The organism is Psychromonas sp. (assembly GCF_047632995.1).
GTDB lineage: Bacteria > Pseudomonadota > Gammaproteobacteria > Enterobacterales > Psychromonadaceae > Psychromonas.
The window spans coordinates 1-44,794 of record NZ_JBLIEK010000020.1 but is presented as its reverse complement, the minus strand read 5'-3'; the positions used below and the strand labels follow the sequence as shown (position 1 = coordinate 44,794).

Below are 44,794 nucleotides of genomic sequence, written 5' to 3'. Positions count from 1 at the left end.
GACTCAATATTACTGACTAAAACTAAAGTACCTAAGTACTTTAGTTATTCTGAATAAATGAATTTATTCGTGTGTCATTCTATTGATATTGCCTTGTACTATAAATAGCACGAGGACTTTGATTTTTTTGAAATCACATCAACATCCCTACCGATTTACCGCAAGCGGTTCATCTATCGGGAGAAGCTTTGCAAGCAAAGACTTCTTGAATGTCCACACAGATTGTTTGATTAAATTGTTAAAGAGCAGCCTTTCGGCGAGGTGCGTATATTACGCTACCTTTGAACTTAGTCAAGAGCTTTTATTTAATGTTTTATGAAGATAATTAATCTTGCTAAAACAAGAAATACGACGTTCCTAATCAACGTTTAACGTTATCAGAAACTAGCCTCTTTCGTTCTCATTCACTGGCGTTGCAGCCCGTGTCTGTGGGGTCGCATTATAGGGATTGGAAAAGCATTGGCAAGTGTTTATTTGCAATTGGGAACCAAGCGAACAATTAACAGGCAGGATGTTTTTTTATTGAACAAAACACCTGGCAGAGAGCGGTTAAGACAGAGGTGAGAGATATGCTTTTCTAATTCCGCATCATAAGTTTTCCTTCTTACTTTCTATAATAGTTGCACGCATCTACCTTGTGGTATTAATAAATAGACGCGCTACCTTATATTTTCTCAACGACCTTTCTTTATCAGATAAGCTAATATTAAAGTAAGTGGGTATTTGAGGTATTTGCTATGGCTGACTTTACTGAAAGAATTCATCTTAAGGGCAAAGCGGAAGAGGATATCTATTTTGCCAAACTAAATCGAAAATTGATCGCCGCCCTGCGTGAAAAGCAAACCACTGATGCAGATCCAAAATCGGATAAAACTCGCGACAAAGATAATACGAGCCATACTGTTCAAAAATAACCACCCGTTTATCGGCTCACTACGACTAAACAGCTCTACTCTCAATCACTGCGGCTGACAAACTGTTTTATTTGAAAACCAGCGACACAAATTACTTATCTCTTTTTTCAAAACATCAGCTGTAACGCACCTCTTTTTTTTTGCTATGGGACTAAAGTGATAATGCAGATATGATATTTTCTAATCAAAAATTTTGATTGGAAAATATCATTTTCTTTATTGGACTTTATGCTTTTATTTGATTGTAATGCGTGAAATTCAACATCTAGGTAATATAGGATATGCACTGCAACTTTAAAGGATCATCAATGAATAATAAGACCTCCCTTGATCATGTTCGCGATTGCTACAATGTGCGCCATTGGAGCCAAGGTTACTTTGGTATCAACGATACAGGTAATGTTTATGTTGCCCCTAGACACAATCAACCAGAAATGACGGTTGATCTCAGCGACGTTGTCGAAAAAATTCAAGAAAAAGGGTTATCTTTACCTGTATTAGTTCGCTTTCCGCAAATTATTCATCAACGTGTTAATGGCTTATGTGAAGCCTTTAATGATGCGATAAAAAAATATGACTATCCGGAAAAATACCTGCTGGTGTATCCGATAAAGGTCAATCAACAACGTGAAGTTGTTAATGAAATTTTAGCCAGCCAGTACCATCAAGAAGAGAAACAACTGGGTTTAGAAGCCGGCAGCAAAGCAGAATTATTAGCCGTGCTGGCATTAGCACAAAAAGCCTCTTCTGTGATTGTTTGTAACGGTTATAAAGATAGAGAATATGTTCGCTTAGCATTAATCGGTGAAAAACTCGGTCATAAAGTACATATTGTATTAGAGAAAATGTCTGAGCTTAAATTGATTCTAAGTGAGGCAAAGACACTCAATGTACAGCCGCGTTTAGGTATTCGCGTACGTCTGGCCTCTCAAGGCAAAGGAAAATGGCAAGCCAGTGGCGGTGAAAAATCCAAATTTGGTTTATCTGCATCGCAAGTATTGTCAGTCGTCGACACGCTCAGCGCTGAAAACAAACTCGACACATTACAACTGGTGCATTTCCACCTAGGTTCGCAAATCGCTAATATCCGTGACGTGCGAATTGGTGTAAGTGAAGCGGCGCGTTTCTATTGTGAGTTACGTAAGTTAGGCGCACAAGTGGGTTATATGGATGTGGGCGGTGGTTTAGCTATCGATTACGATGGCACCCGAAGCCAATCATCGAATTCAATGAATTACAGCTTGGCGGAATATGCCAACAATATCGTCGCCACTATTGCGGACATCTGCTACACCTATGAGCAGCCTGTACCTTCTATCATTTCCGAATCCGGACGTTCATTAACCGCTCACCATGCGGTGCTTATCTCTAATGTGATCGGCGCTGAATCTTATCAGCCTGAAACACTGCTTCCCCCTGCTGACGATGAGTCTGTCTTATTGCAAAACATGTGGGAGTCGTGGGAGCAACTAGATAGGCGTAATGATGATCGCGCGTTAATTGAAATTTATCATGATACCCAAAACGATGTGGCAGAAATACACAGCCAATTTGCAACTGGTTTAATTAACCTAAAACAACGAGCCTGGGCAGAGCAGGTACATCTACGCGTGTGTCATGAGCTCAATAAATTAATGGATGAAAAAAATCGCTTCCATCGCCCCATTATTGATGATTTAAACGAAAAATTAGCAGACAAACTATTTGTCAATTTTTCCCTGTTCCAATCACTGCCTGACTCATGGGGCATTGACCAAATTTTCCCTGTGCTGCCTTTAAATGGTCTGGACGATCCGCTGCAAAAGCGTGCAGTTTTACTCGATATAACCTGTGATTCTGACGGTGCGATTGATCATTATGTTGATGGACAAGGTATTGAAAGCACATTGTTAGTGCCTCATTGGACAGAAGAAAAACCGTATTTAATGGGCTTCTTCCTAGTGGGGGCATATCAAGAAATTCTTGGCAATATGCACAATCTATTCGGTGATACTAACAGCGCAGTGGTTTTGATGAATGACGAGGGTGAAGCTGAAATAACTGAAATTGCCCACGGCAATATTGTTGAAGATATGCTCAATTATGTCAGCTTGGACTCTGAAGAGTTTAAAGCCACTTATTTACAATTAGTGAATAGTAAATTAGCCCCTGAAGAGCGTGATGATATCTTTAATGAACTGATTTTAGGCTTAAAAGGTTATACCTATCTAGAAGATTATTAAGGAAAAATGAAATGAGCCAACTGTTTCAGCAAGTGGATAATTCAATTTATTCCAATGCGATGACCTTTTTACGCTTGCCGTTAGCAACAGATCCGGTTAACGCCAATGCACAGCTTGCCGTATTAGGACTGCCTTTTGATTTGGCAACGACAGGCCGTTCCGGCGCGCGCATGGGGCCGACCGCCATTCGTCATGCATCCATTAATCTGGCATGGGAAGGCTATCGTTATCCGTGGAAATTTAATCTGCTTAAGCAGGTAAGCGCTATTGATGCGGGTGATCTGGTTTACGATTGCGGTGATGCGCAGCAGTTTACACAAAAAGTAGAAAATGCCGCCAGTGAACTACTGGCTTCGGGTAAAGCGCTGTTAGCCTTAGGCGGAGATCATTTTGTTACCCTGCCTTTATTGCGCTCACATTATAAAAAGTTCGGGAAAATGGCCCTGATTCATTTTGATGCGCACACCGATACTTATGATTGCGGCAGTCTCTATGATCATGGCACTATGTTTTATCATGCACCTAATGAAGGGCTTATTGATCCTGACCACTCAGTGCAAATAGGCATTCGCACCTCGTACAATCCAACAGATCATGCTTTTACTGTGATTGATGCGATGCAGGCCAATGATCTCTCAGTTGAGCAGATTTGCTCCCTGATCCGCACTAAAATCGGAGCGCTTCCAGTCTATTTAACCTTCGATATTGATTGCTTGGATCCAGCCTTTGCCCCCGGCACAGGCACCCCGGTTTGTGGTGGATTAAGCACAGATAAAATATTAAAAATATTACGCGCGCTGCAAGGTATTAATCTGGTCGGCATGGATGTTGTTGAGGTGTCACCGGCTTATGATTCCAGTGAGATAACCGCCTTAGCAGGCGCAACCATTGCTGTTGAACTGATGCACCTGTGGGCCATTAATAATAAGTCAATTGCATTATAGCGTGCCCCTCTAACAAACCCCTTTAATCTTATCGCTAAAGGGGTTTATTTTTATGGCCCGTCCACTCATCTATCTTTTAATAGCTAATCCCTTTTCTATTTACCCTAGCGTGAAAACAGTGCGCGAATATCCAGTTCGCCATATTTCCTTATTGACAGGCTCAGCATCAGGCAAAGCGCACCAAGCAGATAAGCCAGTAAACAGGAAAACCAACCAACCTGCGCAAACACAGCTAAAGGCTGTGCTGAAGTGAGCAAAGCAAGCGGCATTGAGCTAATAGCGCCAATAAACGTGGCGACACCATCAAAAGCAAACAGATAAGTACTAAAAAGCTTCACCGTATAAACGCCAAGCGTAACCGCTAGCAGAGGGTAATTGACCAGCTGAGAAACAGCCAGCAGCAAACAAGCCACAGGCAGCATAGCCAAACTTATCAGCACCATTTTAGCGATAAACATTAACCAGTTAAGTGCCACTGTGGCGAATGATATATCGCCAAGAATCGCCATTAAATGAGGGGATTGGGTAAATGAAATAAGATAGAAAAAGAGCTCCCCGCAAAGCACTAAAAACGAACAGATAAGCGGGATTAAAATCAATGCAAATCCCAATTTTACCGTGTGGGTTAGGCCCTCGGAGACTGGCATACTGCGCCAGAACATCAGGCTGCCTTCTTGACGCTCTTTACGAAATGTTTTCGCCAGATAAAGCGTCGACAAGAGCAAAGAAACCGCTCCCGCACCCAAAGAGAGCATGCCACGTATCCCCTGTGTAACGTCAACACTGCGCTGTGACATATCCCCCTGATAATTAAACTGCACTGAGATATTATCGAATGAGTGTGTATTGAAAACAATTGCAGCCAATATAACTAATCCCATTAACAGCAAAAACAGCGGTAAACGGGTGACTATTTTATGTTCAAGCAGCTCTTTTTCAAGCATAAAGAAACCAGGATGCATTACGCGCCCTCCTTTTGCAGCGCAAGAAAAATATCCTGCAGTGATGGATTGATTATTTCACCTAATTCAGCGGCTTGCGCCCGATACTCACTTTTAAGCAGCCATTTAGTGGTACCCAGACCGACCTGCGAGGCAAGCGGCGACATCTGCTCAATAATCGACTGGTGCTGATGCTGCGCCTCGACAATAAAATAGCGCGCATAAATCGACTCCATCTCTCCCTGTAAAACCACCTCACCCTGTTTAAGCATTAACACGTCAGTGAGCAGATGTTCAATTTCACCGACTTCATGACTGGCGATAATTAATGCACGTTCACCATCATGAAACCACTCTATAAGATGACGGTAAAAAACATCCCGGTAGATAAGATCTAATCCTAATGTCGGCTCATCAAGAATTAACACCTTAGTATCGGTGGCCATAATAATGGATAAATGCAGCTGTACTTTCATACCACTTGATAATGAACTGATTTTTGAAGACAGGGCAATTTGCGTGCTACTCAGGAACTGCCTGGCTTTATCAATATCAAAACTGGGATGTACCCCGCTGCTATAACGCAAAATCTGCGCGACACTCATCCATTGCGGCAACACATTGAGATCGGAAATATAAGCCAGATGCTTCATTAATTGCGCACGCTGCTTAACCGGATTTAAGGCGCAGATTTCAATCTCACCCTGATAACGAAGCGATCCTAAAAGCGCGCTTATTAACGTCGACTTACCTGCGCCGTTATGACCTAACAGACCAAGCACCTGTCCGCCCTGCAGTTCAAAGGAAACATCTTTAACTGCCGTGGCACACTGATACTGCTTAGTTACGTTTACTGCTCGAACCAATACCGTCATTTGTCCTCCTCAATCTGTTTTTCCAACTCGTTAATAAAATCATGCAGCGGCATATCGATACGCTTAAGCATCTGCACAATATTGGGAATATCCTGCGTTAAAAACTGCTGTTTTTTTTCTGCTTTCAGTTTTTCAAGCGCACCGGATAATACGAACATGCCCTGGCCACGCTTTTTTTCAATTAAGTTATTATCAACTAACAGTTGATAAGCTTTCATCACAGTAAGATGGTTAATTTTTAGATCCGCAGCAACCGCCCTTACCGAGGGCAATGCCGTACCTTCAGCCCAGATGCCGAGCAGGATCTGTTTTTCTATTCGCTCTTTTATCTGATGGAAAATGGGCTGTTTATCATTCCAATCACTCATATAGACCCGCTATAGTGTTATACTTGTGTATATCACCATATCAATGAGATTGATAAGATGCAAGTTTTACGGCCACTCTTTGAAATGACCATTGCAAGATCAGCCCATTACCACTATTCCATTCAAGCTGCTACGCTTTAAATAGCCCGAATCTGTAGCGGCATACTGACAAGCTAATCTCAAAAAGTGTTTGCCTTAGGAGGAATAATGGTGAAAATCATTTTATTTGTCTTGCTACTGCTGTTTTCAACGCAATCCAATGCAAATGGCAGCATGAATGTTAATAGCCAACTTAGCCATGCGTTCGGTGGCGCCATTACAGCAGGGGCTCTGGTTGCTATCTCAGATAACTACTGGCCTGAATATGACCGGGCGTGGATGGGATTTACCATCAGCACAGTCGCGGGAGGCCTTTCGCAATATTATGAATATGCCCGAGGAACTAACGACTTCCGTAACGCTTTTGCCGATACCCTCGCTCATGCACTGGGATCTGCTATCGGCGCCTATGTAACAGATCGATATATACTGCTGCCTGTTATCAGCAAAACAGACACAGAAACTTATATGGGCGTGTCGATCCAGTTTCGCTTATAAACCTCTGCTAAAGCGCGGTAAAAAAGTGCCAAAAAAAACTTTCAATAAACAGACTTAAGCACTATTTTAAAGCCAAAGAAAAGCATTATAGCTGGCCATTGTTTGATCGTTGTTTTTGGGAGTTAAAGCAGATGAAACCTAAGGGTAATGCATATCGGGTTTTAGTAATGGGTTACCGTCAAGGGCTTTGTGACGCATTGTCTCGTCTTGATATCCCCTACGCAGTATGGACAGAAAAAGGGGTGAAATCTTCACGAAAAATGTTGCATCTACATGTGCAAAAATTTCCTCGTACTCGTCAGCAGATTGCCGATACTTTATTGGTTTTTGCACAAACAGGGCCATTTAGCCATGTGATTGCCGGTAGCGAAGCCGCTGTTTACTGCGCATCGGTAGCCAGACGTCTATTGTCTGCTCGCCTTTCTAATAACAGTGTTGCACTGCGCTGTAATGACAAACTACATATGAAATCCTATCTGAGTGACAGAAATATTCCCATGACAGACTTTGTTGCCGGTGAAAAAATTGAGGATGGATCATCCGTTATTGATAATTTAGGTATTCCCGTCGTTGTCAAAGCTCGACATGAATCAGGAGGAAGAGGCATTGTTCTGGTCAAAACGAGTGATGATATAACCCGTCTGGCTAAAAGAACGCGCATTATGGAGCGATTTATCTCTGCGCCGGAAGCCAGTGTCGAATCCTTTATTAATAATGGCGAAATACTTTTCAGCAGCACTACACAATATTATCTGAAAAAACATATTAATGTGGTACCCGCTCTACCCGACTCAATACCGCAAGAGGCGTTACTTGAATTAAATAAACGCGTGCTGACGGCCCTGAAGATAAAATGGGGTATCACACATATGGAGGTTTACCTCAGCGAAAAGGGAATTTTATTTGGTGAGATTGCATTAAGACCACCCGGAGGTTACATTATGGAATTGATCAGCAAATCTTATGGCTTTTCTTCATGGGATGCATTGCTACATATGGAACTTGATCTGCCTTTTACATTTCCTGATTCGCCCACTTATTACTCAGCGGCTTGCATTATTCATCCGGGAGCCGGAACGGTGCAGCAGATAAACAATTGGAACCAGGTATCCAGTTTACCCTCAGTTTTTAAATCCAAACTAAAAGTGACGGCCGGCACAAGGATAAGTGAACGCCAGGGCGTTGGCGAAGATGCAGGTTATCTATTATTGGTTAATAGCGAAGCGAAAATTCTCGCACAGGAGATTGAAAAGGTACGGCAAACGTTGGATTTTACAATGAGCTGAATAACTACATTTAACGAATTGGGCAGGCAAGACAGTTTTTAGGTAAGATAATAAAAAGGCAAGCAGCAGCTGTGATTTTCTAGCTTTGCTAGAACCTGCATCAGTTACCAACAAAAATATGGAGAGTGAACATGTATCATCTTGAATTAACCTATTTTGATTTCCACGGTGGACGGGCAGAGCCAGCGAGGCTTGCAATGCATATTGGCGGCGTGGAATTTGACGATATACGCTTTCCCTTCAGCGAGTTTGCGGAGATAAAAAAAACGACTCCGTTAAATCAGGTGCCAACACTTAAAATTGATGGGTTGCTGGTAACCCAAAGTAACAGTATTAACCGTTTTGTCGCTAAACTTGCAGGTTTATATCCCGCCAATGATCTGCAGGCATTACTTTGTGATGAAATTATGGATGCGCTGGAAGATATTACCCATAAAATAGTAGCAACATTTAGACTTGAAGGGGAAGCCTTAAGATCAGCAAGACAAGCCTTAGCCGATGGACCTTTGAGCGAGTATCTGCAGTGGGTGCAGGCAAAACTTGAGCAACAAGGCGGTCAATATTTCATTGAAAATCGCCTGACCATTGCCGACCTAAAAGTATTTGTCTGGACGCGTTCACTCCTATCCGGTCACTTAGACCATATCCCACGTACCCTGGTTGAAAACGTAGCACCAAAACTGCATTTGCATATGCAGCGGATTGCACAAATCCCGGCGATTGCCGATTATTATGCCGCTGCCACATAAGGCGGACAAACCATCTAAAACAGAGCAAGCAGAGCACGATTTGCCTGTTGATATACAGTATTACAGGAAGAAAAAATGCATAAGCAAGCAACAACATTAGCCAAAGATCTACTCAGTTTTATAGATGCCAGCCCAGTATCCTATTTTGCAGTTGAAAATATTATCAAAGAGCTAGAAAGCAGCGGCTACCGCAGCCTTAATGAAGGTGAAAAGTGGAATCTTGAACTTGGCAGCAAGTATTATCTGCAAAGAAATAACAGCGCGGTTATCGCTTTTCAGCTCGGCAGTCAGAATCCATGGGAAAGCGGATTTAATATTGTCGGCGCACATACCGACAGCCCGCATTTAAAACTGAAAAATGAGTCACTCACACAATCTGCAGGATGTTTAAAAGTCAGCGTTGAAACTTATGGCGGCGGCATTCACAGCACGTGGCTGGATCGCGACCTCTCCTTAGCCGGCAGGATCTCAATTAACAGCGGAAATGGAGTAGAAAACCGTTTAGTTGACTTTAAAATAGCCGTCGGCTCTATCCCTAACCTTGCTATTCATTTAAACAGAGAGCTCAATAGTGGCTTTGAATACAACGCACAGAGCCACCTGCCTGTTATTCTTTTTGGCAGCACCCCAGAGATAGAAGAAAAATCTTATTTAAAAACGCTTATCGCCGCAGAAGCGGGAGTCGATGCGGCTGATATTCTGGAGATGGATCTGTTTTTCTATGATACGCAAAAAGGCGCATTAATCGGCTTAGCTAAAGATATGATATCTGTTGCCCGTTTAGATAATCTGGCTATGTGTCACTGTATTTATAACGGCCTGATTTCAGCAGATAATCCGCTTCAGACCAATATCGGCGCATTTTTTGATAACGAAGAGGTGGGTAGCCGAACTATGATGGGCGCTGATTCAAACTACTTAAGCACACTATTAGATAGGATCATCTTTTCCTTGGGGGGCGACCTAGAAGATGGCCTGCGCGCCAAACATCGAAGCTTCTTAATCAGTGCAGACGGCGCACATGCCCTGCACCCAAACTTTGCAGAAAAACATGATAAATCCTACGCACCCTTAATCAATAAGGGGCCAGTTATTAAACTCAGTGCCAACTTCAGATATGCCACAACCGCGACCACTGCCGGTAAATTTATCAATTTATGCAATAAGGCTGACGTGCCCTACCAGAAACTGGCCAACCGTTCCGATCTTCCCTCAGGCAGTACAATCGGCCCAACCTCTTCCGCGGCGCTGGGAATAGAAACTGTAGATGTCGGCAACCCGATGTTGGCAATGCACAGCATTCGCGAAACCCAGGGCATACTGGATCACTATTATATGAGTAAAGTGATCCGAACCTTCTTTGCCTAATTTAAAACGGCAGCTGCCGCTGTCGTCAGATTATTCATCCAATAACGCTTTAAGTAGCGTTAAAAACACCAGCCAAGTTTCACTATCGCTTCTACGATCATAAGCATATATTCACAATCCAATACCAAGGCGAAATAGGCACTCAGTGGTACGCCAACCATCCACGTGAAGACAAACCCCATGCGTAAAAAAAGTGATTGTCGCCAGCGCTATTATCAATATAGCTGGCTAAGTAAGAGTTCTAGTTCAGCTTGGCGCTCCACAGGCGTACCGGAAATCATATTTTCCTGCTGTAAGATTGTCAATAATTTACGCGGCTCGACATCTTTATAACCAACAATTTCAACATGACCCGCATCAACTTGAATATTAGTGACTTGCCGATAACCATCAATAACGGGTTGATATTGTTCATCTAATTCAAAAACATAATCACTTTCCACACAGTTCCCCTCGCTATCAATTCGGCGGCACGTATTTTGCTCATTTGTCACAATTTTTAGATACCGCAGCACGGAACTCGATAGTGGCGCGGGGTATTTAATAAAATCCGATTGCGATGTTATCTCATACCAGTTATCGCCCGTAATGCCCCAACACACGGCAGGAACAATACCTAAACTCAACCAGTGTAAAGGTCGCAAAGCACACGTGCTGGCTGCTGCGATACCAGCCAATGGCGCAGATACAGTAATCAGATTTATATTAAGCTCACTATTCAAACGCTTATTTTCCATCGCCTTACGCGCAATCAAACCGCCCATACTGTGGCCAATAACCGTTATATTTTCATTACTACTGACACTCACAAGTTTATTCAATGCCGTTACCAGCTTGTCTGCACTTTTCGTTAATCTATCCCGATCATCATAACTATAACAAACGGCTTGCTGTCCATGAAACGCATATAATTGCGCTAATGAACGAAAGCGTCCTGCAGAGCCATTACAACCATGCACTAAGACAGTGAGCGGATAATTTGCATTAAATTTTAAAGTGCGATCTTCAGAATCTGTACACGATCCTATATTTTCTATTTCCACTTCAGTATCTGGCACTGGCAGATTCTCCGTCTGCAGTGGCTGAGGCTGGGCAATATAACGGGATGATGTGCAGGAAAAGAGTAAAGTGATGCACACTAATAAGATAGATAATTTCATAAGGTTCCCTAGCATCCGAATATTAACAACAATGCAAGCTTATATACCCAAACTTGCAGTAAGTCAAAACGCCCTGCTAATAATTAAAATCAAGTAAATCAATCTGATACTAATGTTAGTCACAGTAAAACACAATTTACAGTTATTTTTGTTAATCGTCGCATATAAAAGAAAAAAATTTGCTGCTCCACGTTATCTTTTACGCTCAGAGAAATTAAAAGACAAAGAGTGCGCTATGCTTCTAGAAGATTTCAAACAGTAAATAATAGCTGCTCTAGAATAAAAACAGATGTCGTCTAACGGTAAGGGAATAGCAGATGCACAAAAAAAGTGAACCTAGCGCAGTTAAAGTCGCAGAAAACAAGCTCGGCACTTTCGCCGGCGTATTTACCCCGAGTATTTTAACCATACTCGGACTTATACTCTTCATGCGACTGGGTTATGTAGTCGGTAGCGGCGGGTTACTGCAGACACTGTTGATTATTTTTATTGCCTACACTATATCAATACTGACCAGCATCTCCCTGTCAGCGATCGCCACTAATCTAAAAGTCCGAGGAGGCGGTGACTATTACCTTATCTCCAGAACCCTCGGACTCGAGTTTGGCGGGGCGCTAGGCTTAGTCCTCTTCCTGGCGCAGTCAGTCTCGATCGGCTTTTACTGCATCGGCTTCGGCGAAGTTGTTGCCGGACTTTTCCCTGTAACCCATGGCATGGCGCAAATTATTGCGCTTGTAGCTATTGGCGGATTGTTCTTCTTGGCGTGGATGGGAGCCGATTGGGCGACCCGTTTTCAATATATCGTAATGACCATTATCTGTTTGGCACTGATCTCCTTTTTTGTCGGAGGAGGGCTACTTTGGGATAGCGCTCTGCTGCAGGGAAATTGGCAGCCAGCAGCTGATGCCCCAACATTCTGGGTACTATTTGCTGTGTTTTTCCCCGCTGTTACAGGCTTCACTCAGGGGGTGAGCATGTCCGGCGATCTGCAAGATCCGGGGGAAAGCTTGCCAATGGGAACCTTTCTGGCAGTGGGCATTTCACTGATCGTTTATCTAAGCGCAGCATTCTTTTTTGCCGGCAGTCTGCCACAAGCGTTATTAAGCAGCGATTATGAAGCCATGAACCGAGTGGCCTGGTTACCGATTTTTATTATTGCAGGTGTATTCGCCGCGACCCTTTCTTCCGCTATGGCTTCTTTTCTCGGCGCGCCAAGGATTTTGCAATCGCTCGCGGCAGATAAGATATTCCCAATATTAACGCCTTTTGCCAAGGGTGCAGGACCTGCCAATAATCCGCAACGAGCGGTGCTGCTCGCGGCTGCTATCGCCCTATTAACGGTCGGGTTGGGTAATCTTAATCTTATCGCCAGCGTGGTGGCGATGTTCTTCTTGATCTCCTACGGGCTGCTTAATTACGCCACCTACTTTGAGGCGAGCTCAGCCAGCCCCTCGTTCCGTCCCCGTTTCAAATGGTTTCATAAATATGCAAGCCTGGCTGGTGCCCTCCTCTGTTTACTGGCAATGCTGGCGATTAATTGGGAAACAGGCGCGCTGGCAGTTGCCTTGATTTTTGGTATTTATCAGTATCTGCAACGTACAGTCAAACAGAGCCGCTGGGCCGATAGTCGCCGCTCCTATCACTTGCAGCAAGTGCGCGAACATTTACTGCAAATATCACTCAAACTAGAGCATCCCCGCGACTGGCGGCCGCAAATTCTCGCATTTTCAAGCAGCAGAGAGCGGCGCAGTCAACTACTAAAATTTTCCACATGGCTTGAAGCAGGTAGCGGCCTGACGACACTCGTGCATATATTGGAAAAAAGCCCAGCACAAAAAGTGGCAGCAGAAAATGAGCTTTACGAAGATATCGCGCAGAGTGGCGTGCAAGCTTTCCCGCTGGTGATCAATGCCCCCTCTCTTGAAGTTGGCAGTGAGTTGTTGCTGCAATCTTTCGGACTTGGCCCTTTAAAAGCCAACACTATCCTAATCAATTATCTCGGCACCTACACCCAGCATTTTTTCACACCAAAACTGAAAAGTTTTGGCAAAAATCTGCATACAGCTCTGCGTCTTGGTTATAATCTCGTCGTTCTGGATGCCAAAGAGTCAGAGTGGCAGCAGCTCGAACTGCAGGCTGCCGAGCAACGCCGGATTGATATTTGGTACACGCCGGGAAATAGCGGATCACTGATGCTGCTACTGGCACATCTGATGACCCGATCTGATTTTTGGGAGCTCACCGAGTTGCGCGTATTGAGCACTGTTCAGGGTAAAGATAGCAAGACTGCAATGGAACGCTTAGAGCAGGAGCTCGAAGATAGCCGAATTGACGCCAACGCGTTGATTGTTGATGATTTTAGTAGCAGTACGATCCATAGATATTCAAAAGATGCCAGTTTAGTATTTTTACCGCTAACACTTAAATCTGATCAGCTTGTCGACTGTTCAGGGCTAGCTGTCGATGCCCTGTTGGCGGTTCTCCCCTTAGTCGTACTCGTGGTCGCAGCGCAAAATATTGAGCTTGATGCAGATCCTGAACAAGGCGTTGCAGGATTACTAGCGGAGACAGAAGATAGGCTAAACGCAGCACAAGAGCGAGCCAAACAAGCGGAAGAGAAAGTGATAACGGCCAATTTAGCGATCGAAAAAAACCTCAATGCGCTATTAAAACCACGCCAGCAGGGTGATGGTGAAGAGCGGGTCCAGCTCTATAGTGAGTTGACTGAAATCCGTCAGCAACTCGATAAAGCGACCAGACGGGCAGCTAAAGCCGAAGCAAAACTGGAAGTCAGAAAACAGGAATTTGAACAGTTACAGAAAAAACATCATCTCAATCATAACGCAGATCAAGAGGTAAAATCAGACTCGGAGAGTTAAGGTTTTCAGCCAATAATTTAGAAGCGGCGACAAAATTCATGGGCTTGTATTAATTACTAAAGTAAAAATGCTACCGGAAATCGTTTTATTGATAACCGATTTCCGGAATCAGGCATCTCTAACTTATTAATATTTCGCAGCCACTGGCAACCAACGGCCTTTACCAAAACTTTTTTTTACTCTTATAATTGCAGGAGTTTGCCGGCGTTTGAATTGTGCCCTATCAACCATTTTATGAATATCGGCGATCTCTTGCGCAGAGGAGGCAAACTGCTCAATAATTTTTTCACAGCGTCTTTCACCGCGATATCGCCCCCGTACCTCTAACAAATCACCTTAGATATAGAGTTTTAGTATCGCATCCAGTAACGAATGCTCAGGTAGAGAATCACTCTCTACCTGCTCTTTAGAAAGTTCAGCACTCGGCGTATTTTTCTTCAGAAAAGAGCACAATCCATTTAATTATTAGATCCGTTTTTATCCGATAAGATAGAACTCTCATCGATCCCCTTAAGATATTTGAACAGCTCACTGTCGGTGGACAATACAAGTGTGGTGTTACTGGAAATAATGGTGCGGTACGCTTGCATGGTGCGAGTAAATTCATAGAGTTTGACCGCCTGCGGACTTTGATTATAACCCTGAGCATATATCTCAGTTGCCTTGGCATCCGCCAATCCACGGATCTCTTCCACTTGTCGGTATGCTTCGGACTGAATTTTGTTTAAATCACGGAGCCGATTACCGCGAATTCTGGCCGCTTCACCATTACCCTCTGAAAGAAAACGTTCTGCAATCTGGCGCCGCTCACTGATCATTCGATCATAAATTTTAGGCCGCACACTGGCATTGTAATTAATACGTTTAAAGCGAATATCAAGAAGTTCGATGCCAAATACCCGCACTTTGTCAGCCGCTTCTGTAAAAATTTCTTGCTCTACCAATTTCCGCCCTTTTTGAATAGGCACCAGCGCCCCCATTTTCAATGCACGTTCGGCATCGGTAAGCAGGTCATCACGCAGGGGCTCTCGGTCTTTAGTGGTTCGGATAATCTCAATCAGTTCGTGCTTGGCAACGGCATTGCGGGTTTCACTACCGAGAATATCATCCAATCGAGATTGCGCGCTGCGTTCATCACGCAGGCGCAGGAAGTATTGCAGCGGATCGATAATGCGCCAGCGCGCAAACAGATCCACTGCTATATAGAGCTTATCTTTAGTGGGCATATCAGATGGATCGCCATCCCATTCCAGCACCCTTTTATCGATACTGTTGACCTCTTGTATAAAAGGGATTTTTATCTTTAAACCAGCTTCGGTAACCGCCTCGCCAACGGGTTTACCAAATTGGGTAATGATCACCTGCTCTATTTCGCTGACCGTATAAAGTGCGCCCTTCAATGTCACCAGAAACAGCACCATCAGCAGTAACAGAGCAATAGTTTTTATTGGTTTCATGGTCTTTCCCCCTGTTGTGCATTGAGATCTAACCATGGCAGAATATTTTGTGTACTCTGATCAATAATGATTTTAGAGCGTATTTTTGCCAAAACGTCCTGCATAGTCTCAAGATAGATACGCCTGCGTGTCACTTCCGGTGCTTTTATATATTCCGCCAATAAAGCGTCAAATCGTGCAACATCACCCTCTGCTTCATTAATGCGTTTAAGCCGATAGCCATCGGCCTCTCGGATCCGTTGATCTTTCTCACCCAGTGCTAATGGAATAACTTTGTTATAATCACGGCGTGCTTCATTAATCAGTTTTTCTTTTTCCTGCTGTGCTTGATTAACCTCATTAAAGGATTCCTGAACAGGTTTCGGTGGATTAATATTTTTCAGTTGCACCTGATCAATGCTGATCCCCATCGCATACTTACTTGAAAGCGCCTGCATCTTAAGAAGTGCTTCATATTCAATCTCTTGACGACCAATCGTAATCACTTCATCAACAGTGCGATCGCCCACCACCTCGCGCATCACAGACTCTGAAACTGAGCGCAGGGTTTCACTGGGCTGACGCACTTCAAATAAAAATTTAACGGGATTAGCAATACGGTACTGCACCACCCACTCCACCAGAGCCGCATTTAAATCACCGGTAACCATTTGTGTTTCCCTGTCTTTTTCACGCGCATCAGGGCTTTGATAAGGATCATTTGCACCCGGCGTAATAAAACCAAACTCCTGCTTTAATTGCCGCTTGACCGGAACAATGGTTGCGCTGTCAATGCCCAGTGGAAGTTTAAGATGCAGTCCGGGCGGTACCTCTTTCAGGTATTTGCCGAAGCGCTGAACAACAGCAACAGAATCACTCGGGATAGTGTAGATAGCAGACCAGATGCTCAGTCCAATCAATAACAGCAAAACAAAAATAACTAATGAAAAGAAAGAATGCCCATCAGATAAAATGGGTTTAACACGCGCGAATCCCTTTTTAAGATGTGAATTAAATTCCACTGGCGTGGTTTTATCACGTTCCCAAGGATCTTGATCATTTCCAGTCGGCATAGCATTGACCTCAACAGATGGCAAAAACATATCCACCTATTTACTATGGGAGCTTGATGACGGTTGTCAAGGATAAGGCGGTTAAATAAGTGCAGTCATTGCCGATATTCAATTGAAGCAAAAATAATCAGTGTAAATTTTATGATATTGCTTAGCCATAAGAAACTTGTTGCTGAAAGTCTTGAGTCAAACGAGCTGCAAATTTCTTTACGGATTGAATAATATAAAGTGGAACAAGGAGGTTAGCCCGTGAATTTACGGTATTGATATAGGCGATTCTCATTGAGCAGATATTTATCATTATTTTGAACATAAAAAAAATGGTAAACCCGTGAAAGTTTACCATTTCTTTAAATTAATTTAGCGCTTTATTAACGCTAAAATATCAGAGCTGATTAAATAGCTACGATACTGTCTGCTTGCGGGCCTTTTTGGCCTTGGCTTACAGTGAATTCTACTTTTTGGCCTTCAGCTAAAGTTTTGAAACCTTCGCTTGCGATAGCGCTAAAGTGAGCGAATACATCTGGACCAGATGCTTGCTCGATAAAACCAAAACCTTTAGATTCGTTGAACCACTTAACTGTACCTTGAACTTTAGACATAATAATATCCTGTATTTTTTAATGTGAATTGCCTTCAAGAGGCTTGAATAGCGTAAAAACAGACTGAAACTTAAAAACTTACAGAGCGTTGGATTATGAATAAAACTACGATATTAAGATTGTAAACAAAAGGCTTTCTTTTTTGCTGTGCGGAACTATATAGTGTCTGGAATGGAAGTCAAATATTATTTTTTATTAAAAATAGTGGTTAGAGATAGATTTTTAAAAAAAACACAGCAAGTAAAACTTGTGCCTTATTCTGCTCTGCAAGTTGAGTCCAGATAAAGCACCTTGAGGTATTATGAATGTAATAGCATCAGGATAATGTCAGATAAATTCCACTAAGCGCAATAGCGCCACCAGCGAAGCGATTAACCGTTTGCATATTTGTTTTTTGCATTAACACGGCCAACCCTATACCTGCTAAGTGCAATGCTGCTGTCGCCAGTGCAAAACCGGCTATATATAAGGCAGCAATAGCTGTAGCGGGCATCTCTGCACCATGAGCATTTCCATGGAATATGGCAAAAACCCCTACTATTAACACACTATATGCAAGTGGGAGTTTAAATGCCCCGGCAATCAGCACGCCCAATATCAAAACTGAGACTAATATTCCCTCTTCAATAAAGGGAACTCTCACGCCTGAGAAACCAAGAATCCCACCTAAAATCATCACCACGACAAATGTACCAGGCACGGCCCATAATGCCCGGCCACCGATTTGCACAGCCCAAAGCCCCACCGCGATCATTGCAATAAAATGATCAGCGCCGCCAATTGGATGGCCTAATCCATGTAGAAATCCTGTTGTCTCCCCTACACCAGTATGGGCAAAAACAGCGCCGGGTAAAAGTAACAATAAAGATACAAATTTTGATATTGATTGTTTCATTGGTTTTCCCCTGTAGTGAAAAACAGATCATTTGAGATTTATTCTAATCCTAGCGCTGGCGGGTTGATAATATCTATAGCAAAAAAATCAATAAAATGAAATTAACCAACAAAACAAGTTTAGTTAATAGTGACTAGCAGCAGCAAATAAATAGCCCAGAGCAATATTTCAGATGCGACAACAGGCTAATTCGATATTAAAAGCACAGCTAATATTGCTTTAAATTTCTTTCGGGTTACAATTTAACTGTCTATTTAACCAGTAATAGAGAGTCAGACAAATATGTCATTTAATAAACCGATAAAACCGGCCAAAGATATCGATGGCGTACGCAGATCTGCTTTTTGGCATTTGGGACGACGCGATCATAGTGAAAAAGAGTTACGTGAAAAGATCGGACGTAAAACCGATAATCAGGAATGGATTGATAGGGTTATCGGCGAATGTTTTGAATATGGATATTTAAATGATGCGCGCTTTGTAGAAAATTTTATTCGCGGAGCACAAAATAGAGGATTCGGTGTTACCCGTATTAAACGAGATTTACTGCGTAAAGGGTTTGACTCAAAGACGCTATTTGCAAATGATCACTATGATTATGTGTCAGCAGCCGCAAAACTATTGGCAGGGAAATATAACAAACGTATTGCCAATCCCAATATAAAAAACAAGGCAATTGCCTTTCTGCAAGGCAAGGGGCATGCTTTCGATAATATTTTTAAAGCAATCGATCTACATAATGAAACATATCCCGAAGATGATTGTGATTGTTTAGGCGAAGCAGTTGCCCTGCTCTCTCGTAAATTTAAAACTGCAATTAGCGAGCAAAGTTCACATAATAAGGCATTGCGTTTTTTAATTTCGCGAGGATATACATTCAGTGATACAGCAGATGCGATCAAACTATTTAATGAGCAGATTAATCAAGATGATTAAATGCAGCAGATCAAAAGAGTTCGCCTATTTATCGGCAAGCACCGATCTTAGATAAGATTAATATCAGATGAAATAAATTTCAGGATAGAGTAATGGCAAAAATAAAAACAAAGATCTCCTATGTATGCAATGAATGCGGTGCGGATTACAGCAAATGGCAGGGCCAGTGTGGCGAATGTAAATCATGGAATAGCCTCACCGAGTTTAGAGAAGCATCGAGCATCACAAAATCGGTCAATGCAGCGATAAACCGTAATAAAACAGCGGGTTATGCTGGAGTTTTAAGCAGCGGTGTGCAGCGAATTTCGGCTGTGCAGGTAGAACAAGCCGCGCGTGTCACAACGGGACTGTCGGAACTCGACCGGGTATTGGGCGACGGAATAACGCTCGGCTCAGTGGTACTTATAAGCGGCGATCCCGGATCGGGTAAAACCACGCTGCTTACCAAGGTTGCAGAAGTGATGTCACATACCATGCCGACACTCTATGTAACCGCCGAAGAGAGTTTAAGCCAGTGGGCTAAACGCGGTATTGAGCGCTTAAAGCTTAACTTTAATGAAGATAACTTTTTCCTGTCGGACACCGATAGTATTGAAGATATTGTCGAGCAGTGTATTGGAAATAACATCAAATTTCTTATTGCCGATTCAATTCAGGCATTTGAGTCAAATACCGTTGACGGCTCTGCAGGCGGTGTCACACAAGTAAAAACCTGTGCCAAAATATTAAATCGATTATGCAAACAACACGGGATCACGCTAATTCTGGTTGGACAGGTAAATAAAAACTCGCAAATGGCCGGGCCGCAAACATTGAAACATATTATCGATACCGCCATTCATATTGAAGTGAATGACGCCTCTGTGCGTATATTACGTGCGGATAAAAATAGATTTGGCGACACGGAGCAAGTGGGCATTTTTCAGATGACTGAAAAAGGGATGTATTCTGTTGATAACCCGAGTCGACTTTTTCTTTCTGGCAGTGAAGAACACTTTGAAGGCTCCGCCATCTCAGTGATCAAAGACGGTGCGCGTAATCTGCTGATCGAGATTCAGGCATTGGCTACGGAAGTAGAAGGTGAAAAATCAATGCGTAACTGTATCGGCGTTTCCTACAGCCGTTTATCACTTATTACCGCAGTATTAAAAAAACATGGCGGTATCCCCACTTATTACGATATTAATATCAGCCTGGTTGGTGGCCTAAAAATGTCGGACTCAGAAACATCAACCGATATGGCCGTCACCGCAGCCTTGCTCAGCTCGATTAACTCCAAACCAGTGCCGGAAGATTCAGTCTTTATTGGTGAATTGGCACTCACTGGCGAATTACGTCAAATACCACAAATCGTACCACGTGTGCGCGAAGCCTTAAGTCATGGTAAAAAACAGATCTATATCCCTGCGGTGGCATATCACAAATCGATGCAGCAATTTGTCAAGGCAGGTCAGTCGATTCACCCGCTTAAAAATGTAAAAGAATTAATTGAGGCGTTAAATTAGTTGCTCTTTAAACGCTAAAAAGGCCACAAACAGGGCCTATTGCGGTTGTCTTATTGCTGTTATTGATAGTGCTACAGTAAGATAGGTTAGTGCGCGCACGCACTTTAGTGGTGCAAAACAGCAAGAGAAGTGATTTGTGCGCAGATATAAATCAATACTCCTTGAATTTCAACTCGTAAGGCATTGATAAATATATTGATAATTAAAAAACAGAAATTAATCATTAATTGGTGTCTATTTTGCTTTAGTTAATATCTACTAGTTAAGATCTACTATCAAGTAGCTCTCATGGTTTAGCTGGCACAGCACTTACCAATAAATGTAAAACCAATAAATGTAAAACCAATAAATGTAAAACCAATAAAATACAAATAGTTGCTGTTGGATTTATCACTACCCAGTTAAATATTTAATGTGTACTCGGAAAAATTTAGAGGAACAAAATGGACTCAACTCTCCTTATCATTTTTATTTCATTAGCCGTCGCAAGCATATTAAATATCGTGCTAAAAAAATTCTCTATATCACACATTATCGGCTACATCGTGACCGGCACTATTATCAGTAATATCTTTGAGTTTGACAGTGAAACCATTAAATCTATGGATCTCATTGGTGAATTCGGGATCGTCTTTCTTATGTTTACAATTGGTTTAGAAATCTCTTTTTCTAAACTAAAGAAAATGAAAGAGATCATTCTTTTTAATGGTTTTATACAAGTTTCATTTAGCTCCCTGATTATTTATTTAATTGCCTATTATCTCTTTAACCTCGATGCCACTTCATCGGTCATTATTTCATTAGCCTTTAGCTTATCTTCCACTGCAATCGTGCTGACTTATCTAAAAAAATCAAAAGATATTATTACCCCTTACGGTAAAAAAACAGTGGCTATCTTAATCTTCCAAGATCTTGCTGTTATCCCAATTTTATTACTGATCAGCTTTTTAGCGCATAGTGATTTATCACTGGCCGATGTGCTCTTTAAAACCGTTATTTCTGCTACGCTTGTTATTGTTTTTATGTTCACTTTGGGTAAAAAAATAATTGAGTGGTTATTACACTTTTCCTCCAATGCAAGACTGGAAGAACTCTTTTTAGTCTCGGTATTAACTATTGTTATTGGTGCATCGCTGTTAGCGCATGAGATGGGCTTTACCTATTCACTGGGGGCCTTTATTGCAGGAATGATCATTGCTGAAAGCACTTTCCATGTAAAAGTAGAGTCAGATATTGCTTCCTATAAAGATCTGCTCTTAGGGGCCTTTTTCTTCTCTATCGGCATGAAAATAGATATCTATTATTTTATTAGCCACTTCTTTTTAGTATTTTCAGTGTTGATTTTCACCATGCTGATAAAAGCACTGATTGTCTTTTTTATGATCAGAAAAAAATCCAACAAAAGTGATTCACTTAAATCTGCAATCGCACTTTGCCAAATCGGCGAGTTTTCCTTTGCCATTTTTTCACTGGCAACTAGCCAACAGATAATCACTCCTGAGCTAGGTAGCACACTTATATTAGTGACTGTTTTATCAATGGTAGCCACCCCTTTTATGGTGAATAATATTTATAAAATCGCCGCTCTGTTTGTAGTTGAGTTTTTTGAATCCGATAAAATATCCCCGGTCAATATAGCTAATCACACGGTCATTTGTGGCTTTTCAACATTGGGACGAATAGTTGCAAAAGAATTGGAAAAACAAGGTGTTACTTTTTTAATTATCTCGGATAATTTACAACACGTATTAGTCGCAAGAAAACGCGGTTATAAGGCTTATTTCGGCCATCTGGATAAACAGCCAGTATTAGAATCACTACAGATTGATCAATCTTCTAGCATCATTATTACGGTCAATACATTGAGAACTAAAAGAATAATTTGCCAGGCGGTGCTCGGCTATTACCCCGCAGCCAATTTAGTAGTAAAAATTAATACACTTGAGGAAAAACAGGCGTTGGCCGATTTGAACATTAAATCTTTCGTTCATGCTCAGCATGAGACCGCGTTATTGCTAGTAAAGCAAAGCGTTCAGCTGTGAAATTTAATAATTAACTGCCCGTGGAAACCGGATAGCCTGCTACTGAACACTTAAATGCGGCAGGCTAAACCAGTTGAGTTGCATACAAAGGAGCTATCGATCAGGAATATTAAAACGCTGAACGACGCAATTCATAGGCATCAGAAAAAGCGCTAATAACGTCGTGTTCGTAAGGCTTTAACCCTGCAACAATCATTTTTTTAACGCCCCGGCCAATCACTTTCTGGCCATCAAAAATATTAAAATGAAGAAAATTATGAGCGCGTTTCGGTTCCACTTCAAAGTAGGAATCAGCTAATTCCACATGTAGCGGATTGTTAAGCACTAAGCTATCAAATTCAAAGCTCATGCTGTTATACATAACGAGCGGACGGGCTGGATTAAACATCACATTATGTTTTTTCATCAACGGCATCAACAATGTCGGGAAATTTTGCCCTGAAAAAAGCACATAGTTTTTGATTAACGACTCGATTAAAGCGGGATCATGGCAAGTGCTGCCCTTCTTATCAATCTCTAACACACTTTTACCCAACTCGTTAGTAATAACAATCTTATCCCCATCAGCCTCCGGAAAAACTAACCCCATGCTATCGCCCACCATATTGGTAAAAGTAAAGCTCATGGATTCACTTACCCCATATACAGTTAAAGCCAGTGAAAACAGTAAATCACCCGGTACGCAAAAACGCTTATTATCAGGATCATGGATAGGGTTGAAATCGTGACATTGTTGCTTTGCAAAGGTGCTTGCCTGTTGTGCTGAGATACGCACTAGATCGCCACTCTTTGTGTAATAAGATTCTAATAACATCAAGGTTCTCTTAAATAGGGATGAGTAAAACTCAAATAACAGGAAAATAACACAAAAAGACATTTTTACTTGCCTCTTTTTTCCGATTAACCGTTATTTTGTAAAATAAATAACAAAAATAAAACGTTTATAATAAAACATATAAAATGTGAGTGGCCAATATAGTGATAAAATGGTTGTAAATAACTAATTTATTTGCCTATCTATCGACTAAAACTTTGTTTACTTTCAAACTGATGTAAACTAATAATTTAGAGTTTACTAACATGGAAGCGTTATGCTATCAACACGCCTGACCACTACTTTTACGGCTTTCCTGCCTTGTCTATTTATAGTTTTAACGCTCTATATTTCGCAAGCCGTTGCGCAAGTTATACCACAACGGGATGATGTACAAACAAAATTGGATAGTATGGGAGATCCCGATACGCTGACAGTTAGCCAAAAAGCGGATCAAGACTTTTTATCTGAGACCCTAATTTTATTAGATAATATAGAAGAAGAACAGGTCAAGGCTGAACAGCAATCCTTACTTATCAAATCATTACCGACTGAACTGGAGAGCATTGAGAGTAAACTGGCAGCATTAAAACAAGTTAAGGGAGCAATACGGCTTAATCAAGAACTCGAAAACCTGACGCTTGATCAATTGGATATCCGCGAAAAAAAAATCATGACGACCATGCAAGCCATTCATGAAGAACTTGGCGTAATAAATAGTCAATTAACAAACTTACAAACATTGCCGGAACGTACTCAAAACAGCCTGAGTGATTTATATCAGCAAACTCTTAGTATACGTACTCGTCTTAATTCAAGTCAGGATCTCAGCAGCGCTGAAACCGGTAAGTTAAATGCACAGTTATTACTACAAGAGCTGCAAATAACTCAGATAAAAACGCAGCTCTATCATCGTATCGACATCCAAGCTTTAGTTATTAAACAGCGTGAATATAAAGATGCCCTGCTCGCTGATGAAGAGCTAAAACTTAAACTGCTACAAGCAAAAGTCAGTGCGATACGACTGGCTAATATCGAGAAAACCGCCAAACAAGATGATCAACTTCTTAATTCCGATAGCAACCCCCTGATTAAAAAAGAGCAGAAAGCGAATGATCAAATCGCCCGTCAGCTGATGGATGCGACAATTGCCCTTAATTCACTGGTTAAAAAAAATCTTCAAGTTAAGAATGCGCTGGATCGTGGTATCCAAACAGAGCGCAATATCAATGAGCAGGTAAAAAGAATTACTGACGATCTGCTTCTATCACGCATTCTTTACTATTTTTATCAGCAGCTGGAATCGCTACCTAAAACAGTAGTCAAAAACCTCGACGATAATATCGTTGAACTGAATTTGCTTCGATTTGAGATAAACCAGCAACGAAATCAACTGTTCCATATGGATAAATATATGGAAAATTTGCTAGCGAGTGTCGATGAGCCGGTCAGCAAACAGGAAAAAGAGATCCTGTCAAAACTGCTTGATGCGCGTATTCGCCTGCTGGATCAGCTTATCCGCCAGCTCGATACCCAGCTAACCACCTCTATCGACATGCAATTAATGCAGCAGCAATTGAAAGAGATTTATGCGGTTATCGAACTCATTTTGGAGCAACATATTTTCTGGGTTAGCAGTAATAAGCCAATTGATAGTAATTGGTTTATTACTTGGCCCGCGAATGTTTTAAAACAAACCACGAATTGGCTTGAAAACTTTAACTGGCAAGGCTGGAAAGAGTTCTCAGTTGCAACTGCCTTTCGACTGTTTTTTCTACTGCTTGGTGCTATTGTACTGATCTGGAAGCGGCCCTTAATAGTTGCACAGCTAGATAAAATAACGAATGATCTGGGCCGTTTCCGCTTAGATAGCCAATGGCACACACCAAGGGCCGTTCTGTTGGCGATACTGCAACATCTGCCCGTCAGCATGTTTATTCTTGCAGCCGGTTTTTTATTGGTCGATAGCGACTTATTAACGGCGAAATTCATTTCCCAAGTCAGCCTGAATCTTTCTATTGGTTATTTAATGGTCAGCACCTATCTTTCAGTCATGAAAATAGGCGGAGTGGCCGACACTCACTTCCAAATTCCGCGTGGGGAACTGCAAGAAAAATTTAGGAATATGCGCTATTTATTGATACCTATGATGCTGCTTATCCTTTTATCAACTAAAGCACAGGTGGCCCCCTCCAGCCTTAGCAATGATGTTATCGGTCAGACAGCGACCTTGCTATTGCTCAGCCTGATTGTCTATATCGCCTTCCCTTTATGCAAAAAAAGTATCCAAAATAAAGATAAAAAGAGAATGCCGCACATATTCACAGATGTTGTCCTTGTGATCGCGCCAACTGTGCTGATCGTGTTACTGGTATTGGGTTATTACTATACGGCTTTAAAATTAACAGGCCGCCTAATCGAGTCCTTTTATCTGATTATAATTTGGACCTTAGTTTATCGCACTGCTCTGCGGGGATTGGAACTGGCCGCACGCCGTCTGGCCTATCGCCGAGCCACTGCGAAACGGGAACACAAATTACAGGAAAATATCGAAGGGGTTGACTCCATTGAAGAAGAGCCGATGGCGTTGGAAGCGGTTAGCCAACAGTCATTACGCCTGACCAAAGTGTTATTACTGATGATTTTTGGGGTTGCATTTTACCTTCTCTGGTCAGATCTCGTGGCTATTTTTTCCTACTTAGATGGCGTAGTGCTTTGGCATAAGAGCGAGGGTATCGGTATTAATGCCATACTTTATCCGATTAGTCTTGGTGATATTCTCACCGCTCTATTTATTCTAAGTGGCGCCATCCTCTTATCACGTAACCTGCCCGGTTTACTCGAAGTATTGATTCTCTCTAAGTTGAGCCTGGAAAGAGGCACCGCCTACACTATCACTACCATGTTGAATTATGTGCTGCTCGGTGTAGGGGTAATGGTTGCTTTGTCTCTGCTCGGCCTGCAGTGGGACAAGTTACAGTGGCTTGCTGCTGCATTAACGGTTGGGATCGGTTTTGGTTTACAAGAAATTGTTGGTAATTTTGTTTCCGGCATTATCATTTTATTTGAAAGACCGGTAAGAATTGGCGATACACTGACCATAGGATCTTTTACCGGTACCGTTTCCAAGATACGGATAAGAGCAACCACTATGCTGGATTTTGATCGTAAAGAAGTCATTATCCCAAATAAAGAATTGGTTACCGAGCGCCTTATCAACTGGTCTTTGAGTGACACGATAACGCGAGTGATAATAAATGTTGGCGTCGCCTATGGTTCAGATCTACAACTAACGCGTACCTTGCTTGAACAAGCGGCAGATGAAAACACTCTGGTATTGAAGGATCCTGAACCGATTGTTTACTTTCTTACATTTGGCGACAGCACGCTTAACCATGAATTACGTTGTTTTGTGAATGATTTAGATAATCGTAATCCAACTATAGATGCATTGAATCGAAGAATAGATACCCTGTTTAAAGAAAATGGTATTGAGATAGCATTTAATCAGATCGATATTCACATTAAAAATCAGGCAGATCAAACAGAAAAGCCCGTCAATCTTTCGAAGTCTGCACTGGCTGATTCTTAAACGATAGATACTGATGGGTTAGCGCTATTTGCGAGATAAGCAATTTAAGAGCTAACTCAAAGAAAAAATTTTAAAATATTTATAGAATATCTTGATTATAAAAAGATTAGTCTAGCGCGTCAGAATTAATCTAAGCCTATAGGCAGTCACAATTTTTCATGCCTTATCTTTTTCTGTGACTCACTAATGACAGGGCAAAAAAATATTGTTATCTCAATACATTAATCGCGAAAGCAAACCGATATTTTCACTGAGTGTAAAGACAGGTCTACTACTTGCAATCGTCTATCTAATTAGCGGTAAACTCAGCTTAATGCTGGCGCTTCCCCCTGGATATGCATCACCGATATTTCCGCCTGCGGGGATTGCAATTGCCGCTGCATTAATTGCCGGCAGGAAAACGTTCCTGTGGATTTTACTTGGCTCATTATCACTTAATTTATGGATAAGCTACTCCGCCACCCAGACCATCAATACACAGGGGCTGGTTATAGGCATCATTATTGCAATCGCCTCACTACTACAGGCAGCAGCAGGGGGAAGGCTACTCCGTAAGGTAATAGGTTACCCCTGCGCCTTGGATAATCATCGAGATATCCTGCGTTTTCTACTGCTATCCCCCCTCATTTGCTTGATCAGCGCCACTATTTCGGTTTCCGCCTTATTGACTCTTGATATTATTAAACCAGATAGCTTTATATCAAACTGGGCTTCCTGGTGGGTAGGCGATACCTTGGGTCTAATGGTAATGCTGCCATTGATTATGACCTTTTTTGGCAGTCCAAAAGAGTTATGGCGAAGTCGCAGGACCACTGTAGCGATTCCTATGCTGGCTATTTTTCTGTTTTTCATCGCCGCGTTTATCAAGGTAAACCAGTTTGAATACTCACAATCGCTTGCAGATTTCCGGCAATACTCGCTACAAACCAGCATTCAGCTGCAAAGTAAGTTAGATGAACAAGAATCCTTGCTCGAACAAATGGCCGGATATTTTCTTCATGATGACAATAGCAAACCGTCGCGGGCTGAATTTCAACGTTTCGTAAAAAAATCACTGCAACGATTCCCTATGATTCAGGCTTTATCCTGGGCACCAAGAATCAGTGGCGAGCAGCGCAGCGCGTTTGAGATAGCACAGCGCAAAGATTTCCCCCGTTTTACAATCCGTGAGCGTGACAAGAGCGGACAATTACAACCCGCCGCAGCGCACAATTTTTATTATCCAGTGACCTACTTAGAGCCATTGGCTGGCAATGAAGTAGCCATGGGATTTGATCTTGCCTCAAATCAGCTACGTCAGGAAGCGATCAACAAAACCAAAGAAACGACCAAGGTCGCTATATCGGCACCGATAACACTGGTGCAAGATAGCCAGAATCAGGTTGGCGTGTTATTAATTCTAGCCATTGACCCTCATTATAATGAATATGAGGTGGTCAACTCAGTGCTGCGCATGAGCGATTTTATCAATAAACTGCTGCCTGAATTACAGCCTCTTATCTATACCCGATTGTACGACCTCGATGCTCAGAGCGCACTTTACGACAACTTTGAATCGCAAAGCGCGCCGGTATTTTACACAAAAACATTCAACTTTGGTTCGCGCCATTACCGCTTGGAAACCACGCCAACGCCCGCTTATTTTAAGCAACATAATGGCTGGCAAAGCTGGGGAGTGCTGGCTATTGGCATGATAGGTACCAGCTTATTGGGATCACTGCTGCTGATCGGCACAGGTTATACTGCCCGCGTAAAAAATCAGGTTGAAGAGAGAACCCACGAGTTGGAGTCAAGCCAAGAAACCGCAGTGAAAGCGCTTGATGATCTACAATACCAAAAATTTATTCTGGATCAGCTCGCCGATGTTACTGTGACGGATCTCCATGGCACTATCACTTATGCTAATAAAAAATTCTGTGAGATAAGCGGTTATGAGGAACAGGAACTGCTCGGAAAGAACCATAACATAGTGAATTCAGGCGTGCACTCGGAGCAGTTCTTCAGGGATATATATAAAACTATCCAGTCTGGTCAAGTATGGAAAGGCGAAGTCTGCAACCGCGCCAAGAACGGTAAATTCTATTGGGAGACAACCACCATAGTCCCTTACCTCGATGGCGCTGGCAAACCTGAGAATTATATCGCCATGCGGACGGATATCACCGACAGGATAGAGATGGAAGAAGCGATGCGCGAAAGCGAATATCGCTGGAAATTTGCATTAGAGGGGGCCGGTGACGGCGTATGGGATTGGGATATTGCACACAGCAGCGTATTTTTCTCAAAACGCTGGAAAGAGATGCTCGGTTTTACAAACGAAGAGGTTGGTGACAGCGTAAGTGAATGGCAGAAACGTATACATCCTGAAGATAAAGCAAAAACCATGGCCGTATTACACGACTATCTGGATGGCAAGACAACTACTTACGTCAGCGAGTATCGCGTTAAATGTAAGGATGGCGGCTGGAAATGGATTCTGGACAGAGGCATGGTGGTTAGCCGCGATACTAACGCAACCCCTCTACGTATTATTGGCACCTATACAGATATCACCGAACGCAAACATAACGAGCAACTTGTGCAGCACATGGCACATTACGATCTACTTACGGGCTTACCTAACCGAGCATTGTTTAGCGATCGTCTAAACTTGGCATTTGCCGCCGCCAAGCGGGCATCCGTACTGCTTGCTGTGATGTTCATCGACCTTGATAAATTTAAACCGATCAACGATCAATTTGGCCATCATATGGGAGATTGTCTTTTACAAGAGGTGGCCAAGCGAATACAGCACAGTTTGCGTGAATCTGATACTGTCGGCCGCATCGGTGGTGATGAATTTGTGGTGTTGCTCCCCAACATTAAATCTGAGCAGGACGCTATCGACGTTGCAGAAAAAATCCGCACAGCGCTCAATCAATCATTCTCCCTAGCGAAGCAGGCTCTGAATATCTCATCAAGCATAGGCGTGGCGATTTTCCCGCAACACGGCGGGGATGAAATGCAGCTGATGAAAAATGCCGATATTGCCATGTATCGCGCGAAAGAGAGCGGACGCGATAGCGTGAGGCTTTACTCTTTTGCTATGCAAAATGAGAAAAATAATGATTGAATTGTAGAAAAATTGATGAGAATGACGCAGCCTTGACGTCAAGAGATTAAATAATGGCCCCACAGATTATCTTAACCTCCTCAGAATCCCCTTAAAATTTAAACATAAGTTGCTTGTAAACTTGTTACAATACAGTTTTTGTATTTTGGGTGGAATAATGAATAACGGCAACGATCCGCTGCATGGCGTGAAACTTGAACAGATCTTAATTGAACTGGAAAAAAAATTAGGCTGGCAGAAGATGGGAGAGTTACTTAATATTCGCTGTTTTACCGATAAACCACGTCTTAAATCAAGTTTAAAATTTCTTCGCACAACCCCTTGGGCCCGTAATAAAGTAGAAATTTTATATCTGAAAACTTTTTCCAGTGAAAATGAAGCGACCGGGCAACGGATAAGAGGTCTTATCGCCCAAAAGAGAGCATTATCTGAAACTCCCACTGCCAAGTCAGACGCGTTTATTTGGCCTACACTCAAAGAAGAAGAATAGCTTGGGCTAGCTAGAAACTGACATTGCTAAAGCTGATAATTAAAAGTGAGGATAAATTACCTTTCATGCTAAAATTGAACGGTACTGTTTATTTTTCTGAAGGATAAAAAATATCTCTATTATCAAATAAGCAGAAAAATAATTAATTAAGCATTAGGAAATTACAACAATGGCACAAGAAAACAAATTTGATTACAGCATTAAACAAGATGGCGATAAATGGGGTGCTGAAATCATTCGTCGAGTAACGGCTCGTAGAACCAGCGTTTCAAAACAAAAAAAAGGGTTTGAAACGCAAGAGCTAGCAGAACAATGGGCAAAAGAGACGTTAGTTGGCTACCTCGAAAACCTGCAAGCAGGTAACAAACGTAAATCTGAAAAACGTGCTGTTCGTAATGAATTAGCCGCAAAAGCAGAAGCGGAGAAACAAGCAGCGAGCGCTTTATATGAAGAAAAACGTTTAGCAGCATTTGAAGAAGATGATATAGAAGAATAAATTTATACCCGAACCGCTCGGGTATGTCATTCATTAGCAGGTTATTAATCCAGCCTGCTACATTTAGAGAAAAAGTGATGGGTCACTTATCTAAATTACGTCTCAGCTGTCTATTTTTATCAATCACCCCCTCTCTGCTCTTTGCAGAACAATATATCTGCTCCAGTCAGAGCGCGGAAGATGGATTTGTAGATACAGGCTACCATTATCTAAACACTAAATTTTGTCAGCCCGCAGTTTGGTTCGATAGTTTTTTTATGGATGAGCAAAGCCGAGAATATGGTCATGCCGGCAGTATGCTACGTTGGTACAATGATTTTTCCATGGTTGAAAAACGAGGGTTTGTATATAAAAGCGGATTAACGGTACGTCTCTACCTACCCAACTTCACGCGCAAGTTAAAACTTGTTTTTGAATCCGAGGAAGAAGATCAGCGGATCGGAATGTTATCAAAAGAGAGTGAACAGACACAGAGCACTTTCGGTTTACGTTATGACCTGTATAGCAAAGGCCGCAGCAGTTTTAATCTAAAAGCAACATTAAGACCCGGCATTGAGGCTCGTTATCGTTACACTTACCCCTTCTCAGAAAAAACCATAGGACGTTTTACACAAAAACTCTACCAAAGGAAAAATGTAACAGGTGAGATAACGTATCTGGATATTGATTATTCAATCAATCCAATATTTTTATTTCGCTGGGCTAATTTTTTAAAATTTGAAACTGATCTTCATGGTTTTGAAACAGGCTCTGGCTTTACCTTATATCAATTTATTTCTCCAACACAGGCGATCAGCTACCAAACCAGTATTACAGGTAGGAACAACCCTTATCACTATATTAACAATTCAAATATTTCTGTTACCTACCGCCACAATATTTTAAGGAAATGGTTTTTTTATGAGATTATCCCAGAGATAAACTGGAATAAAGAAGCGGATACACTGCGTGAACAAGAGTTGATGATTACACTGCGTCTAGAAGTGTTATTTAAAAATATTTAACATTATAAATAAAAAGACCCCGTTAAATAACGAGGCCTTTAGTAAGCACTGTTTAATTAGCCGTTATTACCAACCCGTGACTTCACGTAACGCTTGACCGATTTCAGCCAGTGATTTAGTCGTTTTTACACCTGCATCTTCAAGCGCTTTAAATTTATCTTCAGCCGTCCCCTTACCGCCAGCAATAATAGCGCCAGCATGCCCCATACGCTTACCTGCAGGCGCGGTTACACCGGCAATGTAGGAAACAACGGGTTTAGTGACATTCGCTTTAATAAATGCAGCAGCTTCCTCTTCCGCCGTACCACCAATTTCACCAATCATAACAATTGCTTCTGTTTCGGGATCCGCTTGGAAAAGTGTCAAAATATCAATAAAGCTTGTTCCAGGAATTGGATCGCCACCAATACCCACACAGGTAGACTGGCCAAAACCTTCATCTGTAGTCTGTTTTACAGCTTCATAGGTTAGCGTGCCAGAGCGAGAAACAATACCTACTTTACCTTTTTGATGAATATGACCGGGCATAATACCAATCTTACATTCATCAGGCGTAATAATTCCCGGGCAGTTAGGCCCAATCATTACAACATCAGACTGATCTAATTTTATTTTTAATTCAAGCATATCCAGCGTTGGAATGCCCTCAGTGATAGTAACAATTAATTTAATACCCGCATCAATCGCTTCTAAAATCGCATCTTTACAAAACGGTGCAGGCACATAAATCACACTTGCCGTTGCCCCTGTTTTTTCAACCGCTTCCCGCACTGTATTAAAAACAGGTAAACCCAGATGGATTTGTCCTCCTTTACCCGGCGATACCCCACCGACCATTTTTGTTCCGTAATCAATCGATTGTTCACTATGGAAAGTACCCTGACCACCGGTAAATCCCTGACAAATTACTTTTGTCTCTTTATTAATTAAAATACTCATTATTTACCCGCTCCTACAGCTTTAACGGCTTGTTCTGCAGCATCGTTAAGCGAAGTTGCCGCAATAATATTTAGTCCTGAATCCGCCAGTTTTTGACGTCCGAGCAGCGCATTATTACCTTCTAAACGAACGATAACAGGAACAGATACACCAACCTCTTCAACGGCGCCAATCACACCATCAGCAATAAGATCGCAACGTACAATACCACCAAATATATTAATCAGAACGGCTTTAACTTTTTCATCTGAAAGGATTATTTTGAATGCTTCCGTTACACGCTCTTTGGTTGCACCGCCGCCAACATCAAGAAAGTTAGCCGGTTCCCCCCCCTTTAACTGCACTATATCCATAGTACCCATTGCCAATCCTGCACCGTTAACCATACAGCCTATATTGCCATCAAGCGCCACATAGTTAAGCTCCCAGTGCGCTGCATGTACTTCACGTTCATCTTCTTGTGAAAGATCATGCATTTCACGTAATGCTTTTTGACGGTACAGTGCATTTGCATCAATATTTATTTTACCATCAAGGCAAATCAGATTATTATCAGCGGTTATCACTAACGGATTAATTTCTAATAACGCGAGATCTTTATCGTTGAACATTTTCGCCAGGGCTAAAAAGATATCAGTGAACTGTTTAATCTGTTTACCTTGTAAAGCAAGTTTAAATGCAAGCTCACGGCCCTGATAGGGTTGCGCGCCAACCAGCGGATCAATCATTACTTTATGGATAAGCTCGGGTGTTTCTGTCGCCACCTGCTCAATTTCAACGCCACCTTCGGTTGAGGCCATAAACACGACACGTTGTGATGCACGATCAACAACCGCACCTAAATAGAGCTCATTAGCAATATCTGAACAGCGCTCGACTAATATTTTATTGACCGGCTGCCCATGGGAATCTGTTTGAATAGTAACTAGTTTTTGACCTAACCACTTATGCGCAAAATTGCGAATCAGTTCTTTGGATTTAACCAGTTCAACACCACCCGCTTTACCACGGCCACCCGCATGCACCTGACATTTAACGATCCATTTATTACCACCTAACTGAGATGCCGCGTTGACAGCTTCCTCTGCAGTGTCACATGCAATTCCTTTAGGAACAGGAATACCGTATGCGGTGAACAACTGCTTTGCCTGATATTCATGCAAATTCATGATTCATTTCCATTATGTTTGGTTAAACTAATGACCTTATTATATAGGTCGCGATTGTCGAAGCAAGCGTACATTTCTATCTAGGCTGTTGTTAATACAGCCATTTGGGTTGAATAAACAGCAAACGTTTAAATATCCAAAAGAAGGCGTGCTGGATCTTCAAGTAATTCTTTAATCGTAACTAAAAAGCTCACCGATTCTTTGCCATCCACTAAACGATGATCGTAAGAGAGTGCTAAATACATCATAGGTAAAATTTCAACTTTGCCATCAACAGCCATTGGCCTGTCTTGAATTTTATGCATCCCTAAAATAGCGGATTGTGGCGGATTGATAATAGGGGTTGAAAGTAATGAACCAAATACGCCACCATTGGTGATAGTGAAGTTGCCGCCAATCATTTCATCAACGGTTAATTTTCCATCTCGCCCTTTGACGGCCAGCGCTTTAACCGCCTTTTCAATTTCCGCAACATTGAGTGTATCTGTATCGCGCAATACGGGGGTCACTAAACCGCGCGGTGTTGAAACTGCAATGCTGATATCGAAAAAGTTATGGTAGACAATATCATCACCATCTATCGCGGCATTTACTTCAGGGTAGCGTTTCAGCGCTTCTGTTACCGCTTTAATATAAAATGACATAAAGCCTAAACGAATACCGTGTTTTTTCTCAAACAGATCCTGATATTGTTTACGAAGATCCATAATTGCTTTCATATTCACTTCGTTAAAAGTGGTCAGCATTGCCGTTGAGTTTTTCGCTTCCAATAACCGTTCAGCAACACGTTTACGCAGACGCGTCATAGGTACGCGTTTATCACTACGCGCAATAACTGCGGCAACAATATCAACTTGCGGGGCGGTCTCATCTTTATTCTTCGTTTCACGATGATTTTCAACATCAGCACGGGTAATTACGCCGCCTTTACCCGAGCCTTTTATAGCATTGGCATCAATGCCCTCTTCAAGCATTAAACGGCGTACTGAAGGGCTTGCATCAGCCACGCTAACTGCTGCTGGAACTTCTGTTTCGGACGTTTTTTCAGGGGCAGGTCCCTCTTCTAATTTACCTATTAATTGCTTAGAAAGTACCGTTGCCCCTTGATCTTCAATAATCTCCTGCAGCGTACCGGATGCCATTGCTGACACTTCTAAAACTACTTTATCAGTCTCAATTTCAACAAGTACCTGATCGCGTTCGACAAAGTCACCTGCTTGTTTATGCCATACTGCAACGGTGGCATCCGCCACTGACTCGGGAAGATCTGGAACTAATATATCAATCATAATTAATGCTTCCTACTGTAAAATTTTTAAAATTAAAATAAGGTTTTTTAGATTCTTTTTTATAATTCCGGCTCTGCAAAAGCGAGTGCTTCATTGACTAATTGTTTCTGCTGCTTTAAATGTAACGACATATAACCGACAGCTGTCGATGCAGAGGCTTCCCGGCCAGCATAATATAATTTTGCATCCTCGGGCAATACACCTCGAAAATGATGTTGACTACAATACCATGCACCTTGGTTTTGCGGTTCTTCCTGGCACCAAACAAAATCTTTAACATGCGCGTAATCGATAAAAATCTTATTCACTTCATCGGATGGGAATGGATAGAGCTGTTCTATACGGATAATAGCAACATTGTTGAGTTCCTGACTGCGCCGTTTTTCTAATAACTCATAATAAACTTTACCGCTGCATAGCACCACGCGATCCACCGCTTGCAGATCTAAGGAATCAATTTCAGCGATTGCATTTTGGAATGTGCCGGATGCAAGCTCATCTAGATTTGAAACCGCTAAAGGGTGTCTGAGCAGTGATTTAGGTGACATCACAATTAATGGCCGGCGCATAGAACGAACCACTTGACGACGCAGCATATGATACACCTGTGCGGGGGTAGAGGGTATGCACACCTGCATATTATGCTCTGCACAAAGCTGTAAATAACGTTCTAATCGCGCAGATGAATGCTCTGGCCCCTGCCCCTCATAGCCATGAGGCAACAATACGGTCAAGCCACACAGGCGTCCCCATTTCTGTTCACCCGAAGATAAAAACTGATCAAAGACCACCTGCGCGCCATTAGCAAAATCACCAAATTGTGCTTCCCAAATACATAAGCCTTTGGGTGCGCCAGTTGAATAACCATACTCAAATGCTAAAACGGCCGCTTCAGATAAAACCGAATCATAAACATCAAAATGACCTTGTTGATCAGAGATGTTTTTAAGCGGAATATAGCGTTCACCCTCGTTTTGTTCGTGCAATACAGCATGACGGTGGAAGAAAGTACCGCGCGCCGAATCTTGTCCTACCAGACGAATATTATATTTGCAGTCAAGCAGGGTTGCATAAGCTAAATTTTCAGCAAACCCCCAATCACAAAGTTTTTCACCTCGGGCCATTGCCTGCCGATCCGCATAAATTTTTCTGACACGAGGATGGTGCAGCTGTTCAGCCGGATATTGGCTGATCGACTCAGCTAATTCAACAAGACGTGCTTTAGGGAAGTGTGATTCATAGGGTGCGTACCAGTTTTGTCTAAGGTAGGGAGACCAATCTATAGAATGGCTCTGCATCGCCTGCCACTCTTTAACCACGCACTCACCGTTATCAAGTGCTTCCCGATACTCTTCCACCAGCTGTTTGCCATAGTCTTTTGTTATCACACCTTCACTTTCAAGCTGCGCTACGTAAATTTCACGCGGTGTCGGATGTTTTTTGATTTTTTGATACATTAAGGGCTGGGTTGCACTGGGTTCATCGGCCTCATTGTGACCATGGCGACGATAACAAACCAAATCGATAACCACATCGCGCTTAAAAGTATTGCGGAAATCAAGGGCTATCTGCGTTGCTAAAATAACCGCTTCAGTATCGTCCGCATTAACATGAAGGATCGGTGCCTGTACCATTTTTGCAATATCCGTACAGTAACGCGTGGAACGGGTATCTTCTCGATTTGATGTGGTAAAACCAATTTGGTTATTAATTACAATGCGGATAGTGCCACTTACTTTAAACGCGCGTGCTTGCGACATATTGAATGTCTCCTGCACAATTCCCTGCCCTGCAATGGCAGAATCGCCATGTATGGTAATGGGTAAGACGCTTTCACCAATGCTCTGCAGCCGTTCTTGACGTGCACGTACCGAGCCTAATACAACCGGGTTTACTATCTCTAAATGGGAGGGATTAAATGCCAGTGAAATGTGAACATTGCCTTTCGGTGTTTTAAAATCGCTGCTAAAGCCCTGGTGATATTTAACATCACTTGAACCATTCACCTGACCATGTTTACCTGCAAATTCATCAAATAATGTATTGGGTTTTTTCCCTAGTACATTCACTAACACATTAAGACGACCTCGATGGGCCATACCCAACACAACTTCTTGAGCGCCCTGTTCACCCGCACGGCGAATTAACTCTTTGAGCATAGGCACAAAAGTATCGCCCCCCTCTAAAGAGAAACGTTTCGCGCCCGGAAATTTAGCGCCGAGATAACGCTCTAGTCCTTCAGCTGCCGTTAACTCTTCCAAGAAACGATTTTTTGCTTCATCACTAAAGGAGGGGTTACTTTCACACGATTCGATGCGATTCTGTAACCAGCGTTTTTCATCGGTGTTGGTGATGTGCATATATTCGGCGCCGATTGAGCCGCAATAAGTACGTTTAAGAGAAGCGACAAGATCGCGTAAGATCATTGTTTCATTGCTCGCGGCATAGGAGCCGACATTAAAACTTGCGTCAAGATCCGCCCCTTCTAGCTCATGATAGAAAGGATCTAAATCTTTAACCGTCTCATGCTGAGTTAATCCCAGCGGATCAAGCATCGCCACTTCATGGCCACGATTACGATATGAACCAATTAGCTGTAAAACTTGAACTTGTTTGGCATCATTGTGTATAGCGCCTTGTGGCGGGGCAAAACATTTTGGTTTTTTAGCCGACTCTTTCATCTGCGCGCGAATAACCGAATGCGCTTCTTCTGGTAGTTCACTAACCTGCGGCAATCCATCAAACAGGTTGCGCCAATTAGCATCAACAGCGAGAGGATCTTTTAAATAGGACTCATAAAGCGCTTCAATATAAGTAGAATTCGCCCCAGAAAGGTGTGATGAAGCTAACCATGTTTCCATAACATTAGTTGGCATGAAAATTCCTTATTATTCTTTTAGTTATAATTAAATCGCACGTTGTAATAACATTGATTTAATTTTACCAATTGCTTTGGTCGGGTTTAATCCCTTAGGGCAAACACTGACACAGTTCATAATACTATGGCAACGAAAAACACTAAATGCATCATCTAAATTATCAAGGCGCTCTTCTGTTGCTGTATCTCGGCTATCGATAAGAAATCGGTATGCCGCTAACAACCCGGCTGGCCCAATAAACTTATCTGGGTTCCACCAAAATGAAGGACATGAGCTTGAACAACATGCGCATAATATGCATTCGTATAATCCGTCCAGTTTTTCGCGTTCGATTGGGGATTGTTTAAATTCACCAGCGGGCGGATGTCTATCATCAGTAATTAAATATGGCTTTATTTTTTCATACTGAGTATAAAATTGTGTCATATCGATAACCAGATCACGTACCACAGGCAAACCAGGTAGTGGGCGAAGCACTATTTTATCTTTTGCTAACAAATCCGATAACGGTGTGATGCACGCAAGTCCATTTTTACCATTAATATTCAGCCCGTCCGATCCACACACACCTTCCCGACAGGAACGACGGAATGACAAACTCGGATCTTGCTCTTTTAACAAAATCAACGCATCTAACACCATTAGATCCGAGCCTTCCGGTAGATCTAATATTAAATCTTGCATATAAGGTGCTTTATCAAGATCCGGGTTATAACGATAAACAGAAAATGTAACATTCATAATATATAACCTTCTTAATAAACACGCGCTTTAGGCGGAAAAGCATCTCGTAACACGGGGGCCATATTGACATCACGTTTACACATACTTATCGTTTCCGGGTTGAAAATAGAGTGATGCAGCCAATTTTTATCATCACGATCAGGATAATCGAAACGGCTATGCGCGCCACGGCTTTCAGTTCTAAAATTGGCAGCCATTGCCGTTGCAAATGCAGTTTCCATGAGATTATCAAGCTCTAAGCATTCAATGCGATTGGTATTAAATTCACTGCTCTTATCACCTAATTTTGCATTTTTCAGACGCTCGCGCAGTACTTTTAACTCAGCTAACCCCTCAGCCATCGCATCTCCTTCTCTAAATACAGAGAAGTTGTGCTGCATACATTCTTGTAGATCTTTACGAATTTGTACAGGACACTCAGTGCCGCTGCCCTTTTCCCAACGATTAAAGCGCGCAAGTGACGCATCGATATTTTCCTGTGTTACTTCTTTTATATTGCTTTCTTCATTTAATACTTTCCCCAAGTGCTTACCCGTGGCGCGGCCAAAGACCACTAAATCAAGCAGGGAGTTGCCCCCCAAACGGTTTGCACCATGCACAGAGACACAGGCTATCTCCCCGACAGCAAACAATCCCTTCACTTCAATATCTTTACCCTTTTTATCGACTTTTAAGACCTGACCATTGACCGTTGTCGGCACCCCGCCCATCATATAATGGCAGGTTGGAATAACTGGGATTGCCTCTTTAACCGGATCAATATGGGCAAAGGTACGCGACAGCTCACAGATCCCCGGTAGTCGCGACTCTAAAACATCTTTACCTAAATGATCTAATTTCAGTTTAACGTGTGTGCCCCAAGGGCCTTCACAGCCACGCCCTTCGCGAATTTCAATCATAATAGAGCGCGCAACGACATCGCGCCCCGCTAAATCTTTTGCATTGGGCGCGTAACGCTCCATAAAACGTTCGCCATCTTTATTGAGCAGATACCCCCCTTCACCGCGGCAACCTTCTGTCACTAATACCCCTGCGCCAGCAATACCCGTGGGGTGAAACTGCCACATCTCCATATCCTGCACCGGTACACCTGCACGCAGTGCCATACCGATACCATCACCGGTATTAATATGGGCATTGGTAGTCGAAGCATAAATCCGCCCAGCACCGCCGGTCGCCAGTACAGTTGCGCGCGCTTTAAAAACAGCGACTTCACCACTTTCAATCTCAATGGCAGTACAACCGACGACATCACCATCATCGTTTTTAAGTAGATCCAGGGCATACCATTCAGAAAAGATAGTGGTCTTGTTCTTAATGTTTTGCTGGTAAAGGGTGTGCAATAATGCGTGCCCGGTGCGGTCAGCAGCAGCGGCTGTGCGCGATGCCTGCTCGCCGCCAAATGCTTTGGATTGTCCGCCAAACGGACGCTGATAAACACTGCCATCTTCAAAACGGGAAAAGGGCAGCCCCATATTTTCAAGTTCTCGCACTACCTCCGGCCCGGTTTTACACATATATTCAATGGCATCTTGATCACCAATATAATCGGAACCTTTCACAGTATCGTACATATGCCATTGCCAATCATCCTCATGCGCATTACCAAGGGCAACCGTTATGCCGCCTTGTGCTGAAACGGTATGCGAGCGGGTTGGGAATACTTTACTTATCAGCGCGCAACTTTTCCCCTCTTGGGAAATAGAGAGCGCCGCGCGCATGCCTGCGCCACCAGCGCCAATTACAATCGCATCAAACTCTCGAATAGGAAGCGCCATCTTAAATACCCCACAAAATTACAAAACCAGAAATAACATATATAAATGCAACAGACGTTAATGAAAATTGTAAAAAACCGCGTAATAAAGTATTTTTCACATAATCAGTTAACACTTGCCAGATACCTATCCACGCATGCACCAATAACGCTACCAGTGCAAACAAGGTAAACACTTTTGTTAACATTAACGAGAAAAATCCGTGCCACAGCGCATAGGAAATATCCGCTGAGCTGATAAAACCTATCAAGTAGATAATATATGCAAGCAGTATAACTGCACTGGCACGTAATAATAGATAATCATGAACACCGCTTCTACCTAAGCTACCAGCAACCTTTACCATACTAAAATCCCCGCTAAAACAGATAATACCGCTGTTAATATAAAAGAAAATTTGGCGCTCAACACAGCGCTGTCCATCTCTTCCCAAAAGCCCAGATCTTGGATCATATGACGGACACCAAAAACCGCATGGAAAGCAAGTGCTGTCAGCCCGCCCCAAATAACAAAGTCAAACAGTGGATGATCAAAATAACTGGCGACCGTCAGGAAATCTTGCTCTGAACTCAATGAACAATTTAGCAGTATTAGAAACAGCGCTAATACAATAAATACAATGACCCCTGATAGACGATGCAATATTGAAGCGATTGCTGTTATAGGGAACTTAAGCGTCGATAAGTCTAGATTTTTAGGTCTCTCTTTGCGCACAATTTATCTCTTTTTATTAACGAATAGGGAGGGGTTAGTTAATAGATACAACATAGATAGCATTGTTAGCACAATGTTAAGGTTTTGTAACTGACTGATACTGTTTTTGGCCGATATGTGGCAATGGAAAAGAAATTTTGTGATAGATATTACAGATTTACATTAACCTGAAAAATTCGGTCAATACAAGCTATTATCAATATCTTAGATAATATTTATGGTTACTTTTAATGCATATTTAAATGACTCAATTTTTCAGATCTCAAAGTAAGTAGGTTAAAATTGACAAGGCCAAAATTAGCCTGTAAAAATACAGGCTGTGAAATTCACGCGTATCTTTAAAAAAGCAGGAGAAGATCAAATGTCGGAGCAAACAGCAATACTTCATTTACCAGGCCGAGAACCTATAGAACTACCAATCCTTAAAGGAACAGCCGGTAATGATGTAATTGATATCAGTAGTTTAGGAAGTGCAGGCTATTTTACTTACGACCCAGGATTTCTTGCAACCGCTTCGTGTGAATCAGCCATTACGTTTATTGATGGCGAAAAAGGAGTTCTTCTACACCGTGGTTACCCTATCGCTCAGCTTGCTGAAAAATCAGATTACCTTGAAGTCTGTTACTTACTATTAAACGGCCGACTACCAGATAAAGATGAATTTGATAAATTCCATAGAGTTGTATTGCACCACACTATGATTCACGAACAGTTGGCTAAACTTTATTCTGGTTTCCGTCGCGATTCACATCCGATGGCAATTATGGTCGGTGTGGTAGGTGCATTATCCGCTTTCTATCATGACTCACTTGATGTGAATAATGAGAAGCATCGTGAGATTGCCGCTTACCGCCTTATTTCAAAAATGCCGACACTGGCAGCAATGAGTTATAAATACTCCAACGGCCAACCTTTTGTTTATCCAGACAACAGCCTTTCTTATGCGGGCAACTTCTTGAAAATGATGTTTGCGGTACCCTGTGAAGAGTACAAAGTAAATCCCGTCCTGGAACGAGCAATGGACAAAATATTTATTCTGCATGCCGATCATGAACAAAATGCTTCAACCTCTACAGTGCGTTTAGCGGGCTCATCAGGTGCAAATCCATTTGCCTGTATTGCTGCGGGAATCGCTTCTTTATGGGGGCCTGCTCACGGCGGAGCAAATGAAGCTTGTTTAGTGATGCTGGAAGAGATTGGCAGTGTAGATCGTATTCCTGAGTATATTGACAGGGCTAAAGACAAAGATGACCCGTTCCGTTTAATGGGCTTTGGCCATCGTGTCTACAAAAATCACGATCCGCGCGCAACGGTTATGCGCAAAACATGTCATGAAGTATTACACGATCTCAAAATAGATGATCCGCTGCTTGATGTGGCCATGGAGCTCGAACGAATTGCCCTTGAAGACCCGTACTTTATCGATAAGAAACTTTATCCTAACGTTGATTTTTATTCAGGTATCGTATTACAGGCAATGGGCATTCCACGCTCAATGTTTACTGTTATCTTTGCAATCGCCCGCACCGTTGGCTGGGTATCACATTGGAAAGAGATGTTAGATCAACCGGGGCAGCGCATTGGTCGCCCTCGCCAGCTATATACAGGCGAAGTCGGTCTGCAATTTGAACATGTTGATGATCGTTGTAACTAAACTGTAAATAAACCATTTTATAGATTAAATATGCCAGTGTTTACACTGGCTTTTTTTATCTCTTATAAAAGCGATTAACGATGGCCATTTACCTTCCTGAACTGAGCGATAACAACACACTCTTCCCCGATATAAACAAAGCATTAGACAATCCCGATGGCCTGTTGGCAATGGGCGGGGATCTTCATCCACAACGTATAATAAATGGCTATGCGAATGGAATCTTTCCATGGTTTAGTGATGGCGATCCTATTTTATGGTGGAGCCCGAGCAAACGCGCCACTATCAAACCTGAGTTTTGCCATATCAGCGCAAGCATGAAAAGAGTACTTAAAAGCCAAAAATTTAGCGTCACTGTTAACAGCGCATTCTCAGAGGTGATAACGAACTGCGCCGCGCCAAGGGCCTCTCAAGCTGAGACTTGGATAACAGATACAATGATTGCTGCATATATTAAACTGCATCAGCAAGGTTTTGCTCATTCGATTGAAGTATGGCAAGAGCAAAAATTAGTTGGCGGATTATACGGTGTTTGTATCGGAACACTTTTTTGCGGGGAGTCAATGTTCAGTAAAGTAAGTAACAGCTCCAAAATCGCTTTTATCGTATTAAACCAGCATCTACAGCGCTTTCAGGGCAAACTCATCGACTGCCAAATGCAAACAGCGCATCTGCGCAGCATGGGGGTAGAGGAGGTATCTCGTTCGCAGTTTATTACTGAGTTAGTCAAATATAGGGCGCAAAATGTCAGCACAGGTTGCTGGGATACTCAGGAAATTTCGGTCAACGATAAAATGGCTAAAACATCTTAGCTTTAGCCATTTATCAGCTATTATCTGTAGGACCAACAACTAACAAGATTCTAATTGTTTACTCATTGCGGCCAGTACATCTTTACGGGTAATTAGACCGATATACCTATTGTTCTCATCTATAACTGGGTATGTTTTAGGTTTTAAATTTAACATCTGCTGTGCTAAATCGACAATACTCATATCAGGCTTAACCACAAGACAGCTTGTAACCATAACATCTTCAACCATTGCAGCTAATTCACAGTAATAACTTGCTTCAATCATTTTTGCCAAACAATCTTGCTCAGAAAGCCAGCCAATAACACGCCCGACCTCATCAATTACCGGGCCACCAATATATTTACTTTTGAGTAGTTTTTCAACGGCAGTTTCAATAGTCATCTCTTTTTTGAAAAAGAAGCTTTTGCCCGTTATAAAATGCGAAACTTGTAAATTATCCATATCGTTCTCTCTCCTTACTTTACTAAAAGCTTACTCTTTTTTAACAGATTGTCGATTTTTTTTAACAAATTT

At 42.2% G+C, this 44,794-nt stretch carries 36 protein-coding genes; 18 read left to right on the top strand and 18 right to left on the bottom strand.

All coding sequences use genetic code 11. The features are described 5' to 3' along the window. Positions 1–737 precede the first annotated feature (737 nt). From ACJAT7_RS05645 to speB, 3 genes are all read left to right on the top strand, one after another. Positions 738–914, top strand: coding sequence for a hypothetical protein (locus ACJAT7_RS05645; protein ID WP_415225829.1), 177 nt, complete (start codon positions 738–740; stop codon positions 912–914). Between the two features lie 308 nt (positions 915–1,222). Further along, complete coding sequence (gene speA / locus ACJAT7_RS05640) at positions 1,223–3,136, top strand: biosynthetic arginine decarboxylase (RefSeq protein WP_415225828.1); 1,914 nt, start codon at positions 1,223–1,225, stop codon at positions 3,134–3,136. Between the two features lie 11 nt (positions 3,137–3,147). Continuing rightward, positions 3,148–4,080: an agmatinase gene (speB, locus tag ACJAT7_RS05635; RefSeq protein ID WP_415225827.1), complete on the top strand. Its 933-nt coding sequence runs from the start codon at positions 3,148–3,150 to the stop codon at positions 4,078–4,080. Positions 4,081–4,184: 104 nt separating this feature from the next. On the opposite strand, the gene ACJAT7_RS05630 is transcribed toward speB, so the two are convergent. From ACJAT7_RS05630 to ACJAT7_RS05620, 3 genes are read right to left on the bottom strand one after another with little or no spacing between them, the layout of a single operon-like run. Beyond that, entirely contained in the window at positions 4,185–5,042 is an 858-nt protein-coding gene (locus ACJAT7_RS05630) for a hypothetical protein (RefSeq protein ID WP_415225826.1), read from the bottom strand. After that, entirely contained in the window at positions 5,042–5,896 is an 855-nt protein-coding gene (locus tag ACJAT7_RS05625) for an ATP-binding cassette domain-containing protein (RefSeq protein WP_415225825.1), read from the bottom strand. The genes ACJAT7_RS05630 and ACJAT7_RS05625 overlap by 1 nt, the downstream gene beginning before the upstream one ends. After that, positions 5,893–6,264, bottom strand: coding sequence for a GntR family transcriptional regulator (locus tag ACJAT7_RS05620; RefSeq protein WP_415225824.1), 372 nt, complete (start codon positions 6,262–6,264; stop codon positions 5,893–5,895). Before ACJAT7_RS05620 ends, ACJAT7_RS05625 begins: the two co-directional genes overlap by 4 nt. Positions 6,265–6,471: 207 nt before the next feature. Here ACJAT7_RS05620 and ACJAT7_RS05615 point away from each other — a divergent pair, with 207 nt between their 5' ends. The 4 genes from ACJAT7_RS05615 (at position 6,472) to ACJAT7_RS05600 (ending at position 10,264) form a co-directional block, all read left to right on the top strand. Further along, positions 6,472–6,861: a hypothetical protein gene (locus ACJAT7_RS05615; protein ID WP_415225823.1), complete on the top strand. Its 390-nt coding sequence runs from the start codon at positions 6,472–6,474 to the stop codon at positions 6,859–6,861. Positions 6,862–6,992: 131 nt separating this feature from the next. Continuing rightward, positions 6,993–8,147, top strand: coding sequence for an ATP-grasp domain-containing protein (locus ACJAT7_RS05610; RefSeq protein ID WP_415225822.1), 1,155 nt, complete (start codon positions 6,993–6,995; stop codon positions 8,145–8,147). A 131-nt stretch (positions 8,148–8,278) separates the two neighbouring features. Beyond that, the gene (locus tag ACJAT7_RS05605; RefSeq protein WP_415225821.1) at positions 8,279–8,896 is read left to right on the top strand and encodes a glutathione S-transferase; all 618 of its coding nucleotides are present in this window, start codon (positions 8,279–8,281) and stop codon (positions 8,894–8,896) included. A gap of 75 nt (positions 8,897–8,971) precedes the next feature. Further along, positions 8,972–10,264, top strand: a complete 1,293-nt coding sequence (locus ACJAT7_RS05600; RefSeq protein ID WP_415225820.1) for a M18 family aminopeptidase — start codon at positions 8,972–8,974, stop codon at positions 10,262–10,264. Between the two features lie 215 nt (positions 10,265–10,479). Here the strand turns inward: ACJAT7_RS05600 and ACJAT7_RS05595 are convergent, their stop codons facing one another. After that, the gene (locus tag ACJAT7_RS05595) at positions 10,480–11,424 is read right to left on the bottom strand and encodes an esterase/lipase family protein (protein WP_415225819.1); all 945 of its coding nucleotides are present in this window, start codon (positions 11,422–11,424) and stop codon (positions 10,480–10,482) included. Between the two features lie 317 nt (positions 11,425–11,741). Here ACJAT7_RS05595 and ACJAT7_RS05590 point away from each other — a divergent pair, with 317 nt between their 5' ends. Then, positions 11,742–14,303, top strand: coding sequence for an amino acid permease (locus tag ACJAT7_RS05590; protein WP_415225818.1), 2,562 nt, complete (start codon positions 11,742–11,744; stop codon positions 14,301–14,303). Between the two features lie 458 nt (positions 14,304–14,761). Here the strand turns inward: ACJAT7_RS05590 and hflC are convergent, their stop codons facing one another. The 4 genes from hflC to ACJAT7_RS05570 all read right to left on the bottom strand — a co-directional run bounded on the left by hflC (position 14,762) and on the right by ACJAT7_RS05570 (position 18,309). Continuing rightward, positions 14,762–15,760 carry a protease modulator HflC gene (gene hflC, locus ACJAT7_RS05585; RefSeq protein WP_415225817.1) on the bottom strand — a complete coding sequence of 333 codons (999 nt, stop codon included), beginning with the start codon at positions 15,758–15,760 and terminating at the stop codon, positions 14,762–14,764. Then, entirely contained in the window at positions 15,757–16,842 is a 1,086-nt protein-coding gene (gene hflK / locus ACJAT7_RS05580) for an FtsH protease activity modulator HflK (protein ID WP_415225816.1), read from the bottom strand. Before hflK ends, hflC begins: the two co-directional genes overlap by 4 nt. 365 nt (positions 16,843–17,207) lie before the next feature. Then, entirely contained in the window at positions 17,208–17,414 is a 207-nt protein-coding gene (locus ACJAT7_RS05575) for a cold-shock protein (protein ID WP_415225815.1), read from the bottom strand. A 316-nt stretch (positions 17,415–17,730) separates the two neighbouring features. Beyond that, on the bottom strand, positions 17,731–18,309 hold the full coding sequence (locus ACJAT7_RS05570) for a HupE/UreJ family protein (RefSeq protein ID WP_415225814.1): 579 nt from the start codon (positions 18,307–18,309) through the stop codon (positions 17,731–17,733). 282 nt (positions 18,310–18,591) lie between these two features. Between ACJAT7_RS05570 and ACJAT7_RS05565 the strand changes: the two genes are divergently transcribed. The 3 genes from ACJAT7_RS05565 (at position 18,592) to ACJAT7_RS05555 (ending at position 22,792) form a co-directional block, all read left to right on the top strand. Beyond that, on the top strand, positions 18,592–19,245 hold the full coding sequence (locus ACJAT7_RS05565) for a regulatory protein RecX (protein WP_415225813.1): 654 nt from the start codon (positions 18,592–18,594) through the stop codon (positions 19,243–19,245). Between the two features lie 92 nt (positions 19,246–19,337). Continuing rightward, positions 19,338–20,750 (top strand): DNA repair protein RadA, encoded by a 1,413-nt coding sequence (gene radA / locus ACJAT7_RS05560; RefSeq protein WP_415225812.1) that lies wholly within the window; start codon positions 19,338–19,340, stop codon positions 20,748–20,750. Between the two features lie 443 nt (positions 20,751–21,193). Further along, positions 21,194–22,792, top strand: a complete 1,599-nt coding sequence (locus tag ACJAT7_RS05555; protein ID WP_415225811.1) for a cation:proton antiporter — start codon at positions 21,194–21,196, stop codon at positions 22,790–22,792. A 109-nt stretch (positions 22,793–22,901) separates the two neighbouring features. Here the strand turns inward: ACJAT7_RS05555 and ACJAT7_RS05550 are convergent, their stop codons facing one another. Continuing rightward, the gene (locus ACJAT7_RS05550) at positions 22,902–23,606 is read right to left on the bottom strand and encodes a DUF3581 domain-containing protein (RefSeq protein ID WP_415225810.1); all 705 of its coding nucleotides are present in this window, start codon (positions 23,604–23,606) and stop codon (positions 22,902–22,904) included. 277 nt (positions 23,607–23,883) lie between these two features. Here ACJAT7_RS05550 and mscK point away from each other — a divergent pair, with 277 nt between their 5' ends. From mscK to ACJAT7_RS05525, 5 genes are all read left to right on the top strand, one after another. After that, the gene (gene mscK / locus ACJAT7_RS05545; RefSeq protein ID WP_415225809.1) at positions 23,884–27,198 is read left to right on the top strand and encodes a mechanosensitive channel MscK; all 3,315 of its coding nucleotides are present in this window, start codon (positions 23,884–23,886) and stop codon (positions 27,196–27,198) included. 205 nt (positions 27,199–27,403) lie between these two features. Continuing rightward, positions 27,404–30,310: a diguanylate cyclase domain-containing protein gene (locus tag ACJAT7_RS05540; RefSeq protein WP_415225808.1), complete on the top strand. Its 2,907-nt coding sequence runs from the start codon at positions 27,404–27,406 to the stop codon at positions 30,308–30,310. A gap of 157 nt (positions 30,311–30,467) precedes the next feature. Beyond that, entirely contained in the window at positions 30,468–30,800 is a 333-nt protein-coding gene (locus tag ACJAT7_RS05535; RefSeq protein ID WP_415225807.1) for a VF530 family DNA-binding protein, read from the top strand. Between the two features lie 169 nt (positions 30,801–30,969). Further along, positions 30,970–31,296 (top strand): DUF3622 domain-containing protein, encoded by a 327-nt coding sequence (locus ACJAT7_RS05530; RefSeq protein ID WP_415225806.1) that lies wholly within the window; start codon positions 30,970–30,972, stop codon positions 31,294–31,296. 77 nt (positions 31,297–31,373) lie between these two features. Next, positions 31,374–32,300, top strand: a complete 927-nt coding sequence (locus tag ACJAT7_RS05525) for a hypothetical protein (RefSeq protein ID WP_415225805.1) — start codon at positions 31,374–31,376, stop codon at positions 32,298–32,300. 66 nt (positions 32,301–32,366) lie between these two features. Here ACJAT7_RS05525 and sucD read toward each other — a convergent pair whose 3' ends face one another. The 8 genes from sucD to sdhC all read right to left on the bottom strand — a co-directional run bounded on the left by sucD (position 32,367) and on the right by sdhC (position 41,812). Next, positions 32,367–33,239 carry a succinate--CoA ligase subunit alpha gene (gene sucD, locus ACJAT7_RS05520; protein ID WP_415225804.1) on the bottom strand — a complete coding sequence of 291 codons (873 nt, stop codon included), beginning with the start codon at positions 33,237–33,239 and terminating at the stop codon, positions 32,367–32,369. After that, entirely contained in the window at positions 33,239–34,408 is a 1,170-nt protein-coding gene (sucC, locus tag ACJAT7_RS05515; RefSeq protein WP_415225803.1) for an ADP-forming succinate--CoA ligase subunit beta, read from the bottom strand. The genes sucD and sucC overlap by 1 nt, the downstream gene beginning before the upstream one ends. 128 nt (positions 34,409–34,536) lie before the next feature. Then, positions 34,537–35,697, bottom strand: coding sequence for a 2-oxoglutarate dehydrogenase complex dihydrolipoyllysine-residue succinyltransferase (gene odhB / locus ACJAT7_RS05510; RefSeq protein WP_415225802.1), 1,161 nt, complete (start codon positions 35,695–35,697; stop codon positions 34,537–34,539). A gap of 59 nt (positions 35,698–35,756) precedes the next feature. Further along, positions 35,757–38,573, bottom strand: a complete 2,817-nt coding sequence (locus ACJAT7_RS05505; protein WP_415225801.1) for a 2-oxoglutarate dehydrogenase E1 component — start codon at positions 38,571–38,573, stop codon at positions 35,757–35,759. A gap of 30 nt (positions 38,574–38,603) precedes the next feature. Beyond that, positions 38,604–39,317, bottom strand: coding sequence for a succinate dehydrogenase iron-sulfur subunit (locus ACJAT7_RS05500; RefSeq protein WP_415225800.1), 714 nt, complete (start codon positions 39,315–39,317; stop codon positions 38,604–38,606). Between the two features lie 14 nt (positions 39,318–39,331). Then, on the bottom strand, positions 39,332–41,098 hold the full coding sequence (gene sdhA, locus ACJAT7_RS05495; protein WP_415225799.1) for a succinate dehydrogenase flavoprotein subunit: 1,767 nt from the start codon (positions 41,096–41,098) through the stop codon (positions 39,332–39,334). Between the two features lies 1 nt (position 41,099). Continuing rightward, complete coding sequence (gene sdhD / locus ACJAT7_RS05490; protein WP_415225798.1) at positions 41,100–41,444, bottom strand: succinate dehydrogenase, hydrophobic membrane anchor protein; 345 nt, start codon at positions 41,442–41,444, stop codon at positions 41,100–41,102. Continuing rightward, positions 41,438–41,812: a succinate dehydrogenase, cytochrome b556 subunit gene (gene sdhC, locus ACJAT7_RS05485; RefSeq protein ID WP_415225797.1), complete on the bottom strand. Its 375-nt coding sequence runs from the start codon at positions 41,810–41,812 to the stop codon at positions 41,438–41,440. Before sdhC ends, sdhD begins: the two co-directional genes overlap by 7 nt. A gap of 361 nt (positions 41,813–42,173) precedes the next feature. Between sdhC and gltA the strand changes: the two genes are divergently transcribed. Further along, positions 42,174–43,466 (top strand): citrate synthase, encoded by a 1,293-nt coding sequence (gene gltA, locus ACJAT7_RS05480; RefSeq protein ID WP_415225796.1) that lies wholly within the window; start codon positions 42,174–42,176, stop codon positions 43,464–43,466. Positions 43,467–43,546: 80 nt separating this feature from the next. Then, on the top strand, positions 43,547–44,278 hold the full coding sequence (aat, locus tag ACJAT7_RS05475; RefSeq protein WP_415225795.1) for a leucyl/phenylalanyl-tRNA--protein transferase: 732 nt from the start codon (positions 43,547–43,549) through the stop codon (positions 44,276–44,278). A 39-nt stretch (positions 44,279–44,317) separates the two neighbouring features. Here aat and ACJAT7_RS05470 read toward each other — a convergent pair whose 3' ends face one another. After that, positions 44,318–44,722, bottom strand: a complete 405-nt coding sequence (locus ACJAT7_RS05470) for a CBS domain-containing protein (protein WP_415225794.1) — start codon at positions 44,720–44,722, stop codon at positions 44,318–44,320. Positions 44,723–44,794 lie beyond the last annotated feature (72 nt).

Bases quoted from the DNA above. Each gene is read 5' to 3' on its own strand.
- ACJAT7_RS05555 (WP_415225811.1), top strand. From the start codon at position 21,194: ATGGACTCAACTCTCCTTATCATTTTTATTTCATTAGCCGTCGCAAGC.
- hflC (WP_415225817.1), bottom strand. From the start codon at position 15,760: ATGAAACCAATAAAAACTATTGCTCTGTTACTGCTGATGGTGCTGTTT.
- ACJAT7_RS05575 (WP_415225815.1), bottom strand. From the start codon at position 17,414: ATGTCTAAAGTTCAAGGTACAGTTAAGTGGTTCAACGAATCTAAAGGT.
- ACJAT7_RS05600 (WP_415225820.1), top strand. From the start codon at position 8,972: ATGCATAAGCAAGCAACAACATTAGCCAAAGATCTACTCAGTTTTATA.
- sucD (WP_415225804.1), bottom strand. From the start codon at position 33,239: ATGAGTATTTTAATTAATAAAGAGACAAAAGTAATTTGTCAGGGATTT.
- ACJAT7_RS05500 (WP_415225800.1), bottom strand. From the start codon at position 39,317: ATGAATGTTACATTTTCTGTTTATCGTTATAACCCGGATCTTGATAAA.
- ACJAT7_RS05565 (WP_415225813.1), top strand. From the start codon at position 18,592: ATGTCATTTAATAAACCGATAAAACCGGCCAAAGATATCGATGGCGTA.
- ACJAT7_RS05530 (WP_415225806.1), top strand. From the start codon at position 30,970: ATGGCACAAGAAAACAAATTTGATTACAGCATTAAACAAGATGGCGAT.
- ACJAT7_RS05595 (WP_415225819.1), bottom strand. From the start codon at position 11,424: ATGAAATTATCTATCTTATTAGTGTGCATCACTTTACTCTTTTCCTGC.
- ACJAT7_RS05620 (WP_415225824.1), bottom strand. From the start codon at position 6,264: ATGAGTGATTGGAATGATAAACAGCCCATTTTCCATCAGATAAAAGAG.
- ACJAT7_RS05610 (WP_415225822.1), top strand. From the start codon at position 6,993: ATGAAACCTAAGGGTAATGCATATCGGGTTTTAGTAATGGGTTACCGT.
- ACJAT7_RS05615 (WP_415225823.1), top strand. From the start codon at position 6,472: ATGGTGAAAATCATTTTATTTGTCTTGCTACTGCTGTTTTCAACGCAA.
- ACJAT7_RS05605 (WP_415225821.1), top strand. From the start codon at position 8,279: ATGTATCATCTTGAATTAACCTATTTTGATTTCCACGGTGGACGGGCA.
- ACJAT7_RS05525 (WP_415225805.1), top strand. From the start codon at position 31,374: ATGGGTCACTTATCTAAATTACGTCTCAGCTGTCTATTTTTATCAATC.
- ACJAT7_RS05550 (WP_415225810.1), bottom strand. From the start codon at position 23,606: ATGTTATTAGAATCTTATTACACAAAGAGTGGCGATCTAGTGCGTATC.
- sucC (WP_415225803.1), bottom strand. From the start codon at position 34,408: ATGAATTTGCATGAATATCAGGCAAAGCAGTTGTTCACCGCATACGGT.
- ACJAT7_RS05645 (WP_415225829.1), top strand. From the start codon at position 738: ATGGCTGACTTTACTGAAAGAATTCATCTTAAGGGCAAAGCGGAAGAG.
- hflK (WP_415225816.1), bottom strand. From the start codon at position 16,842: ATGTTTTTGCCATCTGTTGAGGTCAATGCTATGCCGACTGGAAATGAT.
- ACJAT7_RS05535 (WP_415225807.1), top strand. From the start codon at position 30,468: ATGAATAACGGCAACGATCCGCTGCATGGCGTGAAACTTGAACAGATC.
- gltA (WP_415225796.1), top strand. From the start codon at position 42,174: ATGTCGGAGCAAACAGCAATACTTCATTTACCAGGCCGAGAACCTATA.
- odhB (WP_415225802.1), bottom strand. From the start codon at position 35,697: ATGATTGATATATTAGTTCCAGATCTTCCCGAGTCAGTGGCGGATGCC.
- sdhD (WP_415225798.1), bottom strand. From the start codon at position 41,444: ATGGTAAAGGTTGCTGGTAGCTTAGGTAGAAGCGGTGTTCATGATTAT.
- sdhA (WP_415225799.1), bottom strand. From the start codon at position 41,098: ATGGCGCTTCCTATTCGAGAGTTTGATGCGATTGTAATTGGCGCTGGT.
- ACJAT7_RS05470 (WP_415225794.1), bottom strand. From the start codon at position 44,722: ATGGATAATTTACAAGTTTCGCATTTTATAACGGGCAAAAGCTTCTTT.
- radA (WP_415225812.1), top strand. From the start codon at position 19,338: ATGGCAAAAATAAAAACAAAGATCTCCTATGTATGCAATGAATGCGGT.
- ACJAT7_RS05590 (WP_415225818.1), top strand. From the start codon at position 11,742: ATGCACAAAAAAAGTGAACCTAGCGCAGTTAAAGTCGCAGAAAACAAG.
- mscK (WP_415225809.1), top strand. From the start codon at position 23,884: ATGCTATCAACACGCCTGACCACTACTTTTACGGCTTTCCTGCCTTGT.
- ACJAT7_RS05630 (WP_415225826.1), bottom strand. From the start codon at position 5,042: ATGCATCCTGGTTTCTTTATGCTTGAAAAAGAGCTGCTTGAACATAAA.
- aat (WP_415225795.1), top strand. From the start codon at position 43,547: ATGGCCATTTACCTTCCTGAACTGAGCGATAACAACACACTCTTCCCC.
- ACJAT7_RS05570 (WP_415225814.1), bottom strand. From the start codon at position 18,309: ATGAAACAATCAATATCAAAATTTGTATCTTTATTGTTACTTTTACCC.
- speB (WP_415225827.1), top strand. From the start codon at position 3,148: ATGAGCCAACTGTTTCAGCAAGTGGATAATTCAATTTATTCCAATGCG.
- ACJAT7_RS05625 (WP_415225825.1), bottom strand. From the start codon at position 5,896: ATGACGGTATTGGTTCGAGCAGTAAACGTAACTAAGCAGTATCAGTGT.
- speA (WP_415225828.1), top strand. From the start codon at position 1,223: ATGAATAATAAGACCTCCCTTGATCATGTTCGCGATTGCTACAATGTG.
- ACJAT7_RS05505 (WP_415225801.1), bottom strand. From the start codon at position 38,573: ATGCCAACTAATGTTATGGAAACATGGTTAGCTTCATCACACCTTTCT.